Source organism: Aeribacillus sp. FSL M8-0254, from assembly GCF_038008845.1.
Taxonomy (GTDB): Bacteria; Bacillota; Bacilli; order Bacillales; family Aeribacillaceae; genus Aeribacillus; species Aeribacillus composti.
This window is the reverse complement of the sequence record NZ_JBBOZY010000001.1, coordinates 37,501-92,500: the sequence shown is the minus strand read 5'-3', so window position 1 is coordinate 92,500 and position 55,000 is coordinate 37,501. Positions and strand designations below refer to the sequence as shown.

Genomic DNA, 55,000 nt, shown 5'->3' with positions numbered 1-55,000 from the left:
GCAATCATGTTTTCTGTCAATTCCATAATATCATGGAAATCTGCATACGCCTCGTACAGTTCAAGCATGGTAAACTCGGGATTATGTCTTGTTGAAACGCCTTCGTTGCGGAAAACGCGGCCGATTTCATAAACTTTTTCTAAACCGCCGACAATCAGCCTTTTCAAATGAAGCTCAATCGCAATTCTCATGTACAAAGGCATATCCAAAGCATTATGATGAGTGATAAACGGTCGTGCTGCCGCTCCTCCAGCAATGGAGTGCATCATTGGTGTTTCTACTTCCAAATACCCGTGACTGTCTAAATAACGGCGCATGGATTGGATGATTTTGCTTCTTGTTATAAATGTGTTTTTGCTGTCAGGGTTCATAATAAGATCTAAATAGCGCTGGCGGTAGCGCTGTTCAATATCTTTAAGGCCATGGTATTTATCAGGAAGAGGGCGCAAAGCTTTCGTGAGCAGCACAAATTCCGTTGCTTTTACCGAGAGCTCGCCTACTTTTGTTTTAAAAACCGTTCCCTTCACACCAACAAGATCACCTAAGTCAGCCATGTCAAAAATTTCATACTGATCCTCGCCGACGCTGTCCTTCCGAACATAAATTTGAATTTGACCCGACAAATCTTGGATATGGGCGAAACCTGCTTTCCCTTTTCCGCGTTTTGTCATAATTCTGCCAGCTATAGAAACAAAAATATTTTTTTCCTCAAGTTCTTCCTTTGTAAACTCGCCGTACTGCTCTTTTAGTTCAATCGCCTGATGCGAGCGTTCAAATTTTTTTCCGAAAGGGTCGATTCCTTTATCTTTTAATGCATGAAGCTTTTCCCTGCGAACCTGCAATTGATCATTCAACTCTTCTTGGTTATGCAAACCTTCTTTGCTCATACGTATCCACTCCAATAATCTTAAAATTTAACATAGAAAACTGCCAGATTACTGGCAGCCGTCAAAGTATAAGAGAAAGCAGATTGTCTTTATGCGGATTGACGCTCTTTCTCTTCCACTTCACTTGCAAAACGTTCAAGAAGGGAGACCAGTTCTTCTTTTGTTTCACAGTTATTAATAGCATTTCTCACTTTTGCATTGCCTCGAATACCTTTTAAATACCAAGCGGCATGTTTACGCATCTCTCTAACAGCGATGTGCTCACCTTTTAAATTGATTAAACGTTCTAAATGCAGTTTGCATACATCAATCTTTTCCCGAACTGTCGGCTCATCAATTAATTCTCCTGTTTCTAAATATTTAACAGTGCGGTAAATCATCCATGGGTTGCCTAATGCAGCACGGCCGATCATAACCCCGTCTGCACCCGTCTCGTCCAGCATTCTCTTTGCATCTTGAGGGGTTTTGACATCCCCGTTGCCAATCACCGGAATATTCACAGCCTGCTTAACTTCTCTAATAATGTCCCAGTTGGCTTCTCCCTCATACATTTGAACACGGGTCCGTCCATGCAATGCAACAGCCTTGCCCCCTGCCCGCTCAACGGCTTGGGCATTTTCCACCGCATAAATATGTTCTTCATCCCAACCCATGCGCATTTTGACAGTTACCGGTTTTTTCACTGCATCCACAACAGCGGCAACCATATCATAAATTTTATTGGGATCAAGAAGCCATTTTGCTCCGGCATCACATTTCGTAATTTTCGGTACAGGACAGCCCATGTTAATATCGATAATATCTGCTGTTGTATTGTTATCGACAAATTTTGCCGCTTCCACTAATGTTTCTTTTTCACCGCCAAAAATTTGCAAGCTTAATGGTTTTTCCCGTTCATCAATATAGAGCATGTCCATTGTTTTCGCATTTTTATATAAAATGGCTTTATCGCTGACCATTTCAGCACAAACTAAACCCGCTCCAAATTCTTTGACCGTCAGCCGAAAAGCCGAATTGCATACGCCGGCCATCGGAGCAAGCACAACACGGTTTTTCAATTGAATATCTCCTATTTTAAACAATTTCACCTGCCTCCTTTATTTTTCAGTATCCTCAGGCATCAGCTCGTTCATGCTTACATTCAGCTTAGCAGCAATAATTTCTACTAATTCCTTGCTGGGAAGTCTGTTGCCCCTTTCAACTTCACCAAGAACCGATACAGAAACGCCTAAGTCTTTTGCAAGGCTTTCTTGTGTATAGCCTTTTAGCTTTCTAAAAGCGCGAATCCTTCTTCCCCATTTTTCTGCTTCCATATTCGCACTCCTTTTTTATCTTTTAATTGATCTATTAAAACCAGTAAAGAACGATGCTGATTAGGCCATTGTACATCTCGATCAATTTCAAACAAAGGAATCAATACGAAAGATCGTTCAAACATTCTCGGATGAGGTATGGTAAGCTGTTCTGTTTCAATATTTTCGTTATTATATAATAAAATGTCAAGGTCTATCGTTCTAGGCCCCCATTTAACTTCCCTTGATCTTCCTAAATCATATTCGATTTTTTGCGTAAATGCCAGCAGCTCAAACGGCGTGAAATTCGTCGCGATTTTAATGACCATGTTCAAAAACAACTCTTGGTCAATATAACCAACCGGATCGGTTTCATAAATAGAAGACATCTTGATAACCTCAACATCTGGATGCCTGTTCAATTGATTGATGCTTTCTTCCAAATAATATTCCCGATCGCCGATATTCGACCCTAAAGAAATATATGCATAGTTTTTCATGTTCTTCCCCTTTTGATTTCTACTGCTACAGACTTGTAATGACCCGGGATTGGCGGATCCGGCTTTACCACTTTTACTGTGCAATACAAAACAGTCGAAAACTCTTTTAACAGTTCAGATGCCAAATTTTCTGCAACGGCTTCAATAAGCTTATAGGGCTTACCCTCCACAATTTCCTTGCAAACCGTGTACACTTTCGCATAATTCACTGTATCGTCTAGTTCATCCGTTTTTCCTGCTTGCTTTAGATCCGTCTCTAAAATAACATCAACTCGAAATCGTTGTCCAAGTTTATTCTCTTCAGGATAAACGCCATGATAGCCCCAAAACTCCATTCCCGTTACATAGATCTTATCAATCGTGATCGCGCCCCTTTCCGAGCATCGCATCCATCATTTTCACCATCCGCGCAATCGGTTTAACGTCATGAACCCGAACGAATTGGCAGCCCTTTTGCACTCCTAAGCATACGGTAGCCGCTGTGCCTTCCATACGCTCCTCTACCGGTAGATCGAGAACTCGTCCGATAAATCTTTTTCTCGACGTACCCAGCAAAACAGGGAAACCAAGGTTTGTAAATTCCTCTAGATGACGCATGACGTGGAGATTATCTTCAAAAGTTTTGGCAAAACCGATTCCTGGATCAAGGATGATTTGTTCGTCCCGAACGCCTGCTTTTTTGGCGATCTCGACACTTTCCATTAAATCGGAAATCATGTCTTTAATCAGATCATTATACCCTTCTTTTTCTCGATTGTGCATTAGAATGATTGGTACGTTATATTCTGCTGCCACGCGAGCGATGTCCGGCTCTTTTTTCGCCCCCCAAACATCATTGATGATGGTTGCTCCAGCTTCCACCGCTTTTTTTGCCACATTCGCTTTGTACGTATCAATGGAAATAGGAACATGAATTTCTTTTGATAATTTTTCAATGACTGGAAGGACTCTGGCCAGCTCCTCCTCTTCTGAAACGGGTTCATGGCCCGGACGGGTTGATTCACCCCCGACATCAATGATATCGGCGCCATTTTCCACCATTTCTTTTGCATGCTTTAAAGCTTTCTCGATATCGTTAAATTTTCCGCCGTCCGAAAAAGAATCAGGCGTAACGTTTAATATTCCCATTACTTGGGTTTTATCTTCGTAGTGTAATTGATACGGTCCGCACTGTAATATTTTTTCTTTCTCTATTACCCCCATTGTTCATCACCCACTTCGAATTCAGATCTTGTCAAAATATGCTGCCGCACCTTCTTATAAATGGTAATTAATCGATTGGTCAAAATTCCCTGTTCACCTGCAAATGCAGTCTGACCAATATGTGTAATTGGGACAATCTCCTGCAAGGAATTTGTGATAAAAACTTCTTGTGCAGATAACAGATGATCCAATGGATACAATCCTTCTTCATAAGGAATGCGATGTTTTTCAAGGATGGTTAACACAAACTGTCTAGTAATTCCGTTTAATATTCCTGTGCTGACAGCCGGTGTATAGACGGTGTTGTTTTTTACCCAAAAAATGTTGGAAACAATCCCTTCTGCGACATATCCTGAATGTGTTAAAAATATACCTTCCGTTTTCGGATTATCTCCAATTTCTCTCTTTGCCAGCACATTATTTAAAAAATGGTGCGATTTTATGCGAAATGATCCTTCCGGCGTGTTTCGCCGAACCGAAAGAATGACCCCCTGTTTTGTCAATCTTTCCGGCAAATTTAACTCTTTTATAAAAAAGATTAACACCGGATTTTTATAAGGAGCCGCCGACAACCCCAGCTCCTCTACACCCGCTGAAACATTTATCCGGATATATGCATTATTTAAATGATTTAATTCAAGCAGTCTTCTAATAATTTGTTCTGCTTCCGAGTAAGAAAGAGAAAAATCTATGCCAAGCTCGCGAACCGCTGCATTTAAGCGATCGATATGATCATACAGTAAAAATGGATGACCGTTATAAGTCCTTAATGTTTCAAAAGCGCCGATTCCGTATAAAAATCCATGATCGAACGGAGAAATATGCAGCTCATTCTGCTTTTTATATTCACCATTTACATATAAGTACACTTTTATACACTCTTTTCTTCCGTACGATAATAGGAAAGGAAATGCTTTAACATCAGTTTTCCATGTTCAGTCATAATTGATTCCGGATGAAACTGAACGCCTTCAACCGGCAAAGATTTATGGCGAATTCCCATAATCTCTCCGTCATTCGTCCACGCTGAAATTTCAAAACAATCCGGAAGCGTTTCTTTTTTGACAATTAAAGAGTGATACCTTGTAGCGGTGAACGGGTTGTCTAAGCCGTCGAAAATAGTTTTTCCGTCATGATAAATTTGCGATGTTTTGCCGTGCATTAATTTGTCTGCGCGAACAACATCCCCACCGAACACTTGAGCTATTGATTGATGACCTAAGCATACGCCAAAAATCGGAATTTTCCCTGCGAAATGCTTAATTGCCTCCATGCTGATCCCCGCCTCATTCGGCGTACACGGACCGGGAGAAATCATCAAATAGGCTGGATTGAGCCGTTCAATTTCCTCAATCGTAATTTCATCATTTCGTCTGACAACAAGCTCTTCGCCGAGCTCACCAAGGTATTGGACTAAATTGTACGTAAAAGAATCATAGTTATCAATCATTAAAATCATCTCTTCTCACCTCTAACTAACTTATTCTCATCTTCGCTCAAATCTTTTGCTTTCCATAACGCTTTTGCTTTTTTCAAACACTCTTTATATTCATATTCTGCAACAGAATCAATGACGATTCCAGCACCTGCTTGCACATAACCCCAACCGTTTTTAGCCAGCAGCGTCCGTATTACAATATTAAATTCTAAATCTCCATTAAAGCCGAGCCAGCCGATCGAACCAGTATATAACCCTCTTCTAGTCGGCTCCAGCTCTTCAATTATTTCCATTGTTCGAACCTTCGGCGCTCCCGTGATTGTGCCGCCCGGAAATACAGCACGCATAATGTCGTAAAATCCTTTTCCTTCTTGCAGCTCGCCGCGAACATTTGACACGATATGAATGACATGTGAATATTTCTCAATAGCCATCAGTTCGTTAACTTCAACACTGCCATATTTACATACCCGCCCTAGATCATTTCGTTCTAAATCTACAAGCATGATATGTTCTGCACGTTCTTTTTCATTGGTGATTAATTCCTCAGAAAGCTGGCGGTCTTCTTCATCGCTTCTTCCTCTTGATCTCGTTCCAGCAATCGGACGGGTATTCAGTACATTTCCCCTCTTTTTTATGAGCAGCTCTGGAGATCCACTGGCAATTTGAAACTCAGGAGTATGAATATAGGCCATATATGGGGATGGGTTAATTTTCCGTAATGCTTTATAAATTTCAAACGGATGCGTCGAAAGCGGTTTTGCTTGTCTGACGGATAAGTTGACTTGAAATACATCACCGCTTGCAATATAATCCTTTACTCTTTCAACAGCTTTTTTAAACGGCTGTTCCATAAACATTATCGGCTCATAGCTGAGATCAGCTGAATTCGTATAGCTGAAAATCGTTTCCTCACTTTGCTTACACCATAAAGCTTTCATTTCTTCCAGCCGCTTTTGTGCAGCATCTTTTTCCCCATGTTTATGATACGTTATCAGCCAAAGTGTTTTTTCAGTATGATCAAAAACGGCGATATCTTGAAAAACGATAAAATAAATGTCGGGTACGTGTAAATCGTCCACAGCTATATTGGGTAATTTTTCGAAATAACGAACTGCATCATAGCTAATAAAGCCGATAGCGCCTCCTTGAAAGTCGGGAAGGGAAGGATCGCTTTCACATTTAAACTGTTTCATCCATCCTTCAAAGAGCAAGAGCGGATTTCCTTCTTTTACTTCTTTTTTGTTTTCGCTATAGATCGTAATTGCCCCGTTTTTTCCTTGTATGACGGCAAAAGGGTTTAAACCAGCTATGCTGTAGCGGCCGCCTCTTCCGCTTTCGAGAAGAGCGTAATGTTGTTGTTGTTTTGCCAGCGTTTCAAAGCGATTGAAAAATTGTTCTTTTTCAAAAGGTATTTGGACTGCCAGCAGTTTTCTCACAGATTCCATCGTTCACTCTCCTTCACCCATAAACTTATTTTACAACAAGAAGGAGAGCTTGGCATCAACAGTATTATTTTTCCCCTTCACTAAAAATCCAAAAGGCTGCCGACAAAGTTCGTCGACAGCCTTTAAACTATTATTCATTCTATTATTCTTCGTCAAACTTATATAATGGAGTACTTAAATATCTTTCTCCATTACTTGGGATGACTGCTAGTACCTTTTTGCCTTTTCCTAGCTCTTTCGCCACTTTCAATGCGGAGAAAATGGCAGCACCTGAGGAAATTCCACCTAATACTCCTTCTTCTCTCGCAGCTTTTCTAGCGGCTTCAAAAGCTTGTTCAGTTGTAACAGTGATGACTTCATCATAAATCTCTGTATTTAAAATATCCGGAACAAATCCAGCTCCAATACCTTGAATTTTATGCGGACCCGGTTTTCCGCCCGATAATACAGGTGAATCAGCCGGCTCAACAGCATAAATTTTTATGTTCGGATATTTTTCTCTTAATACTTGACCTGCACCAGTAATCGTACCTCCAGTACCGATTCCGGCGACAAATGCATCCAATTGATCGCCCATTTGCTCAACGATTTCCGGACCAGTTGTTAAACGGTGAATTTCCACATTTGCTTTGTTTTTAAATTGCTGCGGCATGAAATAGCCGTGTTTTTCCGCAAGCTCCTCTGCTTTTTTAATAGCCCCTTTCATGCCTTCTGGACCAGGAGTTAAAACAAGCTCTGCTCCATATGCACGCAATAAATTGCGGCGCTCTAAACTCATTGTTTCTGGCATAACTAAAATAGCATGTAAACCTTTTGCAGCTGCCACCATTGCTAAACCGATCCCTGTGTTTCCGCTTGTCGGTTCGATAATTGTGTCTCCAGGTTTTAGTTTGCCTTCTTTTTCTGCCGCTTCAATCATTGCTAATGCAATACGGTCTTTTACACTTGATCCGGGGTTGAAAAATTCAAGCTTTAAATAAACGTCTGCGCTGTCCTCTTCTACAATTTTTCCTAATTTTACAACGGGGGTCTTTCCAATTAGATCTAATATGGAGTTTGCAACAACTGCCATCTTATACACCTCTATTTCCAAGTAATTATATTGGTTTTATTGAAAATAATATACCAATAAATTTATGAATTGTCAATCTTTTTCTTCATTTTTCATAAAACCATGTTACGCCGATGTCATCCCACAGCTGCTTTGCTGATACATTTCCTTCCATCTGTTCCAAAGCGATTTGCCTGCGAATCTGATCCTTTACTTCGTCAAACTCCAGCTGTTCTCCTTTTATTTTCTCATGCAAAAATATAATCGCATATCCTCTTTCCAGCGGTATTGGGTCCGACCACTCATTGACCTTCATTGTTTTAGCTTGTTCAATATATTCCGGCGGTACATCGCTGGAACTTTCGGAAACATAACCGAGGTCTCCGCCTTCCTTCGCTGTCAACTGATCCTTGGACCGTTCAGCTGCAATCCCTTCAAAGCTTGATCCGCCTTTTAATTCATTTATAATTTGTTGGACTTCTTTTTTTGAATCAACCACGATATGGGAAAGATGATACGTGTCATTCATAATATATTGATGTTTATTTTCTTCATAAAATTTCTTCAATTCATTCTCACTAATGTTGACATCTTTCGTTAAAAGCTCTTCTAATAAAATACTATAGCGAATTTGTTTTCTCAGTTCTTTGTCGTTAAACACGCTATCGCCGTATGATTGAGACGATATTTTATACATTTGTATTTCACGTTCAACTGTTTTTTCATCTACATCAATATGATTCTTTTTTGCAAGCTCGTCCACAACTTGAATATTGATCATTTCCTCAAGTGTTGTTTTCCCAAATCGTTTTTCCAGTTCATTTAACCATTCCTGCCTCGTAATGCGGCTATTGCCGATTTTGGCAACAATTTCATCATTTTTCTCTTTTTGCGCTTCTCTTGTATAAGCACTTACCAAAAAGGCAATCGTCACGCAGTTCGTTAATACAAGACTGAAAATTATGACCAAAAGCGCTTTTTTACTCATTCCTCCAGCTCCCTGCCATAATCTATTTTCTAGATGCCGCTTCTTTTAATTCCTGCAACTCTTCTTTTGAAAACACATACACCTCATTACAGAAATGGCATTGAGCTTCAGCTTTTTCATCCTCATCGATGATTTGTTGAATTTCCTCTTCTCCCAGGCTAATAATGGCATTTGCAAACCTATCTTTAGAACAGCTGCAGTGGAAGCTGACAGGCATTCGATCGATCACTTTCATATTCCCTTCGCCCAGGACACCTTCCAATATTTCCTCAGGAGTCAGCCCTTTTTGAATTTGCTTAGAGATCGGCTCTATTGTTTGTAACCGCGTCTCAATTTCCGTAATGATTGATTCTTCAGTTCCCGGCATGAGCTGAATAATAAATCCGCCAGCAGCCAGAACAGAGTTATCAGGGTTGACTAAAACTCCCACTCCTACTGAAGACGGGACTTGCTCTGACGTCACTAAATAATAGGCAAAATCTTCTCCCAGCTCGCCGGAAATAATAGGGACTTTACCGGAAAAATGCTCCCTTAATCCTAAATCCTTAACAATCGACAATGTACCGTTTTTCCCGACTGCGCGGGCTACATCCAGTTTGCCGTGTTTATTTAATTCAAAATGGGTCTTTGGATTAGATACATAACCTCTCACTTGACCTTTTGAATTACTGTCAATGACAATGGCTCCTATTGGACCTCCGCCTTCTATTTTTATCGTTAGCTTCTCATCACCCTTTAGCATTGAACTCATCATCACGCCGGCTGTCATTGCTCTTCCAAGAGCAGCGGTGGCTGTCGGCCATGTTTGGTGGCGGCGTTGAGCTTCACTCACTGTATCAGTCGTCTTCACTGCATATGCTCGCACTCCTCCGCCATAGGCTAAAGATTTGACTAAATAATCGTTCATTTGTTTCCTACTCCCTTCCGAGATTTCGTTCGTAAATTAACCGCAAGCCTGTTAATGTTAACAATGGATCAACGATTTCGATCATGTCAGACTCATTGGCGATTAGCCCGGCTAGACCGCCTGTAGCAATAACTCTCGGTTCCTTTTTAGCTTGCGCTTTCATCCTTCTGACAATTCCTTCTACTTGACCAACATAGCCGAATAAAATTCCTGATTGCATGGCGGCTACTGTATTTTTCCCAATAATATGGTCAGGTTTGGCGATTTCGATTCTAGGAAGCTTCGCGGCTTTTGAGTATAAAGCTTCGGTGGAAATGTTAATCCCTGGTGCAATGGCACCGCCTTCATATTGTCCTTTTTCATTAATGTAGCAATAAGTTGTTGCTGTACCGAAGTCAACAATAATAAGCGGACAGCCATATAAATGAACACCGGCAACTGCATTGACGATCCTGTCCGCCCCAACTTCACGCGGATTATCATACTTTATATTAAGGCCTGTTTTAATTCCTGGGCCGACAATAAGCGGATCTACATGAAAATATTTCTCGCACATTTTTTCCATGGCATACATAATCGGTGGAACGACAGAAGAAATAATAATTCCCGTTATGTCCGAAAATTTTAATCCTACGTATTCAAACAATGATTTAAACATCATTCCGTATTCATCTTCTGTTTTATGTCGATTGGTTTCAATTCGCCAATTGTAAAGCAATTGTTCTTTTTCGTATACTCCAATCACCGTATTTGTGTTCCCAACATCTAAAGCTAAAATCATGTCCATCACCTTTTCCCTTCGTTCAAACATTCCCTCATCATCATATCACATATTGATCGCAGCAGGCTGTTATGGAGTACGTGAGCAATAGAAAACCGTCAACTTTAAACAGTTGACGGCTTTATTACTTATTCTTCTTTAAGCTCCGGCTTGATAGAGGGAGACTCATCTTTCTTTGTCTGAATATTGACTTTTACAGCTTCATCTTTTTGATTGCTTTCATCTTTTTTCACATTTTCTGAAGCTGCTTTTTGTTCAGACTTATCAGGCAATGAACCGTGTTCCACCAGATGCTTAATTTGTTCTGCATCAAGTGTTTCCACTTCTAATAACGTTTTTGCAATTAGTTCAAGTTTATCGCGATTTTCTGTCAAAATTCGTTTTGCTTTTTCATAACATTCTTTAATGATGCGCTGAATTTCTAAGTCGATTTCATAAGCAATCGCATCACTATAATTTTGCTCACTTTGGATGTCACGCCCTAAAAAGACTTGGCCTTGAGAGTTTCCAAATTGCAATGGACCCAATTTTTCTGACATTCCAAATTCTGTAACCATTCTGCGCGCAATATTCGTCGCACGCTGGAAGTCGTTATGGGCACCGGTGCTAACCTCACCGAATACAATTTCCTCTGCAACCCGACCGCCAAGCAGTCCAGTTATTTTATCAAGGAGCTCAGGTTTTGTCATGAAATAGCGGTCTTCTTTCGGCAGCATGACAGCATATCCTCCAGCTTGACCCCGAGGAACAATCGTTACTTTATGCACCATTTCCGCCTCATCTAAAACGAGACCGATAACGGTATGTCCGCCTTCATGATAGGCAACAATACGGCGCTCCTTTTCCGAAATAACCCTGCTTTTTTTCGCAGGTCCTGCAATTACACGATCGGTTGCCTCGTCTATATCCGCCATATCGATTTTCTTTTTATTTTGGCGAGCAGCAACGAGAGCAGCCTCATTCAATAGGTTTTCCAAGTCAGCTCCAGAAAAGCCCGGCGTTCTCATCGCAATGTTCCGCAAATTCACCGATTCATCCAACGGTTTATTGCGTGCATGCACTTTGAGCACTGCTTCGCGCCCGTTCACATCCGGACGATCAACCGTAATTTGACGGTCAAATCGACCAGGGCGGAGAAGGGCTGGGTCTAAAATATCCGGACGGTTTGTCGCCGCAATAATAATGATTCCTTCGTTGGAACTAAATCCATCCATCTCAACGAGAAGCTGATTTAACGTTTGTTCACGTTCATCGTGACCGCCGCCTAAACCTGCTCCTCTTTGGCGTCCAACAGCATCAATTTCATCAATAAAAATGATACACGGGGCATTTTTCTTAGCCGTTTCAAACAAATCACGAACACGAGAAGCACCTACACCGACAAACATCTCAACAAAATCAGATCCGCTTATGGAGAAAAACGGCACACCTGCTTCTCCAGCCACCGCGCGGGCCAGCAATGTTTTACCAGTTCCCGGAGGGCCTACTAAAAGGACTCCTTTCGGTATGCGCGCTCCAAGTTCAGAAAACTTGCGGGGATCCTTTAAAAATTCAACAACTTCCACTAGTTCAGCCTTTTCCTCATCGGCTCCTGCAACATCTTTAAATTTTACTTTTTTCTTGTCGTCGTTATACAGCTTTGCCTTGCTCTTCCCGAAGTTCATAACTCGGCTTCCGCCGCCTTGAGCCTGATTGAGCACAAAGAAGAACAAAATAAAGATTATAATAAATGGGATGAGGGATGTGAAAAATTGCACCCATCCGTTTGTATCATCTGCTGGGGACCATTTAACTTCCGTTTGATTTTTTGAAGCAGCCGTATTGATGAGGTTTAATGCGTCATCGCCTGATAAATAGGTGATAAAGTATTGATTTTCTTCATATCCCTTCAGCTGTCCTCTGACTTCATATACTCCTCTTACTGGTTTTAACGTTATATTTTCAACATCTCCGTTTTCCAAATTGGAGATGAAGGTACTATATGTCATTTGTTCAGTTTTTTGGTTACCGCCTTGAAAAAAATTCACAACGCCGATAACCACTAAAAAAATCAGCAAATAAAATACGGTGTTTCGGAAAATCCGATTCATTCCTTACCTCCTCCCACAATGAAACAAACTATATTCAATAGTATCATAGAAAATCATCCCAGCACAACTGATACGCTATCTTTTCAACGATCATTATTTATTTTGATAAACTTCAGGCTTTAATATCCCTATAAACGGAAGGTTGCGGTATTTTTCCGCATAGTCCAGACCATAACCGACAACGAACGCATCCGGAACTTCAAAACATACATAATCTGCCTTAATATTTGCCTTTCGTCCGCTCGGTTTGTCCAAAAGGGTTACAATTTTAACAGATGCTGCTTTCCGGTACCGGAAAAGATCGACTAAATAGCTTAATGTCAATCCGCTATCGATTATATCTTCAATGATTAAAAGATCCCGGCCTTCGACGGAAGTGTCTAAATCCTTAATTATTTTCACCTCACCCGATGAAACGGTTTTGTTTCCATAACTGGAAACGTCCATAAAATCAATTTCCAAATATGTATTAATATGCTTTATTAAATCCGCCATAAACGGCATAGCGCCTTTTAAAACCCCGATAGCGAGGGGAAACTTATTTTTATATTCCTCCGTTAATATCGCCCCTAATTCTTTCACTTTTTCTTTGATTTCTTCTTCTGAAATTAAGACTTTTTCAATATCCTCGATCATTTTCTTTCCTCCTGATGAGATCACTGCTCTTTATATTGTAATACAATATAAGATTCATTGGTAATGCTAATTTCCTCTAAATTTGATTTTTTTACAAGCGGAATCCATATGATTTGGCCGTTGCCATTTTCAACGATTGGGAGAAGGTTGCGCTCTTCCCTCGGTATTTTTTTATCAATAAAAATATCTTTTACCTTTTTCGTACCGTTCATGCCTTTAATTGTCATTTTGTCTCCTTTTTTTCTGCTCCGAATAATTAAAGGCGGAACGTACCATTTTTTTGGAAGATAGAAAACGTCATCACCTTTATACGAAGGAATCCCAAAAAAGGTTTCAGTAAAAAATATTTTTCCGTTCGGCAAATGTTTTTTTCCCGGTACCGGTACCGTGTAGCAGAAAGATTCACTATTTGGCGATTGAAACGTAAAGGTGCATTCATCATAAGATTTTATGACTTTGAGCCCCATAGGCAAATGAAGCATCCCCGAAGGGTGCGCTTTCATCAAAAATTCGTTTACATTTTCAATATGAACAGCCGAGAAGGAGCCGCTTTTTATCAGATCATTCAATATTTGATAAACCGCTCTCCTTTTGATCGGATCAGGAAGCTTTTTATATTCTTGTTTATGAATAGTAACGGAAGAATTCGTTTTTCTTATCACTACTTTATTTAATTTTTCCTTCGTTAATTCCTCCAAAAATCGCTCATCATCCAAAAAGACCTCACTGAAATATTGAAAATGTTCATGCAGCCTTTTGTTCTCCTTTTTCAAAAACGGCAAAACATATTTGCGAAACCTGTTCCGTGTATACGTATCTTTTTCATTGCTTGGATCAAATCGGGGCGCCAGCTGAAATTCTTCACAATACTTTAAAATTTCTTCCTTTGTTGCGGCTAAAAAGGGGCGTATGATTCTCCCTCTGCCGAAAGGCCGTATGACAGGAATTCCCGCTAGTCCCTTCCCTATTGTTCCGCGAACAAGATTCATTAAAATCGTTTCAATTTGGTCATCTCCATGATGAGCTAGAGCCAAAGCATCCGCCTGAAGCTGATCCATCAACTCTAAGAAAAATTGGTAGCGGCATTCTCTAGCAGCCTGCTGGGCATTCAACCGGTGTTTCTCAGCATAACGGGCCGCATTGATTTGCTTAGCGTAACAAGGTATGTTTAATTCCCGGCAAAAATTGATGACAAATTCCATCTCTTTTTGTGATTCTATGCCTCGGAACATATGATCAACATGTGCTGCTATAACAGTGATGCCATATTGATCTTTAAATGTATTTAAAAAATGTAGAAGTGCCAGTGAATCCGGGCCGCCGGACACACCTACTATGACCGTACTATTTTTTTGGAGCAATTGATGTTTTTCAATAAACGCACATACATTTTGAATCAAAGACCGTCACATCCAATATTTCTCTAGTTATCTTTATCCTATCATTATTTGCCTGCCTTCTGCAAAGACAAAGCCTTTTGCATTTTACTGTTATTTTCCTAAAAGGGAAGCTGTTCAGATCGGACATTTTTTGAAATAGGCGGGGTACTCGCGGAAGCATGAGAAGGGGGAAAAGCACTGCCGCTTTAAACAAGCAGCAGCCATTTACAGAAGGGTCGCAAAAATATATAAAGAATATAGAAATGCTAGGCAAACCATGATCACCAATGTTTCGATCAGCCCTTTGCTTTTCTTTTTCTTTCTTTTTCGATTGTTAGCTGTTCTTTTCGGTTTAGATTGTGCTTGTACATTTCTCTTTCTTTGCAAATTAGCGTTTGAAACATGATGCAAAAGATCCTGCTTCATTTCCAAAGCGGATGAATAGGAGCCAAATAAAGCTTTCGTCAACACTTGTTTTCTTTCGTTTAAAAAAGGATGGGAGTTAATGATTTGCATCAATTGCTCCTTACTGTTTCCTTTTTTTGAAAAGCGTTTTTGAAAAACAGCATTGATAATAATCATACCGACTGCAAAAAGATCATACTTCGGTTCAGCTTTTCTCGTCCCCAATTCCCAGTATCCCCTGTCAAAAAACTCTGTAAATTCTTTAATGGATCTTCCATTTATCGTTGTGCCACCTACATCAATACAGCGAATTTTGGGAGGAGGTCCTGTAACAATTAGATTGTCAGGCTTTAAATCACCAAAAACCCAGCCTGACTGATGAAGCTCCTCCAAATTGGACAAAAGCTGCAAGATTAGCACGTCAATCCAAATCGCACCATTATTTTTAATAAACTGGATAAAATGTTCACCTTTAACATACTCCATAACATAAAACGGAAGCATCTTTCCGCTAGCTGTGTTAAACCAATCGTCCACATCGATCAAAGAAGGCCCAAGGCACGAACCTTGGACCTTGGCCAGTCTCTTTAACACGTTTACTTCTGAAGTGATTCCCATGCTATTTTCACTTATTTTTAATGCTGCATACCCTTCACTGGATTCAATAAGGTAAACCGATCCTGTTGCTCCGCACCCCAGCATTTTTAATATCCGATACGTGTTTCCATGCCATTTTCCTTTAATAATGGTACCGGGAAGAACTTTACATGCTTTGTTCATCGAGGTATTCATCATCGAGCATTCCCCTCAATGAGCGTTTTTGTTTAAAATGTTGTATAGCTCCTTTTATCGCCGGACCAGTTGGTGTCAATCCTTCTGTCGTTAATTTCGGAAAAATGGTTGATAAAGAATCCAGTTTCGGAGTCCAATCCAATAAAATTTCTGTTTCTGATCTTTTCCCAGGAAATATAAACAGCGAATATTGATTATTGCCTATTCTTGAATTTAGGCTAATGGATAAATCAAAAAGCGCTTCTTTTACCGTTGGAAGCTTTGGCCCCATGCTTGCGCTCGTATCTACGAGAATTAAAATTTCTAAATTGACCGTTTCACCAAGCTCTTCCACAACCTCCATAACTTCACCACGCTGTTCAGGCGGCAGCTCTTCTATAGAAGTTGATTTTCCTAAAATATGCTTTAATTCACGATTGACAACTCCCTGCAATGTTTGTGTCATCGCTTTTCTAGTGACCATCTGTACTGTTTGTGAAAGCTGATGGGCATAAACTACCTGGCTCACTCCTCCCCCTGCCTCAGCAATTCCTTCTATTTCCTGCATTGCATCTTGATCTATCACATTCTCTTCTAAAATCCCAATTACGTTGACAGTAATCCCATGCTCCTTAGCTAAAGCCGCCATAGCAATTGGATCTTCACCATGATTTGAGCATCCGTCAGTTAACAACAAAATTTGTTTTAATGTCCCTTTTCTCATTTTTCCTCCTCCTGGTCAATGATTTATTACCATCCTCACCAGAAGGAAAACGTTTTATACTAAGCATGGCAGAAAATCAGCTTATCTTTTTCGATTTATAAAAATTTGAAACAGGAATCGCCGCCCATTTCGGTGTATTATGATTAATTCGAGCCACCACAACCGTCATATCGTCATCGATTGCCCCCGATCTGGAGCGAATCACCTCCTCCATAATTAAATCGGCTATTTCTTGTGGATCATCTGTCTCTATTTCTTTTATTTTTCTTTTCATCCATAAATCATAATTTTCTACATGCCTTGGTCCCTCAAATATTCCGTCACTCATCATAATTAATAAATCTCCTGCTTTTAGCTGTTCGTCTACAATGTCCACCTCAAATTCATCGATAATGCCAATCGGCAAATTACTAGACTCGATTTTGATAATTTTATTTCCTCGTTTAATAAAACTCGGAGTAGATCCGATTTTCATAAATTTGCAATTGGCGCTTTGTAAATCAATGATAGACAAATCTAATGTTGCATAAATTTCATCTGTCGTTCTCAACGACAATATAGAGTTGATGGTTTTGATAGCAATTTTTTCATCAATGCCTGATTGAAGAATTTTTTCCAACAATTTAATCGTTTCATTGCTTTCAAAATGAGCCCTTTCCCCGTTCCCCATTCCATCGCTAATGGCTATGGCAAATTTTCCGACGCCCAATTCAATCATGGAATGGCTGTCGCCTGAAACAAGACCTCCTCCTTTTGCAGCATGAGCAACACCCGTTTCCACTTTGTATGCTTTTGCAGAACCGAACACAACGTGGCAAAATCCATTTGGATAACCTGCACATTCTTCATTTTTCACGATGATCATTTCGTTTAATATATCGGAAAGCATCGGAGCAATAATTTTTTCACATTCTCCATGGCCGCCGCAATACGGAATGCTCATTTCTATATCGACGTTCCCTTTTTCAAGGCTGTATATATCAATATGGCCAATTTCTAAACCGAAGTTTTGAAGAGCATAGAAAATTTGCTCTTCCTGCAGAAAATGATGTTCCCGTTCCTTTTTCATTTCCCGAGAAAAGTCGGACATTACTTGAGCAACTCCTAGCAGCTGTTCAGCTACCAATCTTCTGCTTTCTTGCACTTGCTTTTTTAATTTCCGATTCGCTTCTAAAAAGTGCATTTCCTGCTCAATCGTCCCGACCACTAGATTAGCTTTCGAACAATGCCTGTGAAGCTTTTTCTGCAATCTGCGATTATTTGCATACGTCTTTTCTTTCGTTTCATTCATCACTTGCTTCATTAATTGATATGTCTGGTCAAAATTGTTGACCCAGCATTTCTCCTTCTTAAAACAAGTTTGGCATGTCTGTCCGGTGATCTTGCTTAAAAATAAATCCGTTTCTCTTTCTATATCCTCTCCATCCTCCGGGTAAAAAGTCGAAAAGCTCTCAGATAATGCCCGAAAAACGTTAGAAAATTGATCAACCCGCCGAGCAGTTATATCACGTATATTTCGAACATACTTCTGCTGCTCCAAAACATGCTCGTTTGTTCCAGGAATATGCTTTGCCAGCTGTTCTGTAAAGCTTTTCGGGGTCAGTAAAAACAGCAAAACCGCGGCGCCCGATTCCCATAAGGTTGTCCAAACATCAGCCGATCCTTCTCCATATAGCGTGATTAAAAGTGAGCCAATGATCAGGCCAACTGACGCTCCTGCTTTTTGTCCTTCCTTTAGCAGACCTCCCAATAAACCTGAAAATGCAAGTAGGCTCATATGATACAAATTGGAGACATTCGCCAGGCTAAGCACCAAACCTGTTACAGCACCAACTGTACATCCGATGCCTGCACCTCCGGTAAAAGCGAGCAATAGGACAATATATCGTGAAAGAACATGTTCCGCCTGTATATTTTGGTAACTGATTCCAACTAAGCCCGTCATGACGGACGCAAGCAAAATCATCAAGCAGATAATCTCTTCGACTCGTAAAGTTTGTTTATATTTCCGCACTGAAAGAAGCGGGATGCTCTGCAAAAAAATCAACGTCAGGATGATCGACAGACCTGCCTCAACCCCTGTCATTAAAAGATCGTACGTGCTGATAAATCCTGCAGTTAACTTTGAATATAAAAGGCGGCTGGCAGCAAGTCCCGAAAAAATCGTAAAAGGCAATATTTTTATTTCATCTGTTTTAATGAAAAAACTAGTCATTTTATGAAGCAAAAGAAATATACATATAGAAGAAAGCACTAACAAACATAATTCCAATGAGATGGTGAATGCCCCTGCAATTAGTGATAGTGCAGCAAGCAATGCCTTGTCCCTTTTTAAAAGCCATACAGCTCCAAAAAAAGGAAGGGCAAACGGAATAATTTCAGATAAAATAAAAGCTCTCCCCAGCAAAAACCCGATCAATACATAAACAAACCCTTTGTGAAACAGAAAAGAATGCAAATGCAGCCCCGCTCTTTTCCAAGATCTCCATAGAAGTGATTGTGTTCTTTCCAATTGGACATTGGCAAAAGGTATCAGAAATCTTCTCTCAACTTTTTCCATTATAGCGACACTCCTCCTACTACCGTAATTGATAGTCATTATACAAGCTTTTCATAAAGGAATTTGTCAAAAGGAGGAAATTGTTCATAAGAATATTTCGACGATTTCTGTTATAGACGACAAATCTTTAAAAGGAACAGAGCAGCCCATTGAGACATTGAGTCGCCGTCATTTCAAAGAGATGATTGTAACAGCGTGTTGGTCCGTTTTAAAAGCAAAAGCCGAAAAACATGAGTCGGAACTTGTTGAAATCGGTGAAAAATTAAATTTATCTATCCTATATAAATACAAAATTTTAAACTTTTCCATAAAAAAAGACTCTTTCTTTTAAAGAAAGAGCCTCTTCTCATGACCCGTACGGGATTCGAACCCGTGTTACCGCCGTGAAAGGGCGGTGTCTTAACCACTTGACCAACGGGCCAATATTCAATTGGTAGCGGCGGAGGGAATCGAACCCCCGACCTCACGGGTATGAACCGTACGCTCTAGCCAGCTGAGCTACGCCGCCAAATCAACTGCATCTTTATGTTCATGTAAAATACGCACATGTTCTATAATACATATGAACATGAGAGCCGTCAACAATAAAATAAAAAAATAATTTTCGGACAATTTAAATACACCACCTGAATCTTCAGGTGGCGGTCTGCGATCATCTATAACATTAACAGCAGCAAGTTACCCTCTTCTTGCTCCTCTCCCTCCTCGTCTTGATTCAGTGTGACGCCGAAGTGAAGCAAGACGGTCCTCGCTCTCTTTTAAAAAGCGGCTCATTTTTTGCTCAAAACTTTCTTTGGAACGATGATCATGTTTTTTTGGACGATCTTTTGCCTTTTTGATGGACAATCCGATTTTTCCGTCTTCTTCTACATTAATAACCTTGACTTCAACCTCATCGCCGACTTTTAAATGATCATGAATGTCTTTCACGTAATTGTCAGCAACTTCACTAATATGAACAAGTCCTGTTGAGCCTCCTGGCAGCTCCACAAATGCTCCAAAATTCGTAATGCCAGTTACTTTACCTTGTAACTTGCTGCCAACTTCAATTGACATAAAAAAAATGCTCCTCCTTAAATCATAAAAAAATTAAAAATAATTTATTTAATTATACAAAAATAAAAAAACGGGGTCAATATTACTGTTCATTCCCCGGAATATTAAAAATGACTTCTCCTTCATCAGATAAAAAATAATCTTTTCTTGCAAGCTTTGTGATATATTCTTCATCCTTCAGCTTGATGATTTCCGCCTTCAAATCTTTTTCCTCTTCTTTTAAATTCTCCAGTTTTGTTTCAAGCTGTTTTTTTTCTTCAAGCTTCTTATTAATAGCAATTGATTGAGAAACGAGCGTTGACGCCATAATCGCAATACAAGTAACAGCCATTATACCAAATGCAGCTAATCGTCGAATTAGCCCTCGTTTTCTTCTTTGTCTCATCTCAGCTTTAACTTCTTGTCCGGGTTCATTTATTTGCTGCAGCATAGCTACATTCAACTCTCGTTTCTCTCTCATTCCTGCAATCCCTCCTAAATTTAACGGAACCAACGATACAGCTTACGTAACATATTCTTTATATTTATGAATATTCCTTCTATGATTTGTTTCGAATGCAGCATCTTTTGCTTTATTGGTTGAGGAGCTTTTCCCCAAAGTATGTTCAATCCCCATAGTAATGGCGCTAATAAAATTTTACATAACTTGAATAAGAGTTGTGAAGACCATTTAATAAACTTCCATAAAAATAGTAAAAGAGACATAGAACATGCTATCGCCATATGAACTATCCATTTAATAGGATTGATAAGAAGCAGCAGAAAGATTTTTACAAAAAATTGGTATATAGAAACAGCGATTTTTATCATAATCCGCAAACAGGTCATGTATCCGTTCCGTAGGAGGCTTTGATAGGCGGCAAAACCGCATAAAAGTGCTAAAAATACATAAAATCTTAATTCCCCTTGATTTACATACAATAGAACATAAAAAGTGAAAAGTCCTTGAACCGCCCAAAATACTAAATCGTTTAAAAAAACAACCCACCTTTTTCGATCCCATCTTTTTAAAAAAAAATTGTAAGTATCAAGTGCGGCGCCTAGAAAACTGCCCATGCCGATCATCGCAATCATGGTGTAAAATTGAGTGGTAAGGGTCATTTAAACAACTTGCTAAAAATGCCTTTAGCCTTCTCCGAGCTGAAATCATCTAAATAAGAAACTTCATAAATTTTTCCTTTTATGGATACGACGCCTTTATCGACATCCAAGTTTTTCATTTGTAAATGTTCTCCCCGAACCGCGAGCGGACCCATTACCGTCTCAAGCAAAAATTCCTCATTATCAAAGCTTTCCACCTGCTTCACGCCAGAAATATCTAACAGCTTCCGGTCCTTCATGACTACATTATGCTCCTGCACGGTTTCTTTATGTGAATGGTTACCGCCATAATACTGGCTCATTATCATCCCCCCGCACTCTAATTAATGGATGCTTCCCTTTACATTTTTATGTAAGATGTGCAGGGTTTAGAACAAGCCTTGTTGTTTCCTTGTACAATACAGGGAGCGATTTATAAATCTGTCCTTTGTTCTTCCTTCAAAATGGTATAAAGATTTTTTGCCTCTTCCTTCTTTACTGTTTCATTTATAGATTCGATTTTTATTGTCACTACCTTATGTCCAAATTGAATGGACAGTTCGTCGCCAACCTTCACATTGGAGCTCGCTTTTGCTGGATGCCCGTTGATTGTCACTCTTCCTTGATCTGCCACTTCCTTGGCAAGCGTGCGTCTTTTCACCAGCCTCGATACTTTTAAAAATTTATCTAATCTCATGTCCGATCCCCCTCTTTCATTTTAGCCTCTTCCCAATATTGATCCATTTCTGCCAAAGACATACTTTTTAAATTTTTCCCAGCATCACGGGCCTTTTGTTCTATAAACCGAAATCTCCGCGAAAACTTTTCGTTTGTCATGACTAATGCTTCTTCAGGCTCAATTTCGTAAAATCTTCCAACATTAATAAGAGCAAACAGAATATCGCCGAACTCTTCTTTTGCTTTTTCCGTTCCGCCATCTCCATTATCGATTTCCTTTTTAAACTCCTGCAGTTCTTCTGACACCTTCTCCCAAGCTTCCAGTACATCCGGCCAATCGAAACCGATTTTCGCCGCCTTTCTTTGATATTGATAAGCTTTTGACAGAGCTGGGAGCGCCTTTGAAACAGAATCTAAAAGTGATTCGCTCTCATTCCTGTTTTCAGATTTTTTTGCTTCCTCCCAGCTCTTTACAGCTTCTTCTGCATTTTGTGCCTCGACATTGCCAAAAACATGGGGATGGCGGCGGATCATTTTATCTGTTAACATGCGAATCACATCATCAATGGTAAAAAATCCTTCGTCATCTCCAATTTGGGCATGAAGCACCACCTGAAGCAAAACGTCTCCGAGCTCTTCAATCATATGATCAATATCATTTTCATCAATAGCTTCAATCAGCTCGTAGCATTCTTCAATTAAGTACCGCTTTAATGATTGATGGGTTTGCTTTCGATCCCACGGACAGCCGTTTGGCCCGCGAAGTGTTCGAATGACGTTTCGCAACGCTGAAAAGCGATGATACAGCAATTGTTCATCCTTGACCGGCGGGATGTATAACGATGTTAAATTGCTCAGTTCTACACATCTATCCATTTCATATAATCGAACTTTTTTAATGTCCTCGTATTTGCTCCCTGCAGCCGTTACGAGGTAAACTTCATAATCGAACGGCAAGTCTTCCATTAACGTCAATTTCACATCCGATGCAATCATCTTGTCATAAACCTGGCAAATAATCAAATGCTGCCGAAAGGAAAGCTCTTCCCGTTTCATATCCTGCGCATCAATGAATTGCAAGCCTTCGACAGGATCGATGCGCAGAGCTTGAAACATTGCATCCAAAAACGATTGTCCGCCCTGTATCGACACATTTACTTTTCCTTGCTCCATTTCCTTCAGTAAAAGCTGAACGGTTTTTTCTGCAACAAGCGGATGTCCAGGTACCGCATATACGATATGCTGATATTTTTCTGCTTCCTCTAATAGTTTTTTTGCAATTTCCGCATAAACATCTTCAAATTGATCAAACATTTCATAAACGGAATCGAAAGACTGAAACGAGCCAATTTCGTCTTTAATTTCACTTAAAACAGGATGATCCTCTGTTCTTACAAATAGCGGCAGGCTGGAGGTCAAAATTTTAAAAACCCCTAGCGGCAGCTGATCGACATCCCCCGCGCCCAGGCCAACAATCGTAATTTGCTTATCCATTTTCCTTCCTCTCTTTCCATGCACTGATCAAACAAACCAGTTTATTTTTAAAAGGCAAGCTCTCTATTTCCTTCCCTGTAAAAATGGCTGATTGGATGATGAAAAACATATACACAGCCGCTCCGAAAACGACAGCTGTCAATGATTGAATGGAAGCGCTCATACGCGTTTCGTCTGATATAAAAAAATCGAATAGAAAAAAGTAAAGCTTGATCGATAAAAACATGACAGCAGCAGAGCCAATCATTTTCCATACAGCCTTGAAAGAAGTTAACTTATATTTTTTCCGATTTAAAACCGCTAGATTCAACAAGCACACGACCCCATATCCGCAAACAGTCGCCAATGCCGCCCCGTATGTATGGAAAAACGGAATGAAGCATTCATTGAGTAAGATTTTCACGGCTACTCCGGCTAAAACAGATAAAGCCGGCCAGACGGTTTCATTAACTCCTTGCAAAATGCCGGCAGACGTTATCGCAATCGAGCTAAATAAAATCGAAATGCTGAACACCGATAATACGCCCGCCCCTTTTGTATCGGCAAACAGCATGAAATCAACTTGCTCGATAATGGAAATTAAACCTGCCGTAGCCCCGATGGCGACAATCAAACAAATTTTAAAAGATAAGGCGACATGCTGCTGAATATATTGAAATGCTTTATGCCGAAACGATGAAATAAGCGGAACAAGAGACAATGCGAGAGATGTAGCTGCAACCGTGCCTACCTGCAATAGCGGTTGTCCCCGATCATATATGCCTTTTGTTATTTTCGCTGCTTCAGGATCTGCACCGCTGTTGACCATCAGTTTATACAGCTGAAATGAATCTGCCAATTGCATAAAAATCATCAGCATGCTCGTCAAACAAAAGGTCACAGTATAAATCAGCAATTTGGTTAAGATCTTTTTCACAGATACAGCCGATTCTTGCGATGAGCGGGAAAGCAGTAACGGCACTCTTTTTTTCCAATATACAAGCAAAAGCATAAACGCCCCGATATATCCAATGAGGGAGCTAAAAATGGCGCCGGCAACTGTTTCATAAAGATCGAATCCATTATAAACGAAAAAGCAAGTGATCGATAAAAAAGCACCGACCCGTATAGCTTGTTCAACGATTTGCGACAAAGATAGCGGCAGCATTTCATGGCAGCTTTGAAAAACGCCTCTTAGCATTGAAATAAATGGAAAAAACAGAAACGAACATGCAGCCGCTTTTAATAAAAGCGCCAGTTTCGGATCACCCATCCAACGGGCAAGCTTGTCAGCTCCTAAAAACAAGCTCGTGAACGAAAACAGACTGATCAAAGCAAAAAAAGAAAAACAGACGACCAATATTTTCCGGAAATTTTTAAAATTGCTGCCATCGCTATACTCATTCAGCAGCTTTGACAGAATAACCGGAAATCCCGTTGTCGATAAAACCATGACAATTGCTAAAAACGGATATATTTGCTGATAAATATAAAAACCGATATCCCCTACAATATTTTGATAAGGAACTCGGTAGATAGCACTTAATCCTTTCGTAATGATTCCAGCAGCCGTCAATAAAACCGCACCTTGCAAAAATTTGTTCGTTCTTGCTTGAGGCACATTTTGAATCACACGTTTACTCCTTCCAAAATTCATGCTTCATCTTTTTCCAGCATATTATAACATAATCTCGTCCACATTCGGCTGAAAGAGAATCTTTAGAAAAAGAGTGCTCGGCTAAACTTCACGGCTTTTAAGTCCAAATTCCGGCATAAGTTCCGTAAATAAAAAAATCCTAACACATACCCCATTTAACCTTCGTGGTATCGCAATACTAGAGACACCTTACCTGAAAGGTTTATTTTCTGCTCCTTGCCACGCTCAATAAAATTTAACAGCGATGAAATGCCTGCTATCCTGTTGACTATTGTGAAGGGAATTGACTGTCCGCCCTTCGAAGTGATGAGCTTTCTTGGCAAATTCACCGGCAGGATTTTAGAAAAATTCCCCAAAATAAGAAGGTGAATTAGAGGAACAAAAGGTTTTAGTCTGTTCCTAAAGAGGAAAAGCAGAACTTCAACAAACCGTGTCGAAATATCATATAGATGAACTTTGAAAATCATGGAAATAAAACCATCCAACACAATCATGTTTTACGTTGTAGCTTTCCATCCGAAAGATGTTTTAAACAGGTAGCGCCGTCGTTCGTTAAATACGTGAAGAGTGGAAATAATCGAGTAGGAGGGAGCGATTAACTCCCGTCCTCTCACACCACCGTACGTACGGTTCCGTATACGGCGGTTCAATTAAGATAATTGACGCAAGTCTTTATAACTTCCGTGAATAGCTGTTCTCTTTATGCCAGTGGTCACTCCACCCTCCAAGAGATCTCCCACGGGATTCACCGCTTCCTCCCTCAAGTGAGGTACTACGTTTTCTGTGTTCATCATGACTCACTGAATGCCAAGGGCTATTCTCTCTTAATTGTTCGGTCCTTCTTAGTTGTTCTAGACCAACTAATACTATGACCTCTGCTGACTTCTGACTGTTCAGCTATCTATCACTAGATAGGTTACCAAGGTTACTTGGCGTGCCAGCCAGACCTCCCCGGGTAAGAGTGTAATCTTTCCTTCCATCCATCTGCTTCATTTACTCTGTATCACCTTCGGCAGAAAGGGCTTTGTTTTGTCTTGCAAACTCACCCAGTGATACCTAGCCTCATATGAAGTTCGTGTTCCGAGAGACCTTAAAGTTTGCCGCTCGCTTCCTTCAGATTCCGCGTCACCACGGACACCCTTGCGTTAAGCTAACTGCTACTTCTGCCTTCGCAGCTCGGGACTTTCACCCTATAGATTACACCCATGCCGGGCGCACAAGAAGAGACCACAGAAATTGTTGTGAATTCTGTGGTCTCTTTTATTAACATGGTGTTGGAGACAGTCTGCTTGTGGAAGAAGTAAAAAAGTATTATTCCCTTTATTGTTCCATTTGTCTTGCCAAAAAACTAGCGGCTGTCTCAACTGCCTTACTTTCTACTTCTGTTAAAGGCTGCTCATTCGAAAATATGACAACAGCCCCGATAGGATCACCGTTTGCAATGATCGGTCCAATGCAATAAGATTTTACTCGTTCAGTTACACCATCAGCGATTTCAATTTCTTCTTCTTCTGAAATGAAAACCGATTGCCGTTCATCCATCACCCGTTCCAGCAGCTCGCTTATATTTTTATTCAAATACTCTTTTTTCGAAACTCCGGAAACAGCAATAATAGCATCACGATCACATATGAGAACGGGGCTGTTTAAGCTATCGAATAACGCTTCAGCATATTCTTTCGCAAAATCACTCAATTCACTGATTGGGGAGTATTTTTTCAGTATTACTTCACCATCTCGGTCAACGAAAATTTCTAATGGGTCGCCTTCACGGATACGCAATGTTCTTCGAATTTCTTTAGGAATGACTACACGGCCTAAATCATCAATCCGTCGAACGATACCAGTTGCTTTCATCTTATGCTGCCTCACTTTCATCTAAAGATTAGTAAAGTAGCGATTGCCCTTTTTCCATTTTTGGAACAATCACCATCGTTGAAATTAGTATCCTTCACTAACCACGTAATATACATGATGAAAGCGAATTTTTTCCAAACACTGCTTAAAAGCCCATTGCCAGCATTTCCATTTTAACCCTGCTTTCAATATTAGCCGGCAGAAACTTCTTCTTTCTTTGCGTCTTTTAAGCCTGCCAACAGCTTCATTAAAATAGACAGCCATTTTTCAGTTTCTAAATTATGAATTTGCAATGTTAATTTCAGCCTTTTTCCTTCCATGCCAAACCCGACTATGCGACCGAATTCATCCGTTAGCTCGAACAATTTTTGTCCGTCAAAGGAGCTGCTTGCTTCCTCTGAAATAAGAATCGTGATAAGATCTTTCGTTTGTTTAATGGCTTCGACTTTTTCTTGCCGTGCATATAACTTTAGCTTCGCTACTTTAAACAAAAAGTCTACTTCCTTTGGATACTCGCCAAATCTGTCCAATAATTCTTCATGCAGTTCCTGTAAATCATCAAACGTTTCGATGCCTCTAAACCTTTTGTACATGTCAATCTTTTGTTTTCCATCATCAATGTAAGACTGCGGAATGTAGGCATCTAATTCAAGCTCAATTTCAACTTCCCTTTTTGTCTCTTTTGGCTGTTCACCTTTCCGTTGTTCGATCGCTTCCTTCAGCATTTGGGAATATAAATCAAAACCTACCGAATCAATGAAGCCATGCTGTTGAGGACCTAACAAATTACCGGCTCCCCGAATGGCCAAATCACGCATCGCAATTTTAAAACCTGAACCTAATTCAGTAAATTCTTTAATGGCCTGCAATCGTTTTTCAGCAACTTCTGATAAAACTTTGTCCTTCCGGTAAGTAAAATATGCGTAAGCGACACGATTGGAACGACCGACACGCCCGCGCAATTGATAGAGCTGAGAAAGCCCCATTTTATCGGCGTCATAAACAATCAATGTATTTACATTCGGAATGTCCACACCTGTTTCAATAATAGTTGTGCTGACAAGCACGTCATATTGGCCATCCAAAAAGTTTAATATTACCGATTCAAGCTCATTTTCAGACATTTTTCCATGTGCAAAGGTTACTCTTGCATCTGGAACAAGCATAGAGATTTCATTGGCTTTCCGGTCGATATCCTCAACCCGGTTATATAAAACGTATACTTGACCTCCTCGCGCTAATTCACGTTCGATCGCTTCTTTCACAAGCATTGGGTTATATTCCGCTACATATGTTTGAACAGGAAAGCGATTTTCTGGAGGAGTTTCAATAATTGATAGATCACGCACGCCGATCATGGACATGTGGAGTGTTCTTGGAATCGGAGTTGCCGTCAAAGTTAACACATCAATGTTTGCTTTCATTTGTTTTATTTTTTCTTTATGTGTAACTCCAAATCGCTGCTCCTCATCAATAATCAACAAGCCTAAATCTTTAAATTGAACATCTTTGGAAAGCAAACGATGTGTTCCAATGACTAAATCGATCGTTCCATTTTTCAAGCCTTTAATCGTTTCATTCTGCTCTTTTCTCGTCCGGAAGCGGCTTAATACACCAATGTTAATTGGGTAATCTTGAAAACGATCCCTGATCGTTTCGTAATGCTGCTGCGCTAAAATGGTTGTCGGAACAAGAAAGGCAACTTGTTTTTGATCCATAATCGCTTTGAAGGCAGCCCGAATCGCCACCTCGGTTTTCCCATATCCGACATCTCCGCAAAGAAGTCGATCCATCGGCCGCTCCCGTTCCATATCCTTTTTCACCTCTTGAATGGAACGAAGCTGATCTTCTGTTTCTTTATAAGGGAATGTTGCTTCAAACTCCCTTTGCATTTCCGAATCAGGGCTGAACGCATAGCCTTTGCTTGCTTCCCGCTCAGCATACAGTTTAATTAAATCGTCAGCAATATCTTGAACAGACGATTCCACTTTTTTCTTGACTCTTTTCCATTCGTTTCCGCCTAATTTGTAAATTTTCGGCTCTTTTCCTTCTGTGCCCACATATTTTTGAACTTGATCAATTTGTTCAACTGGAACATACAGTTTGTCATTTCCTTGGTAACGAATGTGCAGGTAGTCTTTGTGTATACCGTTAATTTCTAAAGTTTCAATTCCAAGATATTTTCCAATTCCATGATTAACATGTACGACATAATCTCCCACTTCAAGCTCAGAATAGCTTTTAATTCTTTCTGCATTTGAAAGCTTCTGCCTTTGCTGTCTTCGTTTTACCCTCTTTTTGAAAAGTTCTTCTTCCGTTATGACCGCAAGTCGTCCTAAAGGAAGTTCAAAGCCTGTCTGTAAATCTCCTTTTAAAATGTGCAGCCCCTTTGACAGAATGTGGTTTGAATCAGAAATGACCGCTTCAATCTCATAGTCTCCAAGCACCCGTTCAAGTCTTTTGGCCCGTTCATCATTTGCACCGAGAAAAACTACGGTGTAATTTGCCTTGATCCAGCGATCAACTTCTGATTTCAACAAGTGCATTTGTCCATGGAAATTTTGCATCTGCTTGCAAGACACGTTCATTAAATTTTGTGGGTTTGTATAGGGGACGTGCCGCAAAAACAGTGATAAATAAACAATTGGATAAGATGTGTCACGTATAAGCTGGTAGTATTTATGGGACACTTTCGCATCATGGACAATTTTCCCTTGTTCCAGTAAAGAAGTAAACCATTCTCCTTCTTCATTCTCAAGATGATCAACCATTTCATGCACACGGCTTACTTCATCAATGACAATAACCGTATCCGCAGGGAAATAATCTAGCAAACTAGCAGGTTTGTCATAAAAGAATGAAAAATATTTAAAGAACTCCTGATCCTTCTGCCTATTTTGCAATTTTTCCAGATCATAGCGGATATTTTCTATAAATAAATTTTTGTGCTCATCTTTTTTCAATTTCTTTAAGCTGCTTGATAAAGCCGTTTCTAACTGCTTCATTCCTTTTTCATAATGGCTGTCCGTTAAAATGATTTCCTCTGCCGGTCCGATTGTCACTTCTTGAATCATTTCAATCGATCTTTGATCTTCAAGACTGAACGTTCGGATTGAATCTACTTCCGTATCAAATAGTTCGATGCGAATAGGATGTTCCTCCGTTAAAGGATAAATATCAATAATTCCACCGCGCACGCTGAATTCCCCAGGAGCAGACACCATGGAAACACGTTCATATCCCATTGAGTGAAGATGCGGAAGCTTCTCGTTTAATTCAAATGTTCCTCCAACAGAAATAGAAAGCTGATGGCTTTTCCATAACTCTTTCGGTGGGAGCATTCGTCTTAATGCAGCAACGGGGGCTACAACGATGTTTTTTTCACCTTTACATAAACGATTCAACACTTCCATCCTTTGTGCTTTTAGCTCTGGACTTGCGACTGCGATCTCAGATGCGATCAATTCATTTACAGGATACAAATAGACGGAATCGCCTAGTAAATTATTTAAATCTTCATAAATGATCTGAGCTTGATAAAGGTTATGAGTCACAACCAGCATCGGTTGTTTGATATCTTTGTAAAAAGCGGAAATAAATACAGACCTTGCTGAGCCAGAAAGTCCGGCTACCATTTGTTCTTTCAAACCTTCTTTTATACCGTCTACAACTGCTTGAAAGTCGTTTTGCGCATAAAAAAATTGATACAGGCTTTCCAATCTCCAGCCTCCTCTCGACAAATATAAAAATGCTTTGGAAATTTTGAAATCAAGTTTCCAAAGCTTTTACTGTATAAAATTTTCATATTGATGAAAATCGGGATTTCGCTCTAGCGCCTCCTGACAATCTTCACAAATACTTTTGACATGAATATCACCGTTTGGAAGATACTCGATCATTTCTTTCCGCTCTTCATTCGTTAAATGATGAAATCCTAAATCGACGCTAAAAACAGATTTTTCAATGCTACCAATTTTGACGCCGCAATGGCGGCAATAATAATGAAGCGCCATCCTCCAACCTCCTGCACTTGTGGAATGAAAGGTTTTATGATTATTATGAACGGCAGGAGCCATTTTTATACTTTTGTTAATTGTATTCGTTCATGACTTCTAAGAATGGCGTGTGTATCCATTTTTCACATGCACTAGCCGATCGATCAACGGAATGTTGAATATGGTGCATTTCTTCTTCTGTAAATTTTCCTAATACATAGTCGACGATATCCATCGCGTGTTTCGGACGGCCAATCCCAATTCGAATCCGTTTAAAATCTTCCGAACCTAAATGCTGAATGATAGATTTCATTCCGTTGTGACCACCAGCACTCCCTTTCATTCTAAGGCGAATCTTGCCTACAGGCAAATCTAAATCGTCATATATTACAACCAACTGTTCAGTTGGGACATTGTAATAATTCAGTAAAGGACGAATGCATTCACCCGATAAATTCATAAATGTAAGCGGTTTTATCAATAATATCTTTTCATTTGAAAAATGCCCGATACCGTATATCCCGTTAAATTTGCTTTCATTTAAAGATATGTTTAAACGCTTTGATAATTCATCAATTACCATAAACCCAACGTTATGTCTAGTTTGTTCGTATTTTTTTCCAGGATTGCCAAGGCCTGCTATTACTTTCATGAAATGTCCCCCAATTTTTTTATGATAGTGAGATGACAATTAATAGCATAAAAGACGTAACCAAAATAGGTTACGCCTAATTTATTCTTCTACAGCTCCGTCTTCCTTCTCTTCACTTTTTTGCTCATCAGCCGTATCCAATTCTTCATTTTCCGGCGGCAGGATGGTTGCCACAACCGTTTCAGGCTCATCTAAAATTTTAAACTGTCCATCTGTTTGAATATCTTGTACATGGATTGTACCATCTATTTCTAAATTTGTTACATCAACTTCAATCGCCGAAGGAATATGAGCAGGTTTCGCTCTCACTTCCACTTCATGTGTTGTCTGCTGCAGCACACCGCCCTCTCTTACTCCTTTTGCTTCTCCAATTAATACAATTGGTACTTCGATATCTACTTCATCATCCATATCGACAACATAAAAATCCGCATGTATAATCGTGTTTTTCATTGGGTCATGCTGCAGTTCGTACAGGAGGGCCTGATGGTTTTCGCCGTCAAGCTGAATGTTCAACATCGCATTGCGCCCTTGTTCGCGCAAAATTTTTAACAATTCCGATTCGCTCACTAAAATCGCTTTGTTCTCTTGTTTTTTTCCGTAAATTACGGCAGGAATTTGTCCTTGCTTTCTAGCTTTTCTTCTTGACGAATTGGTAAATGATTTTCTTTCTTTTGCATGTATGACTGCTGTCATGGTAATCCCCTTTCTTTCAGACTTTTTTTCTAATAACTCAATTCGAAAAAAGCCTTCTTACTACTATTGGTTTCCCATCATCACAAAGTCTAAACATGCTAATGAAAGAAATAATCAACTCACAACTCGCAAAGAAGATCCCTATAATATTATAATCTGCTAAAATCGTTTAAAAGTCAAAGACAAAATATTAGTCAAAAAGCACGCTGACCGATTGTTTTTCATGAACACGGATGATCGCTTCACTTAGCAATGAAGCGACAGAAAGCTGAATTAGCTTTTCAATTTTTTTCTCTTCCGGCAAAGCGATTGAATTCGTTACGACTAACTCTTTAATCTTCGAGTTTTGAATTCGTTCTATCGCAGGTCCAGACAACACCGGATGTGTACAGCAGGCATAAACTTCCCTTGCCCCATGCTCTACTAGAGCATTTGCCGCAAGCGTAATCGTTCCTGCTGTATCGATGATATCATCAATTAAAATGGCTGTTTTGCCTTCGACATTCCCAACAATGTTCATAACTTCAACCATATTTGGCTTAGGACGGCGCTTATCGATTATGGCAATTGGCGCCTTCAGCCGATCTGCCATTTTTCGTGTTCTCGTCACACCGCCATGATCAGGAGAAACAATGACAATATCATCAAAACGTTTTTCCAAGAAATAATCTGCTAAAATCGGCACTCCCATTAAGTGATCGATAGGAATGTCAAAGAAACCTTGGATTTGCGGCGCATGCAAATCAAGAGTAATCATCCTTGTCGCGCCTGCAGTTTCCAATAAATTTGCAACAAGCTTAGCAGTAATAGGTTCTCTTGCACGTGCTTTCCGATCCTGCCGCGCATAACCATAGTATGGCATAACAATATTAATGGTTTTGGCAGATGCACGTTTAAGCGCATCAATCATAATGAGCAATTCCATTAAATGCTCATTGACTGGATCACTTGTCGATTGGATCACGTATACATCGCAGCCGCGAATGCTTTCTTCAATATTAATTTGAATCTCCCCGTCACTAAATCTCGTAACCGAACTTTTTCCCAAATCGACTCCTACTATATCCGCGATCTCCCTGGCAAGGGCTGCGTTTGAGTTTAAAGAAAAGATTTTTAAATTTTCGTCTTTATAACGATTTTTTGTCATTGTAAAGGGACCCTCCAAATTACGATTTTTTACCATTCATTTTTTCGATGACGTATCTCTCTTTATTCACTTGACGAGCCCTTGCAATCGATAATGCGCTGCCAGGGACGTCATCTGTAATAGTTGATCCGGCTGCTACATATGCTCCTTCGCCAATCGTAACCGGCGCAATAAGGTTTGAATTACATCCAATAAAGGCTCCGTCTTCGATTTTCGTTAAATATTTATTTTTCCCGTCATAGTTAACTGTTATCGAACCGCAGCCAAGATTCACCCCATTCCCAACTTCTGCATCTCCAATATAGCTTAAATGGGATGCTTTCGATTCTTTTCCAATTTTAGATTTTTTGACTTCGACAAAATTCCCAATTTTTACTCCATCGTCAATAACGGAGGCTGGGCGAATGTGTGCGAACGGACCGATGTTAACTTGATTTCCGATCTGACTGTCATGAACAACAGAATGACGGATGTTCGTATTATGGCCAATTTGACAATCTTTAATTTCGGAGTTGGGACCGATTTCACATTCCTCTCCGATGACCGTTTTACCGATAATGACTGTACCCGGATAAATGACAGTATCTTGTCCGATCTCTGCATCTACTGATATATATGTATTATCAGGATCGACAATTGTAACTCCGTTTTTCATATGCTTTTGATTGATTCGCCTTTTCATAATAAGCTCCGCTTGCGAAAGCGCTATGCGGTCGTTTACCCCTAACGTTTCTTCAAAAGAATCTGTTTGAAACGCTGAAATGATTTCACCTTTTTCCTTCAAAATCTCAATTACATCCGGCAAATAATATTCGCCTTGTGCATTGTCATTATTGACATGCTTTAAAGCTTCAAATAAGGAAGCGTTATCAAAGCAATAAGTTCCCGTATTAATTTCTGTCACAAGACGTTCACTTTCTGTAGCATCTTTATGCTCAACTATTTTTTCAACCAGCCCTTCTTCATTGCGGATCACTCGTCCATATCCAGTCGGATCATCCGATTCTGCTGTCAGAATGGTGGCTTTTGCTTTCGTTTCCAGATGATGCTTTAACAATTTTTCAAACGTCTCGCTGGTGATCAGCGGCGTATCGCCACAAACAACAATTGTCGTTCCTTCTTTCCCCTCAAGATATTGAGCCGCCTGCAAAACAGCGTGAGCAGTTCCAAGCTGCTGCTCCTGCAAAACATACAATGTCTGTTCGCCGAGCTCTGATTTTACTTTTTCCGCACCATGACCGACGACGGTAATGATTTCGTCAACTTGAAGCTTGGAAACATTGTCTATTACATGCTGAACCATAGGTTTACCGCAAACAGGATGCAGCACTTTATAGAGCTTTGATTTCATCCTTGTTCCTTGCCCGGCTGCTAAGATGACTGCAAAACATTTCTCCATTTATAGGCCTCCAATACCCTTTTTATCCATAAAAATCTTATCTTAAATAATGTTCTATTTCAAGAAATCTTGTGTGATTCCGTAAATTTCCGTTTCACTCTATTTTTCTCGAAAAAGGTACAGAAATAGGATAGGAATTTTATTAAAAATCTACGAGGAAGCCCTAAATTATATGTTTCTTCCCTCTTTTCTAAAGGCCGGTTTTGATACTTTGACGAAAATAACAAGTAGGAAAAGAACGTTTGATTGGAGGCCTTAACACAAAAAAATTCATTTCAGCAGAACAACATTGCCGAAAGCTTTTTTGATTCATTCGATTGCTTCCTTTCGATGAACCAGATTTTCTGACGGTGGCTGAACGTAGAAGGCTATACTTGGATGCATTGTTGTTCAAAGAAGTTGATTTACGATTTACAGCTCTGCATTTCTTCGTTTTTTCAAATGCCGATGTATGAACATTAATTTTTGAAACAAATACCATTTCCTATACAACCATCAGACTTGATGATCAATAACTGCATAACAATTGAGTATGTAAGAAAAACAAAGGAGGCCATCTATTTTTTTCGCAAACGCTTACTAAATCGTATTACTGAACAGAGACTTAAAAAAGAAAGGGTCTTAAGCTGAATGCTTTAAGCCCCTTCTTTTACATCATATTTTTATGAAGCCCCTGCTTCTTCATATTCAAAATCTTCCGTCTCACCTAAACGGTGATATTCAGCTAGAACAGCGTCTTGAATTTTACCGCGAGTATTTGAATTAATAGGATGTGCAATGTCTCGAAACTCTCCATCCGGTGTACGTTTACTAGGCATTGCTACAAAAAGGCCGTTATTTCCGTCAATTACACGTATATCGTGGACGACAAATTCATTATCCAACGTTATGGACGCAATCGCTCTCATCCGACCTTCTGTATTGACGCGGCGCAATCTTACATCTGTCACTTCCATCCTGTTCACCACCTTTTTCTTCGCAAAAACTTTAGTAACCATAATTCAACAATTCAACGGATTTTTTAATTTTCCTTCTTTTCACACAAAAAATTTTTGGGAAAAATAAAAAAATCGAGTAGGAGGGAGCGATTAACTCCCGTCCTCTCACACCACCGTACGTACGGTTCCGTATACGGCGGTTCAATTAAGATAATTGACGCAAGTCTTTATAACTTCCGTGAATAGCTGTTCTCTTTATGCCAGTGGTCACTCCACCCTCCAAGAGGTCTCCCACGGGATTCACCGCTTCCTCCCTCAAGTGAGGTACTACGTTTCCTGTGTTCATCATGACTCACTGAATGCCAAGGGCTATTCTCTCTTAATTGTTCGGTCCTTCTTAGTTGTTCTAGACCAACTAATACTATGACCTCTGCTGACTTCTGACGGTTCAGCTACTTATCACTAAGTAGGTTATGAAGAGTATTTCACCTATCCGCCAGACCTCCCCGGGTAAGTACATGCACTTTCACACCATCTATCCGCCTCATTTACTCGATATGACCTTCGACAGAAAGAGCTTTGTTTTGTTATGCAAACTCACTCAATCATACCTAGCCTTATATGAGGTTCGTGTTCCTCGGACCGGTGTTTTGCCTCCAGCTTCCTTCAGATTCCGCGTCACCACGGACACCCTTTCGTTGAGCTAACCTCTACTTCTGCCTTCGGGGTTCGGGACTTACACCCTATAGTTCATGTACATGCCGGGCGCACATAAAAAAGGATCCGATTCGCAAAACGGATCCTGAACAATCAACCTTTTATTTAACTAAAGCAATCACTTCAATTTCAACGAGGACATCTTTCGGAAGTCTTGCAACTTCCACACATGACCGAGCAGGCTTATGCGTTTGAAAATATTCCCCATATACTTCATTAAAAGCAGCAAAATCGTTCATATCTTTTAAAAATGCGGTTACTTTGACAACAGTTTCCAACGAAGCTCCTGCTTCTTCCAATACACCCTTTAAATTCGCGAAAACTTGGTGAGTCTGTTCTTTAATATCTCCTTGTACCAAGTTTCCTTCAGGGGTTAAAGGAATTTGTCCAGAGCTATAAAACATGTTATTCACAATAATTCCTTGAGAGTATGGTCCGATTGCAGCCGGAGCCTTTTTTGTTGAAACGACTTTCATTTTGAAACACTCCCTTACGATTCATTATTTTTATGCTAGAGGAAATCGAAATAATTTCCTTTACTAACTTGTATGGATCGTTCCTTTTCATTCATATCGGAAAGTTTTAAAATGGAAATATATTCATTTACAAGCCGTTCATCCACGCTTTCTGATTCCACAAGAACCCCAATTCCTGAAACATTTGCGCCAAATTCAGACAGCATGCTGATCATGCCGTTGATCGTTCCTCCGGCCTTCATAAAGTCGTCAACAATTAACACATTCGATCCTTCTTTTAAGCTCCTCTTTGCAAGCGTCATAGTTTGGATTCTTTTCGAAGAGCCTGAAACATAATTAATGCTTACCATCGGCCCTTCTGTCACTTTATTGTCACGGCGAACGATGACAAAGGGAACATCCAAATAGCTGGCAACTGCATAAGCAATTGGGATCCCTTTCGTAGCTACAGTCATGACGACATCAATTGTACGATTCGCAAAAACCGAAGCAAATAAACGCCCGATTTGATTCATCATTTTTGGATTTCCCAGTAAATCTGTTAAATATAAATAACCTCCAGGTAAAAGCCGGCTGGGGTCTGAGACTTTCTCGCACAGTCTTTGAATAATTCCATTTGCTTCGTCCCTCGTCACCTTCGGAATAAATTTGACACCGCCAGCTGCGCCTGGGGTTGTGATTAAAGTTCCGATCCCTTGTTGCTCAAAGGTTTGCTTTATGATCACTAAATCCTCGCTAATGGAGGATTTAGCTGATTCGTACCGTTCAGAGAAAAAAGTTAATGGGATGAGCGCATGTGGATGATGAAGCAAATAGTGTGTCATATCGACAAGTCTCCCACTGCGTCTAAATTTCATAGACGAACCTCCAAATCCCGAATGTTTTTAAAGTAAATATAACTTAATATTCGCATTTAATCAAGGGCTATCCGATCCCCAAGCATTCTGACTGCATACACTTGATCGCAAAATCCCCTCAAGCCGTTATAAACACGATGAAGCCTCGACTCGTGTTGAACAAGTCCATATACTGTCGGTCCGCTTCCGCTCATTAAAACAGCATCAGCTCCAAAACGTTTCATTTGTTCTTTAATCAAAGCAACTTCCGGATACATCTTCATTGTGACCGACTCAAGGACATTTCCAAGCTTCGCACAGATTTCTTGATAATTTTGATCCTTTATCGCTTTGACCATTCCACTAACATCAGGATGCTCAATGTCATTTATCTTTAAATGTCGGTAAATTTCAGCAGTGGACACACCGATATCAGGCTTCGCCAATACGACCCAGCAATGCGGAGGAGGATCAATCAGCTCAATTTTTTCGCCTCTTCCGGTCGCCACAGCTGTGCCTCCGTAAACACAAAAAGAAACATCTGAACCAATTTCTGCTCCAAGTTTCGCAAGATCATCAAGGGAAAGATCCAAATTCCATAGTTTATTTAATCCCCTTAACGTTGCTGCTGCATCACTGCTCCCTCCTGCAAGGCCCGCAGCAACAGGGATGCACTTTGAAATCGTGATTGCCACACCCTTTTGAATCCCGAAACGGTCCTTTAAAAGCTGTGCCGCTTGGTAAGCTAAATTCCGATCATCATCTGGCACAAATCGATTATGCGATATGATACGTATTTTATTTTCATCAAGAAGCTTCAGCTCGATTCGATCAGCTAGATCTATGGTCGTCATGACCATATTCACTTCATGGTATCCGTCAGATCTTTTATGTAAAACATCTAAAGATAAATTAATTTTTGCCGGAGCTTTTTCCAATACTCGCAAATACATTCACCTACTTTTTCGTTCTGACAAAATGTATTCACATTGTACCATAAATAGGGATATAATAGCATAATTCGACAAAATCCGTCCATTGAAAACACAAAAAAATGCCGGCCCAAACTATGAGCCGGCCACCCGAATGTCTGCTTTTAAAAAGTTTTGCCGTTTTGCTTAGCCAATTGCTCTTCTGCAATCTCGATCGCCCGTTTTACCATGTTTCCGGCATCACGAGCCCGAATGGCTCCCCATCCTTCATTTTTGACCGTTTCATAAAAGCCCAATTCCTTAGCCAATTCATACTTAAAGCTTTCTGACATAATGCCTCGGCGTCTAGCCATTCTTTGACTCCCCCTTAAATAAAAACAGACATTCCCGCGGATTTTATCCGCTTACTGTTAGTTTCAAGCGAAAAGCTTGATTTATGCTTTTTAAAAAATGCCAGAGAAAAAAATAAAAGCAGCAAACAAATTTCGTTTACTGCCCGCGCATTGCAACATTGTTGTTTTCATCTATAAAAGTAATTTGGACTGTTTCCGTTAACACATCTGCATAGCTGTATGAAACGCGTTCAAAAGCATTTTCTTCCTGGTCAAGTTCAATCACAAAAACCGATGGATACGTCTCGGCTAAAACGCCTGAACGTTCAATTGTTTTTCTACGTCCGCCATTCGCTTTTAATGTTAATCGACGGCCTAGATTAGAATCGAGAGCTTGTTTAATATCGGATAACGTTTTTGCCATTGGAACCACCTCACAAAGTTCATTATACACAAAATCGACTAATAAGTCAAATAAATTTTTTATTATAACAGCCTTTAAACATCTGTGTCAACGTTTTCTTTTCAACAAATTTCTCTAATACTTGTCATAGTTTTCCCGTTTTTGCAAAAATTATATGGATTTATCCAAAAAAAAAGCAGTCCAAACGTTTATTCGTTTTGACCTGCTTCCTCAATATATCGGTTAAATGGTAAACCTGACCGCATGACGCCCTTTGTTTCAATGCCTCCTAATCCTTTTTCCCGCGACAAGGTGTTTCGAAGTACATCCCAAACATTAATTCGTTCAACAAAAGGAGTAAAGCTGATTTTAGAAACAATATACACAGGATCTAAAGCATGAATGTTCACTCTTGACGGTGAACTTGCAAAATTGGCCCCAGCTCTTATTAATGACTCAAAATGAGATTGGCATGCACCGGCAAAAATAATCAGCTGATCAAGCCCGGGAATTTTTTTCCGCGCCTTCCTGACCGTTTTAATAAAATCCTTCGAGTGTCGGTAAGCATTCAAATCCAATATTGTCCCTTTATGCTTCGAATAAGAATCATGTCCAGTAATGACAAGTATATCCGGCCGATATTTTTCTAAAAGCTCATCAATATGATCAGCCATTTCGTTTTCTTTTAAATGTATGCCGTGAACAGGAACACCAATTTTTTCGTATAAATTTAAGCATTTTTCCAAATAATTGGGGTCGCCATCTACATGTAATACTCTGCCTGGAATATGAAAACATTCATTTTGATATTCAAATTCGGACGAAGCGTAAAATTCTTGTTTTTCACGAGATAGATCATAATCTTGATTCAGGAGATAAAGCGTATTTTCTATTTTTTCCCTTTCTTGTTTTTCACGTATTTTTTGTTCTTCTTTATTCATGATGACTAAGTCGTCATACGGGGCATCAGCAATTAAACGGACGTCCTGTCCTGAAATAAGGGCAATCAGACGGCCAGTATGATCCTTTTTTATTTCTAAAATCCGAAAAAGCAAATCGCACTGATAAGACTTTCTGGCCACTATCATCCCCGGCTTTATTAGCATAATGTTCACTCCGAACGGGAATAGTTTTCTTTTCTTCTTTAACGTATGTCTTGCTTTTCAAAATGGTGATTTACCCTATTTAAATATTTCGTAAAGTCTGTCGCTCAATAAAGCAAATTCTTCAATGGTCAATGATTCCCCCCTGCGCTTTCCATCGATTCCTGCTGATGTCAAACATTCTTCAATTATGTTTTTATTCGCCTTCCCATTGGGTAAGTTGTTGAGTAAATTGTTCAATAACGTTTTTCTTCTTTGAGCAAAACTTGCTTTTACTACTTGAAAGAAAAATGCTTCATTTTTGACATGAATAAGCGGTTCTGGACGCAAATCGAGGCGAATGACAGACGAATCCACGTTTGGCTGCGGAATGAATACTGTCTTCGGCACCGACATAACCGTTTTCGCTTCAGTGTAATATTGGACGGCAATGGATAATGAGCCGTAATCTTTTGTTGACGGTTTGGCTGTCATTCGTTCTGCCACCTCTTTTTGAAGCATGACGACGATCGATTTTAGTGGCAAACGGTTTTCCAAAAGCTTCATAATGATCGGCGTGGTGATATAGTATGGCAAATTGGCGACTACCATGACTTCACGGCAATTGTTCAATTTTTTTTCAATGATTTCGTGGAGATTTGTCTTTAATACATCTTGATAAATGATTTCGATATTTGAATATGGAGCTAAATTTTCTTCAAGAATCGGAAGCAGTCTGCCATCGACTTCAAAGGCAACAACTTTCTTAGCATTTTTTGCTAATTGTTCTGTTAATGCGCCGATCCCTGGACCTATTTCGATGACTCCTGTTTCTTCTGTTACACCTGCACGCTCAATCATTCGATGCAATATGTTCGGTTCCACAATAAAGTTTTGCCCTAGGCTTTTTTTAAAAGAAAAGCTGTATTTTTCAAGAATTTGTTTCGTTCGGCTTAACGTTGCTATTTCTTTTTCCATCTGCCTCTTCCTCCTTTAAGATCGCCTCAATTGCCTCCAAAAACGCTTCTTTCGTAATATGAAACATTGCCAAGCGTTTCATTAGCTGTTTTCCGTTAGCATAGCCGATTTTTAGCCGCTCTCCAAGCTTTTCCCTCCGCTTTTTTGCCGTTGGACCGCCAATTAAACCATAAAAAATCAAATCTAACATGGAAATGCTGCTTTTCCATTCGTTCATTTCCTCTCTCACCGAACGCAGCGCTTTCCGAATAGATTCTGCGCTGGCATGTTCAACGCCAATTCCTCTCCCGTTTTTTGCTCTGGCTTCATTGCGTGGCAAAAAGGCATGTTTGCATCCAGGAACATGTTCAGCTATTGTTTTGCGAATTTTTTCTCCCGGAGCGTCAGGATCCGTAAAAATAATAACTCCCCGCGTGTTTTGGGCAAGGCGTATTTGTTCAATAATCGATTGATTAATGGCAGAGCCGTTCGTTTCAATCGTATCGGCGTCCACTGCTCTTTTTATTGCCAGCGTATCATCTTTACCTTCAACGATAATAATTTCTTTTATTTTTTTTTTCATTTTTTCCTCCAAAACTTGAAACCTTTTTGTAATATTTGTCGTCAAATTGTATAAAAGGCTACTGATTTTCAATTATAACGTAAAAAAACAGAGGGTCGAAACCCTCTGTCAAAACAGCACTCGATAAAGTTAACGTAAAACCCTTATTTTGACCTTTTTTCGACCCCATTGATATGCTTGAGACTTATTTGGGAAAAATACGTCAATTTTATTCCCGGAAATTGCTGAACCAGTATCGGCGGCAACTGCATATCCGTATCCTTCAACATACACCTTTGATCCGAGCGGAATGACAGACGGATCAACTGCGATTACCTTTGCATTTGGATTTGAGCGCAAATTGTACCCCGTTGCTGTTGTGCCTGAACAGCCATTGCAGGATGCTGTATATGCAGTAGCCGTCACATAAAATTCTTTAGACTTGCTGCCAGTTCCTCTTGAAGCTAGTGCAGGCTGCGAAGAAGCTTTTGTCCCGACAACAACAATTTTATCTTTGCTTTCCTTCGTTGTTACAGTTTTTATAAGCTTACGGGAAATTTCTTTTCCATTTTCCAAAATGACTTCAAACTGTTTTTGGCGTGTTCCTTTTTCGCCTTCTTGAATCACTTTTTTCGTTCCTTCAGCTAAATTTTTATCTGTACGTTGAACGATTTTAAATACAATTGGTTCTTCCACTACATCGGTGACTTTTTCTACTCTGGTAATTTCTACATTTGTGTTTTTATTTAACACTGTTGTTAGCCCAGGCTTTACTTTATCCATTGGATTCAATTTTACGTTATGTTCCTTTAAAAAGTCAGCGACAGTAGTCGAAGTAGACCAAATCTGTTGGTTTTTCCCACCAATATTTAAAGTGATAAGATGCGCTTTATTCACCTTTAGTTCCATGTTTTTTTCAATTTTTGCATCTAATGCTGGTAGAACTTCATCTTTTTCGGTAATAGAAATTTTTTGCTGCCTTAAAACATCTTCTACCGTATCAGCAGTTGTGAAAATCTTCCTTCGCTCATTGTCTACAATCAGTTGGACAGGTTTGGCATATTTTATCACTATATTCATGTTGTCTTGAATGTCCTGATGTTTCGCATGAGAAATATAATCATTAGCTTGTAATTTTATATCTAATTCTTTCAAAAGATCACTGACTTGGTCTGCATGGGTCCTTACTTCCTCTGTTTTCCCATCAATAGTGACTCTAACAGTATCTTTTGTTCCTTCATATCCCCCATACGTTGCTCCTGTGCCAATTAAACATACACCGACTGCAGAAAGGACATACTTTTTTCTCTTGGAAAGGTTGGATACCATATTTTTCATGTTTCCAATCACGAAAACGCCTCCTTCTCCTCCGTGAGATTATATAGAGTATTTTTAAACCTGTCAACCCTCCTGCACTTTTCTCGTTTTTTGTAACTATTATCTTGAAGTTTGAACAAAAAGTGAAGAAAGACTTCTCGACACGTTTATCCTATGAGGAAAAGAAGACGTGTAGAACTTTTTTGAATCATTCTTTTTTCAGACAAGCTTGTACAAGCTTCGACAGAAATCTTTATCATGAAATGCCGAATAATTTTTTTCCATTTCTGGTTGTAATTTTTGCTATTTCTTCAAAGGTGAGTCCTTTCAGCTCTGCAATTTTTTCTGCGATATATTTGACATAGCTTGGTTCATTCCGTTTGCCACGGAATGGATGAGGGGTTAAATAAGGACAATCGGTTTCAATTAATAATCGGTCCAATGGAATTTCCGCAGCTACTTCTTTTGGTTTTTTTGCATTTTTAAATGTAACAGGACCGCCGAACGAAATATAGAAATTCATGTCCATACATTGCTTGGCAACCTCTAAGCTTCCGGAAAAGCAATGCATGACTCCGCCTACTTCCTTCGCATTTTCCTCTTTTAATATTTGAACAATGTCTGCAGTTGCTTCTCTGTTATGAATAATGATCGGCAGCTGTACTTCCTTTGCTAATGCAATTTGCTTGCGAAACACTTCTTTTTGCACATCCTTAGGTGATTTATCCCAATGATAATCCAGGCCCATTTCACCTAGTGCGACAACTTTCGGATGGCTGGAAAGCTCTCTTAACCAATCTAAATCGTGATCCGTCATATCAATGGCATCAACCGGATGCCAGCCGACAGCTGCATATATAAAGTCATACCTTTCAGAAAGCTCTATAGCCTTTGGAATTGTTTCGCGGTCAAAGCCGACAACAACGATAGTTTCCACTTTTTCTTGAAGTGCCCGGTCAATTACTTCGTTTAAATCCTCCTCAAATTGCACCGCATTTAAATGTGCATGAGTATCAAACAGCATATTTTGACATCCTTTCCAATCATTTTTTCCCTTTTTCGATAAAAGGGAAAGAGGTGTTCCACGTGAAACACCCCAAAAAAACATTCTTCGACAAATTTATTTGATTTTCGTTCCATTCGGTAAATCTGAATCGACGGTAGCAAGCGACAAGGTTCCGTTTTCTTCCCCTGCCAAAATCATTCCTTGCGACAATTCTCCACGCAATTTTACCGGTTTTAAATTTATTGCACAAATAACTTTTTTGCCGATTAATTGTTCAGGCTGATAATATTTAGCAATTCCAGAAACAACTTGGCGTTTTTCAGATCCTAAATCCAACTGAAGTTTTAACAGCTTGTCTGCTTTTTCTACTCTCTCCGCTTGAATAACCTCCGCCACGCGTAAATCCACTTTCATAAAATCATCAATTGTAATTTCATTCTCATCATCTGCTGTTTCTTTTTTAGCCTCAGGTGCCGATCCTTTCATCTGCTCTTTTATATAGTTCACTTCCTGTTCAATATCTAAACGCGGAAACAGCGGCTCTCCTTTTTGCACCCGAACCTCTTCCAGCTGCCCAAACTTATGAATGGATTCCCAATTTTTCAAATGATCGTCCTCTACACCTATTTGCGCAAAAATTTTATCCGGTGTTTTTGTTAAAAATGGTTTTAATAAAACGGCTATATGTCGAAGCGACTCAGCCAAATGATACATGACGGATGCAAGCTGATTTCTTTTTGACTCGTCTTTTGCCAGTACCCAAGGCTCCGTCTCATCAATGTATTTATTTGTCCGGCCAATAAATTGCCATAGGGCTGTCAGCGCAACGGAAAACTCCATTTTATCCATGGCTTCTTCGTACTTTTTAACTGTTTCGGTTCTGAATGTGCGAAGAGCCTCATCGTAAGGCGTTTCATCTGCTTGTTCTTTTTTTACAATGCCGTCAAAATATTTATCGATCATGGCCACCGTTCGGTTTAGTAAGTTTCCTAAGTCATTAGCTAAATCATAGTTAATGCGCTCCACAAAGCCTTCAGGAGTAAATACTCCGTCCGCTCCAAACGGAACTTCACGCAGCAAATAATAGCGCAAAGCATCAAGCCCATAACGGTCAATCAATGTAACTGGATCCACAACATTTCCTTTTGATTTAGACATTTTTCCGTCCTTCATTAACAGCCATCCATGTCCAAACACTTTTTTAGGAAGAGGCAGATCAAGCGCCATGAGCATAATCGGCCAGTATATCGTGTGAAAGCGGACAATCTCTTTCCCTACTAAATGAACATCTGCAGGCCAATATTTTTTAAATTTTTCTTCATTCTCGGTTCCGTAGCCGAGCGCCGTAATATAGTTTGTCAATGCGTCAATCCAAACATAAATAACATGTTTTGGATTACCAGGAACTTTAATGCCCCAGTCAAAAGTCGTCCGGGATACCGCCAAATCTTCCAGCCCAGGCTTTATAAAGTTATTGATCATTTCGTTTTTTCTTGATTCCGGCTGAATAAACTCTGGATTTTCTTCATAAAATTGCAGAAGCCTGTCGACATATTTGCTCATTTTAAAGAAATAAGACTCTTCTTTTACCTTCTCAACAGGGCGGCCGCAATCAGGGCAATTTCCGTCCACTAGCTGTCTTTCTGTAAAAAACGATTCACAAGGCGTACAGTACCATCCTTCATACTCATCTAAATAAATATCTCCCTGCTTTACTAGACGGTCGAAAATTTTTTCTACTACCTTCTTATGTCGCTCTTCAGTCGTTCTTATAAAATCATCATAGGAAATATCTAATTTTTTCCATAATTCTTTAATCCCTGAAACAATATCATCAACATACTTTTTAGGAGATACTCCTTTTTCCTCCGCTTTTCGCTGGATTTTTTGCCCATGCTCGTCAGTTCCCGTTAAATACATGACATCATAACCGCGAAGGCGTTTATATCTCGACATGGCATCGCCGGCTACCGTTGTATACGCATGACCGATATGTAATTTATCGCTCGGATAGTAAATGGGCGTCGTTAAATAAAATGTTTTTTTTCTGTTTTCCACAATATTAATCCTCCTTTGCCACTACATTACAGAAAAGCTCTCGTCAGTTGGACGAGAGCGACAAAACCAAGCATTGATTACATATTCTATGATACCATCATAGCCTGTTTTATCAAGAAAATATACATAATCTTTCATCATCTTATAAGATTTACACAGTTATTTAAATTGAACAGTATTTCGAATCAAAAGGATTGACGTTTATTGGAAAAACTGTTATTCTATTAATTGACAATCGCAAATGTCGAATAATGGCGAAAAAGGGAGTATATAGGCGATAAATCTTTATTTTACAAATGGGAGGAGACAAATTTTATGAAATCTACTGGAATTGTTCGTAAAGTTGATGAGTTGGGACGCGTAGTTATTCCGATTGAATTGCGCAGAACATTAGGAATTGCTGAAAAAGATGCTTTAGAAATTTATGTGGATGACGACCGCATCATTTTGAAAAAATATAAACCTAGCATGACTTGTCAAGTAACTGGAGAAGTTTCTGATAATAACTTCCAGCTTGCAGGCGGAAAAATTGTTCTTAGCCGCGAAGGTGCAGAGCAAATTTTAAAAGAAATCCAAACCATTTTGGAATCTTCTAAATAAAAAGTTAAAAGTCCCTACTATTCAGGGACTTTTATTTCAAATGATACTCCTGATACACTTCCCGTTTTGGCAAATTTCGATCCAATGCGGCCAATTTTATCGCTTCTTTTGATGGATAGCCTTTTTCTATATAATGTTCAACATGTTCTTTAATCGTCCATTTACTCCACCATGTTTCTTTGTTATCATCGGGAGTATTTTCTTGACTGCCTTCAATGATTAAACAAAACTCCCCTTTGATTTCATGATTTTCCGCCCAATCTAATAGTTCATCAACTGTCCCCCTCACAAACTCCTCATACATTTTTGTTAACTCTCGAGCAACAGCTATTTTCCTATTGCCAAAAAATTCATGAATATCCTTTAACGTTTCAACGAGTCGATGAGGAGATTCATAAAGGATAATGGTTTCTTTCTTATTTTTTAATTGCTCCAATTGTTTTTTCTTTTCTTTTTTCTTGTGATGTAAAAATCCAAAAAAATAAAAAGGCTGAGGCGCAATTCCTGAAGCGATCAATGCCGTTAATGCAGCATTAGCCCCCGGAAGCGGTATAACCGGATAACGATGGTCTAAAACTAGCTGAACAAGCTCACTTCCTGGATCAGAAATGGTTGGCATGCCGGCATCGCTGACAAGTGCAACTTTTTTCCCTTCTTCAATCATTTTCATGATCTGTCTTCCACTCGAATTTTTATTATGTTCATGATAGCTGATGATGTTTGTATCAATATGATAATAATGACATAATTTTTTCGTTTGTCTCGTGTCCTCCGCTGCAATAACGTCACACTCTTTTAACACACGGATTGAACGGAACGTCATATCTTCTAAATTTCCGATCGGCGTCGGCACTAAATATAGTGCGCCCTTCTCTACATCTTCCGCATAGCTTTTTTGCTGCCACATCCCTATTCACCACCATAATTTATACATTCCGCTTTAGTCACATTTTATTTACCCGTACAATATTTTTTGAACTTCATCCGTATAATTGTTTTGATCATCGTAAACGATCAATGGGGGTAGAATTTTTAAATCAGGATTCCCATCTTTTATTCCTTCTACTAATAAAGTATTTGCTTCCTTTCCAAGCTTTGGATATACAAAGCGAATTCTTTTCGGTTCCACTCGGTATTTTTTCATGAGTTCGATCATTTCTAAAAATCGTCCTGGACGATGGACAAAGGCAACTTTTCCCCCCGGCCTTACCAATTGGCTGCTTACACGTATAGCATCTTCAAGAGTGCATAATATTTCATGCCTTGCAATCGCAAAATATTCGTTTTTATTTAACTCTTCTTGTCCCGGCGTTTTGAAATAAGGGGGATTGCATGTTACAACATCGAACTTCCCATACCCAAGCTGTTTCGGCATGTCCAAAATGTCGCCGTGAATGATCTTTATTTGATGTTCAAGGTGATTATATTGGACAGATCTGACAGCCATATCAAACAGCCGCTTTTGTATTTCCACTCCTGTGATCGTTCCTTTTGTTCTTGTGCTTAATAAAAGTGGAATCACCCCGTTTCCTGTACAAAGGTCAATCAAATTCCCTTTTTGGATCGGGACATACACAAATTTTGCGAGAAGAACTGCATCGAGAGAAAATGCAAAAACTGAAGGACTTTGAATGATGCGCAAATCTTCCGCTAACAAATAATCCAGCCTTTCATCATCGTGCAAATATACCATGTAAATTTCCCTTTCTTGAGATTACTTACTCGTCCTAGTCATAAGAAAAGCCTCCTGAAAAGGAAGCTGCACTTACTTTTTATTTAAAAATGAGAGGCAGAACAGGCAATCTCCATCTTTCCTTACACTGCCATAATGCAGATTACAAATATGAAATCCTTCCTGATAAAGTCTTGCCAGGTTATCATACCCTTCGCCAATATCTATATGTCCAAGCTTTTTTTCCTTCTTCTTAGCGCTTTTCACTTCTTCTTGTTTCAAATTCATTTGATCAAAAGAAGACATTCGTTTGCGCAAGTGGTCGTTTTCCAATTTTAAATGTTGGTTTTCTTCAATTAATTCTCCTATATGCTGCTTTAATTCTCCTAATTGGCGGTACAAATAACCAATTTGTTCCTCCAGCAATGTCACAGCATCAAAAATTTCTTTTTTGTTCACTGGTTTTCCACCTCTAATCTGTGAACTCCATAGAAACAGCATCGTCTTGTATTAATTCTTCCCATGTGTATTCAACGACACGATCGCGATTGATCAGTTCGACTTGCAGCACACGTTCTAAAATATTTAGTCCGACAACCTTTCCTGTTCCATTCGGAGTTTCTATAGTATCTCCAATATCCGGAAGTTGCTCTTTTGCTGTTTCATATTCATCATTCTCATATTTTAAGCAGCACATTAATCTTCCGCATAACCCCGAAATCTTTGTAGGATTCAAAGACAAATTTTGATCTTTCGCCATCTTAATCGAAACAGGCTCAAAATCCCCTAAAAATGTGGAGCAGCATAGCATTCTTCCACAGGGGCCGATTCCGCCAAGCATTTTCGCTTCGTCTCGCACCCCGATTTGTCGAAGTTCAATTCTCGTTTTAAAAATAGAGGCCAAATCTTTTACAAGCTCGCGAAAATCAATACGCCCGTCAGCAGTAAAGTAAAAAATGACTTTGTTGCGGTCAAATGTATACTCTACATCGACAAGCTTCATCTCTAAACCGTGTTCTTCTACTTTTTTTAAACAAATATCCATCGCTTCTTTTGCTGCCCTGTTGTTTTCTTGGACAATCATCCGATCCTTTTCATCAGCTTTCCGAATGATTTTCTTTAATGGAAGCACAATATCATGCTCTTCCACTTGTTTTTTGCTGACTACTACTTTTCCATATTCAATCCCTCTGATTGTTTCAACAATGACATAATCATCAAGCTGTATATCAAAACCATTTGGATCAAAATAATAAATTTTTCCCGCCTTTTTAAAGCGAACTCCTACAACATCATACAAGCTTATCCCTCCTGCAATGTTAAAACCAAATCTTCCATAAGAAGCTGCGGATTAACATTGAAATTTAACCGTTTTTTTGCATTCAAAATGGAGACGATTTGGTGTAAAACAGTTCGTTGGCCAAGCTTTAGCCCTTGCTGTTTTAACATTGGCAATATATCTAAATAAACAACGTCATCTTCATTTCCGATTTGAATTGATAATAAATCTTTATATAAAAATAGGAGAAAATCCAGTCCCATTTCCATTTGCTCTTTATCTGCAAAAAAAGGCACCCAATGATTATGAATAAAAAGCAATGCATGGTCGGGACGGGAGTCCAATACTTCATATAATTTTATCACTTTGGTTCTTGCTTCCGCAAACCAATCGTCACGGCTAAGTGAAAATGCTTCTTCAATATTATTGGTAACTTGACTGACGAGGGCAGCTATATGACTTGGAGTTCCTTTTTTCTCAAGTTCCTGCTGAATCATTTTTGGGGGAATGGGTTGGAAGGTTAATATTTGGCATCTAGAAAGAATTGTCGGCAACACTCGATGAACTTGATTTGTTATTAATATTGCCATTGTTCCTTCCGTCGGTTCCTCCAAAAATTTCAATAAACTGTTGGCCGCATTGACAGTCATCTGGTCGCATCCAGATATGATATAAAGCTTCCGGTTCGATTCAACGCCCGTTTTTGCAAATTCCTTCTGCAATGCTTCTATTTGTTCTTTTTTGATTGATAAGCCATCAGGCTCTATAAAGTGAAGATCAGGATGATTTCCGCTCTCAACTCTCTTGCAGTTTGAACATTGTCCGCACGGTTTATAATTTTTCTCCAAATGCTCGCAAAAATAACTTTTTGCAGTTAAAAAAGCAGCATCCTTTTTTCCTGTGCCCTTTTTCCCTTGAAATAAATAGGCGTGGGCCAATCTATTTTTCTTAAAAGAATTTTGTATTATTTTCAATACTTTTGGCTGAAGTTTTTCGAGTTCTTCCCATGTTTTCATTTATTGTACCACTCACTTACGTATATAAATTCACGATCAGCCCTTTTATTTCCCCTATTTTCCCTAAAATGTTTACGGCATCTTTTTCTTTATTTAAAATTTCTTCGGTCAATTCCACCAGCTTTTGGTCAATTTGGGAAACGATTTTTAAATTCCGTCTGTTTCCATAAAAATCCCAGCTCTTTGATTCTTTGACACCCATTCCGAATTCAATCGTTTCACGAATAAGCCGCTTTACTAATCTTTTAAACTTAGACAAATCATGCATATTTCTCGATTTACTTAGACGTTCTCCGGCTTCCTCCAGTTCATTTAAAAGCTGTTTCCATTGTTCTTCATGGAGCTTGGATTCATGCTTTTCAACCATTTGAGAAAATATTTTAGATCTGTTTTGTGTTCCGTTCTGTTCAATTGTTTGTTTAGGCAGTATTGTTCTTAAATCTTCATTTACTTTCATTTGCTCTCACCTTTAAAATTGATGAAATTGTTCAACTGGAAGGACAAAAACAGTTGCACCGCCAACCTCAATTTCAAGCGGATAGGGAACGTAAGAGTCGGTATTCCCGCCTATCGGTGAAACTGGAGCAACAAGCTGTTGGCGAGATTGGCAGTTCGTTTTAATGATATCGAGCGCTTTTTGCACACGAATGTCTTCTGTTCCAATAATAAAAGTAGTGTTGCCGGACTTTAAAAATCCCCCGGTGCTTGCAAGCTTTGTCACACGAAAGTTATGTTCCGTCAGGGCTTTTAATAAGCGGTTGCTATCTTGATCCTGGACAACAGCCATAATCAATTTCATACGGAAAAGCCTCCTTATTAATAAAAACGGAAAAGCAGGACATCTTGCCAGGACATTTTGCAGCGAATATCAATTTTTCTTCATTATATCAAGCTTGAGAACGATATGACTACAATGTTTCCTTCCAAAATAAGTCCAATGCACTCTCCGCTTCAAAAAAAACTTTTTCTAAAGGCTGATCTGCATTGATCACTTTTATTCTATTCGGAAACATTTCAATGATTTTCTTGTATCCTTCATAAACCTTTTGATGGAAATCCAATTTTTCCAAGTCAAGTCGATTGATTTCTCGATTTTGATTGCTAGTTATTCTTGCTAATCCTTTTTCCGGCAAAATATCAAAAAACAGCGTAAGATTGGGCATCATGCCGGTTATTGCAAATTGATTTATTTCAAGCACCTCTTGAATCCCGAGACCTCTTGCATACCCTTGATAGGCTAAAGAACTGTCAACGAATCGATCGCAAAGTACAATTTTTCCTTTATGAAGAGCGGGAATTACTTTTTCGACTAAATGCTGTCTTCTCGCGGCAGCATAAAGAAGTGCCTCGGTCCTTGCGTCCATCTCTGTATGTTCTTTATGAAGAATGATTTCCCGAATTTTCTCGCTGATGACAATACCGCCTGGCTCGCGCGTCACGACAACGTCTTTTCCTTCTTTTTCTAACTTTTTTTCAAGCTTTTTAATAATTGTCGTTTTCCCCGCTCCTTCAGGTCCTTCAAACGTAATAAAAATTCCTTTCATTAAGATCACCTTTTCCTGAAAATAGAAATAAGGCCTTCTGCTAATTTCTTTCCTCCTTGAAAATTAGCACGCAGCTTCATTAACCTTTTCAACGCTTCAATTTGATTTTTTGTAATTTTTTCTCCCCTCATCAAAAGCGGTATTCCCGGCGGATAAGGAATAATCATTTCAGCAGAGATCTCTCCTATCGCTTCTTCTAATGATACAAATGTTTTTGTACAGTTTTCCATTGCCTCGTAAGAAATAGATAGCTTGCTGATTTCGTCTATTTGTACTTCCTTCTGAAGACCCCATTCCATCTTGCTTGTTTGGCTACTTTTTAATATGTCATTGACTTTCGAAAAGTGTCCAGTATCTTGAAACTCTTTAGCAAACGGAAGCACAAACAAAACATTTAGAGGATCGGCAAGCTCAGGATAAATACGTGCTTTTTCAAAAAGCTCCATTAAATCATAACCTGACATGGCATTTTGTGAACGAATTGTCAGCTTTAAAGGATCAACAGCCACAAAAGGATCCTTCGAAGACACTATATCGATATAGTCAAGCTGTTGAAAGATCTCCACATATTTATGCAAAGTTTGATTCAATTCCTCTTCCTTCGTTAACATATCCTCGACATACGCTCTTGCTAAATCAAGTGAGGCCATAATCAAATAAGACGGACTGCTTGTTTGCAGCATATGTATATAATGGCTAATTTTTTCCTCATTCACCAATTTGCTGTTTACATGCAAAAATGCTCCCATTGTCATAGCAGGCAATGTTTTATGGGCAGATTGTACGACAACATCTGCACCAACCGAAACAGCTGATTTCGGAAACGAAGAACTTGCGATCAAATGAGCCCCATGAGCTTCATCGACTAATACCGGAACACGGCGGGAATGAGCAAATTGAATAAGTTCATTTAATTTTGTATATGTTAAACCGTAATAGGTAGGGCTTGTCAAAATGATCGCTTTTACTTGAGGATATTTTTGAAAAGCTTTCTTTACCGTTTCAACTGGTACATAAGAAGGCACTTGAAAACCTTCATCGAACTTGGGAGATAAAAAAACAGGCTTTGCACCGGCCAGCTCTAATCCATGCATCACTGATTTATGACTATTTCGTTGAACGAATACGACATCCCCCTTTTGGCAATTAGCAAGAATCATTGCCAAGTTTCCGACCGTTGAACCATTCACTAAAAAATATGTTGACGATACTCCATATAATTCTGCTGCAAGCTGCTGCGCCTCTTTAATGATCCCTTCTGGCGCATATAAATCATCTAAATTAGCAATCTCAGTCAAATCCAGCTGAAGCGTTTGCCGAAAATGCGGAAACTGATTTGGATCATAAAGAATCCCGTTTTTATGACCAGGTACATGAAACGAAAGAGGATTTAACTGACAATGTTGAATTAAAGCATTATACAACGGAGTACGAATTTTTCCCATCTGCTTTCATCGCCCTTTTCTATTTGCTGCATAATTCATTATAACAAAAAGAAAAACTTGACCATCTGTTTATAGCCAAGTTAAGAATAAATTTTGGAAGCTGCCGCTTTTTTTAATTGTTCAACAAAATATTGATATTTCCAGTCACTCGTATCAGTCTGCACCATGTCCTTTTCACAATCCGTGCAAATAAAACTTGAATATAAATGAATGCCCTTCTCTTTTTGCTTATCACAGATCACACACGTTTCCCCAATTATTTCACTCTGTTGACTGTAAGTCATTCCTTCTCCACCTCCACCTTCATTATGTCCAAAATAAATATAATCTATGCAATTTTTGGAATTTTTTATTTATTTTTATATAAAAAAAGAGCAGCATCGATCGCCGCTCTTTTTCTTTTTGCCTGGCAGCGTCCTACTCTCACAAGGGACAAACCCTCACTACCATCGGCGCTGAAGAGCTTAACTTCCGTGTTCGGGATGGGAACGGGTGTGACCTCTTCGCCATTGCCACCAAGCAATTTTTTTCTATTCATTGTTCCATTCAGTTCGATGGACAACTAATATTATAACTTTTTGATCGCAGTTGTCAACACTTTTTTGAATATCATTCTTTCAAAACTAGATAACGGTTCCTTCACGAATAGATGCTCTTTCTTGGTTAAGTCCTCGATCGATTAGTATCCGTCAGCTCCACGTGTCACCACGCTTCCACCTCGGACCTATCTACCTCGTCATCTTCAAGGGATCTTACTCGCTTTTCGCGATGGGAAATCTCATCTTGAGGGGGGCTTCACGCTTAGATGCTTTCAGCGCTTATCCCTTCCGCACATAGCTACCCAGCGGTGCCCCTGGCGGGACAACTGGTACACCAGCGGTGCGTCCATCCCGGTCCTCTCGTACTAAGGACAGCTCCTCTCAAATTTCCTGCGCCCGCGACGGATAGGGACCGAACTGTCTCACGACGTTCTGAACCCAGCTCGCGTACCGCTTTAATGGGCGAACAGCCCAACCCTTGGGACCGACTACAGCCCCAGGATGCGATGAGCCGACATCGAGGTGCCAAACCTCCCCGT

The 55,000-nt window shown here is 39.5% G+C and carries 56 protein-coding genes, 2 tRNA genes and 2 rRNA genes (2 of these 60 running past the window's edge); 1 reads left to right on the top strand and 59 read right to left on the bottom strand.

Translation table 11 applies throughout. From position 1 onward, the window contains the following. From lysS to metG, 47 genes are all read right to left on the bottom strand, one after another. On the bottom strand, positions 1 to 887 hold the 5' portion of the coding sequence (lysS, locus tag NSQ44_RS00450) for a lysine--tRNA ligase (protein ID WP_340854422.1). 616 nt of this gene lie to the left of the window's left edge; the window shows 887 of its 1,503 coding nt (coding positions 1-887); its start codon is at positions 885 to 887; the stop codon falls past the left edge of the window. Positions 888 to 976: 89 nt separating this feature from the next. Then, positions 977 to 1,969 (bottom strand): tRNA dihydrouridine synthase DusB, encoded by a 993-nt coding sequence (dusB, locus tag NSQ44_RS00445; RefSeq protein WP_094244853.1) that lies wholly within the window; start codon positions 1,967 to 1,969, stop codon positions 977 to 979. Between the two features lie 15 nt (positions 1,970 to 1,984). Beyond that, on the bottom strand, positions 1,985 to 2,200 hold the full coding sequence (locus NSQ44_RS00440; protein WP_340854420.1) for a helix-turn-helix domain-containing protein: 216 nt from the start codon (positions 2,198 to 2,200) through the stop codon (positions 1,985 to 1,987). Continuing rightward, positions 2,152 to 2,679: a 2-amino-4-hydroxy-6-hydroxymethyldihydropteridine diphosphokinase gene (gene folK / locus NSQ44_RS00435; protein WP_339193773.1), complete on the bottom strand. Its 528-nt coding sequence runs from the start codon at positions 2,677 to 2,679 to the stop codon at positions 2,152 to 2,154. The genes NSQ44_RS00440 and folK overlap by 49 nt, the downstream gene beginning before the upstream one ends. Further along, the gene (folB, locus tag NSQ44_RS00430; protein WP_063387603.1) at positions 2,676 to 3,038 is read right to left on the bottom strand and encodes a dihydroneopterin aldolase; all 363 of its coding nucleotides are present in this window, start codon (positions 3,036 to 3,038) and stop codon (positions 2,676 to 2,678) included. Before folB ends, folK begins: the two co-directional genes overlap by 4 nt. Next, positions 3,034 to 3,882, bottom strand: coding sequence for a dihydropteroate synthase (folP, locus tag NSQ44_RS00425; protein WP_340789336.1), 849 nt, complete (start codon positions 3,880 to 3,882; stop codon positions 3,034 to 3,036). Before folP ends, folB begins: the two co-directional genes overlap by 5 nt. Then, positions 3,873 to 4,751 carry an aminodeoxychorismate lyase gene (gene pabC / locus NSQ44_RS00420; RefSeq protein ID WP_340854417.1) on the bottom strand — a complete coding sequence of 293 codons (879 nt, stop codon included), beginning with the start codon at positions 4,749 to 4,751 and terminating at the stop codon, positions 3,873 to 3,875. The genes folP and pabC overlap by 10 nt, the downstream gene beginning before the upstream one ends. A 2-nt stretch (positions 4,752 to 4,753) precedes the next feature. Then, the gene (gene pabA, locus NSQ44_RS00415) at positions 4,754 to 5,341 is read right to left on the bottom strand and encodes an aminodeoxychorismate/anthranilate synthase component II (protein WP_340854414.1); all 588 of its coding nucleotides are present in this window, start codon (positions 5,339 to 5,341) and stop codon (positions 4,754 to 4,756) included. Beyond that, entirely contained in the window at positions 5,338 to 6,768 is a 1,431-nt protein-coding gene (gene pabB / locus NSQ44_RS00410; RefSeq protein ID WP_340854412.1) for an aminodeoxychorismate synthase component I, read from the bottom strand. The genes pabA and pabB overlap by 4 nt, the downstream gene beginning before the upstream one ends. A 142-nt stretch (positions 6,769 to 6,910) precedes the next feature. Continuing rightward, entirely contained in the window at positions 6,911 to 7,840 is a 930-nt protein-coding gene (gene cysK / locus NSQ44_RS00405; RefSeq protein ID WP_340854410.1) for a cysteine synthase A, read from the bottom strand. Between the two features lie 85 nt (positions 7,841 to 7,925). Further along, positions 7,926 to 8,807: a peptidyl-prolyl cis-trans isomerase gene (locus NSQ44_RS00400; protein ID WP_340854408.1), complete on the bottom strand. Its 882-nt coding sequence runs from the start codon at positions 8,805 to 8,807 to the stop codon at positions 7,926 to 7,928. Between the two features lie 22 nt (positions 8,808 to 8,829). Continuing rightward, complete coding sequence (gene hslO, locus NSQ44_RS00395; RefSeq protein ID WP_063387561.1) at positions 8,830 to 9,714, bottom strand: Hsp33 family molecular chaperone HslO; 885 nt, start codon at positions 9,712 to 9,714, stop codon at positions 8,830 to 8,832. 7 nt (positions 9,715 to 9,721) lie between these two features. Further along, on the bottom strand, positions 9,722 to 10,495 hold the full coding sequence (locus NSQ44_RS00390; RefSeq protein WP_094246404.1) for a type III pantothenate kinase: 774 nt from the start codon (positions 10,493 to 10,495) through the stop codon (positions 9,722 to 9,724). 128 nt (positions 10,496 to 10,623) lie between these two features. Further along, on the bottom strand, positions 10,624 to 12,585 hold the full coding sequence (gene ftsH / locus NSQ44_RS00385) for an ATP-dependent zinc metalloprotease FtsH (RefSeq protein ID WP_340854406.1): 1,962 nt from the start codon (positions 12,583 to 12,585) through the stop codon (positions 10,624 to 10,626). A 93-nt stretch (positions 12,586 to 12,678) separates the two neighbouring features. Continuing rightward, positions 12,679 to 13,221: a hypoxanthine phosphoribosyltransferase gene (gene hpt, locus NSQ44_RS00380; RefSeq protein WP_340854404.1), complete on the bottom strand. Its 543-nt coding sequence runs from the start codon at positions 13,219 to 13,221 to the stop codon at positions 12,679 to 12,681. 20 nt (positions 13,222 to 13,241) lie between these two features. Continuing rightward, the gene (tilS, locus tag NSQ44_RS00375; protein ID WP_340858059.1) at positions 13,242 to 14,618 is read right to left on the bottom strand and encodes a tRNA lysidine(34) synthetase TilS; all 1,377 of its coding nucleotides are present in this window, start codon (positions 14,616 to 14,618) and stop codon (positions 13,242 to 13,244) included. 207 nt (positions 14,619 to 14,825) lie between these two features. Next, complete coding sequence (locus tag NSQ44_RS00370; protein WP_340854402.1) at positions 14,826 to 15,800, bottom strand: protein kinase domain-containing protein; 975 nt, start codon at positions 15,798 to 15,800, stop codon at positions 14,826 to 14,828. Continuing rightward, positions 15,769 to 16,500: a vWA domain-containing protein gene (locus NSQ44_RS00365; protein ID WP_066247229.1), complete on the bottom strand. Its 732-nt coding sequence runs from the start codon at positions 16,498 to 16,500 to the stop codon at positions 15,769 to 15,771. Before NSQ44_RS00365 ends, NSQ44_RS00370 begins: the two co-directional genes overlap by 32 nt. A 76-nt stretch (positions 16,501 to 16,576) precedes the next feature. After that, complete coding sequence (gene spoIIE, locus NSQ44_RS00360) at positions 16,577 to 19,060, bottom strand: stage II sporulation protein E (RefSeq protein WP_340854400.1); 2,484 nt, start codon at positions 19,058 to 19,060, stop codon at positions 16,577 to 16,579. Positions 19,061 to 19,409: 349 nt separating this feature from the next. Beyond that, positions 19,410 to 19,481 (bottom strand) — tRNA-Glu (locus NSQ44_RS00355). Between the two features lie 10 nt (positions 19,482 to 19,491). Further along, positions 19,492 to 19,568, bottom strand: a tRNA-Met gene (locus NSQ44_RS00350). Positions 19,569 to 19,738: 170 nt separating this feature from the next. Next, a complete protein-coding gene (locus NSQ44_RS00345; RefSeq protein ID WP_063387569.1) occupies positions 19,739 to 20,116 on the bottom strand; it encodes a S1 domain-containing RNA-binding protein in 378 nt (125 codons plus the stop codon). 82 nt (positions 20,117 to 20,198) lie between these two features. Continuing rightward, a complete protein-coding gene (locus tag NSQ44_RS00340) occupies positions 20,199 to 20,576 on the bottom strand; it encodes an FtsB family cell division protein (protein ID WP_242513787.1) in 378 nt (125 codons plus the stop codon). Positions 20,577 to 20,596: 20 nt separating this feature from the next. After that, complete coding sequence (gene yabQ, locus NSQ44_RS00335) at positions 20,597 to 21,172, bottom strand: spore cortex biosynthesis protein YabQ (protein ID WP_445659518.1); 576 nt, start codon at positions 21,170 to 21,172, stop codon at positions 20,597 to 20,599. A 41-nt stretch (positions 21,173 to 21,213) separates the two neighbouring features. Next, entirely contained in the window at positions 21,214 to 21,519 is a 306-nt protein-coding gene (gene yabP / locus NSQ44_RS00330; RefSeq protein ID WP_063387572.1) for a sporulation protein YabP, read from the bottom strand. 110 nt (positions 21,520 to 21,629) lie between these two features. Next, the gene (locus NSQ44_RS00325) at positions 21,630 to 21,893 is read right to left on the bottom strand and encodes an RNA-binding S4 domain-containing protein (protein ID WP_063387573.1); all 264 of its coding nucleotides are present in this window, start codon (positions 21,891 to 21,893) and stop codon (positions 21,630 to 21,632) included. Further along, a complete protein-coding gene (gene mazG, locus NSQ44_RS00320; protein WP_340854396.1) occupies positions 21,890 to 23,368 on the bottom strand; it encodes a nucleoside triphosphate pyrophosphohydrolase in 1,479 nt (492 codons plus the stop codon). Before mazG ends, NSQ44_RS00325 begins: the two co-directional genes overlap by 4 nt. Continuing rightward, positions 23,361 to 24,980 (bottom strand): putative polysaccharide biosynthesis protein, encoded by a 1,620-nt coding sequence (locus NSQ44_RS00315; RefSeq protein WP_340854393.1) that lies wholly within the window; start codon positions 24,978 to 24,980, stop codon positions 23,361 to 23,363. The genes mazG and NSQ44_RS00315 overlap by 8 nt, the downstream gene beginning before the upstream one ends. Positions 24,981 to 26,324: 1,344 nt before the next feature. Next, on the bottom strand, positions 26,325 to 26,861 hold the full coding sequence (gene spoVT, locus NSQ44_RS00310; RefSeq protein WP_327864069.1) for a stage V sporulation protein T: 537 nt from the start codon (positions 26,859 to 26,861) through the stop codon (positions 26,325 to 26,327). Between the two features lie 191 nt (positions 26,862 to 27,052). Further along, positions 27,053 to 30,580: a transcription-repair coupling factor gene (gene mfd / locus NSQ44_RS00305; protein WP_340854391.1), complete on the bottom strand. Its 3,528-nt coding sequence runs from the start codon at positions 30,578 to 30,580 to the stop codon at positions 27,053 to 27,055. Between the two features lie 66 nt (positions 30,581 to 30,646). Continuing rightward, positions 30,647 to 30,874 carry an anti-sigma-F factor Fin family protein gene (locus NSQ44_RS00300; RefSeq protein ID WP_327864071.1) on the bottom strand — a complete coding sequence of 76 codons (228 nt, stop codon included), beginning with the start codon at positions 30,872 to 30,874 and terminating at the stop codon, positions 30,647 to 30,649. A gap of 76 nt (positions 30,875 to 30,950) precedes the next feature. Next, on the bottom strand, positions 30,951 to 31,508 hold the full coding sequence (pth, locus tag NSQ44_RS00295) for an aminoacyl-tRNA hydrolase (protein WP_063387578.1): 558 nt from the start codon (positions 31,506 to 31,508) through the stop codon (positions 30,951 to 30,953). Between the two features lie 81 nt (positions 31,509 to 31,589). Beyond that, positions 31,590 to 32,204, bottom strand: coding sequence for a 50S ribosomal protein L25/general stress protein Ctc (locus tag NSQ44_RS00290; RefSeq protein WP_327864072.1), 615 nt, complete (start codon positions 32,202 to 32,204; stop codon positions 31,590 to 31,592). A 190-nt stretch (positions 32,205 to 32,394) separates the two neighbouring features. Then, positions 32,395 to 33,351: a ribose-phosphate diphosphokinase gene (locus tag NSQ44_RS00285; protein WP_327864073.1), complete on the bottom strand. Its 957-nt coding sequence runs from the start codon at positions 33,349 to 33,351 to the stop codon at positions 32,395 to 32,397. A gap of 19 nt (positions 33,352 to 33,370) precedes the next feature. Beyond that, positions 33,371 to 34,750, bottom strand: a complete 1,380-nt coding sequence (gene glmU, locus NSQ44_RS00280; RefSeq protein ID WP_340854389.1) for a bifunctional UDP-N-acetylglucosamine diphosphorylase/glucosamine-1-phosphate N-acetyltransferase GlmU — start codon at positions 34,748 to 34,750, stop codon at positions 33,371 to 33,373. A 662-nt stretch (positions 34,751 to 35,412) separates the two neighbouring features. Next, positions 35,413 to 35,706 carry a septation regulator SpoVG gene (gene spoVG, locus NSQ44_RS00275; RefSeq protein WP_063387582.1) on the bottom strand — a complete coding sequence of 98 codons (294 nt, stop codon included), beginning with the start codon at positions 35,704 to 35,706 and terminating at the stop codon, positions 35,413 to 35,415. Positions 35,707 to 36,506: 800 nt separating this feature from the next. After that, on the bottom strand, positions 36,507 to 36,881 hold the full coding sequence (ridA, locus tag NSQ44_RS00270; protein WP_063387583.1) for a 2-iminobutanoate/2-iminopropanoate deaminase: 375 nt from the start codon (positions 36,879 to 36,881) through the stop codon (positions 36,507 to 36,509). A 35-nt stretch (positions 36,882 to 36,916) separates the two neighbouring features. Next, positions 36,917 to 37,738 carry a pur operon repressor gene (gene purR / locus NSQ44_RS00265; RefSeq protein ID WP_063387584.1) on the bottom strand — a complete coding sequence of 274 codons (822 nt, stop codon included), beginning with the start codon at positions 37,736 to 37,738 and terminating at the stop codon, positions 36,917 to 36,919. A 56-nt stretch (positions 37,739 to 37,794) separates the two neighbouring features. Next, positions 37,795 to 38,664: a 4-(cytidine 5'-diphospho)-2-C-methyl-D-erythritol kinase gene (ispE, locus tag NSQ44_RS00260; RefSeq protein ID WP_063387585.1), complete on the bottom strand. Its 870-nt coding sequence runs from the start codon at positions 38,662 to 38,664 to the stop codon at positions 37,795 to 37,797. A 149-nt stretch (positions 38,665 to 38,813) separates the two neighbouring features. Next, complete coding sequence (locus NSQ44_RS00255; RefSeq protein ID WP_063387586.1) at positions 38,814 to 39,002, bottom strand: small, acid-soluble spore protein, alpha/beta type; 189 nt, start codon at positions 39,000 to 39,002, stop codon at positions 38,814 to 38,816. Positions 39,003 to 39,138: 136 nt separating this feature from the next. Further along, positions 39,139 to 39,405 (bottom strand): biofilm formation stimulator Veg, encoded by a 267-nt coding sequence (gene veg, locus NSQ44_RS00250; protein WP_340854387.1) that lies wholly within the window; start codon positions 39,403 to 39,405, stop codon positions 39,139 to 39,141. Positions 39,406 to 39,593: 188 nt separating this feature from the next. Further along, positions 39,594 to 40,490 carry a sporulation peptidase YabG gene (yabG, locus tag NSQ44_RS00245; protein ID WP_340854386.1) on the bottom strand — a complete coding sequence of 299 codons (897 nt, stop codon included), beginning with the start codon at positions 40,488 to 40,490 and terminating at the stop codon, positions 39,594 to 39,596. Between the two features lie 75 nt (positions 40,491 to 40,565). Continuing rightward, complete coding sequence (gene rsmA / locus NSQ44_RS00240; protein WP_066247210.1) at positions 40,566 to 41,444, bottom strand: 16S rRNA (adenine(1518)-N(6)/adenine(1519)-N(6))-dimethyltransferase RsmA; 879 nt, start codon at positions 41,442 to 41,444, stop codon at positions 40,566 to 40,568. Continuing rightward, positions 41,398 to 42,006: a ribonuclease M5 gene (rnmV, locus tag NSQ44_RS00235; protein WP_186439261.1), complete on the bottom strand. Its 609-nt coding sequence runs from the start codon at positions 42,004 to 42,006 to the stop codon at positions 41,398 to 41,400. Before rnmV ends, rsmA begins: the two co-directional genes overlap by 47 nt. 129 nt (positions 42,007 to 42,135) lie before the next feature. Then, complete coding sequence (locus NSQ44_RS00230; protein WP_445659517.1) at positions 42,136 to 43,323, bottom strand: ubiquitin-like domain-containing protein; 1,188 nt, start codon at positions 43,321 to 43,323, stop codon at positions 42,136 to 42,138. 235 nt (positions 43,324 to 43,558) lie between these two features. After that, a complete protein-coding gene (locus NSQ44_RS00225) occupies positions 43,559 to 44,326 on the bottom strand; it encodes a TatD family hydrolase (RefSeq protein WP_063387590.1) in 768 nt (255 codons plus the stop codon). A gap of 96 nt (positions 44,327 to 44,422) precedes the next feature. After that, positions 44,423 to 46,366, bottom strand: coding sequence for a methionine--tRNA ligase (gene metG / locus NSQ44_RS00220; protein ID WP_094244833.1), 1,944 nt, complete (start codon positions 46,364 to 46,366; stop codon positions 44,423 to 44,425). A 315-nt stretch (positions 46,367 to 46,681) separates the two neighbouring features. On the opposite strand from metG, the gene NSQ44_RS00215 reads away from it, so the two are divergent. Beyond that, a complete protein-coding gene (locus tag NSQ44_RS00215) occupies positions 46,682 to 46,966 on the top strand; it encodes an AbrB/MazE/SpoVT family DNA-binding domain-containing protein (RefSeq protein WP_340854382.1) in 285 nt (94 codons plus the stop codon). A 31-nt stretch (positions 46,967 to 46,997) separates the two neighbouring features. Here the strand turns inward: NSQ44_RS00215 and rsmI are convergent, their stop codons facing one another. From rsmI to NSQ44_RS00155, 12 genes are all read right to left on the bottom strand, one after another. Beyond that, positions 46,998 to 47,873, bottom strand: a complete 876-nt coding sequence (rsmI, locus tag NSQ44_RS00210) for a 16S rRNA (cytidine(1402)-2'-O)-methyltransferase (protein WP_094244832.1) — start codon at positions 47,871 to 47,873, stop codon at positions 46,998 to 47,000. 48 nt (positions 47,874 to 47,921) lie between these two features. Then, positions 47,922 to 48,659 (bottom strand): tRNA1(Val) (adenine(37)-N6)-methyltransferase, encoded by a 738-nt coding sequence (locus NSQ44_RS00205; protein ID WP_066247199.1) that lies wholly within the window; start codon positions 48,657 to 48,659, stop codon positions 47,922 to 47,924. 72 nt (positions 48,660 to 48,731) lie between these two features. Beyond that, positions 48,732 to 49,097, bottom strand: a complete 366-nt coding sequence (gene yabA, locus NSQ44_RS00200; protein WP_157727880.1) for a DNA replication initiation control protein YabA — start codon at positions 49,095 to 49,097, stop codon at positions 48,732 to 48,734. A gap of 13 nt (positions 49,098 to 49,110) precedes the next feature. Beyond that, positions 49,111 to 49,938 (bottom strand): PSP1 domain-containing protein, encoded by an 828-nt coding sequence (locus NSQ44_RS00195; RefSeq protein ID WP_340854380.1) that lies wholly within the window; start codon positions 49,936 to 49,938, stop codon positions 49,111 to 49,113. Between the two features lie 2 nt (positions 49,939 to 49,940). Continuing rightward, entirely contained in the window at positions 49,941 to 50,933 is a 993-nt protein-coding gene (gene holB / locus NSQ44_RS00190) for a DNA polymerase III subunit delta' (protein WP_063387597.1), read from the bottom strand. A 16-nt stretch (positions 50,934 to 50,949) separates the two neighbouring features. Then, entirely contained in the window at positions 50,950 to 51,390 is a 441-nt protein-coding gene (locus NSQ44_RS00185; RefSeq protein ID WP_063387598.1) for a YaaR family protein, read from the bottom strand. Between the two features lie 12 nt (positions 51,391 to 51,402). Further along, complete coding sequence (locus NSQ44_RS00180; RefSeq protein ID WP_063387599.1) at positions 51,403 to 51,732, bottom strand: cyclic-di-AMP receptor; 330 nt, start codon at positions 51,730 to 51,732, stop codon at positions 51,403 to 51,405. A gap of 109 nt (positions 51,733 to 51,841) precedes the next feature. Continuing rightward, a complete protein-coding gene (gene tmk, locus NSQ44_RS00175) occupies positions 51,842 to 52,477 on the bottom strand; it encodes a dTMP kinase (RefSeq protein ID WP_063387600.1) in 636 nt (211 codons plus the stop codon). 5 nt (positions 52,478 to 52,482) lie between these two features. Further along, positions 52,483 to 53,922 carry an aminotransferase class I/II-fold pyridoxal phosphate-dependent enzyme gene (locus NSQ44_RS00170; RefSeq protein WP_340854376.1) on the bottom strand — a complete coding sequence of 480 codons (1,440 nt, stop codon included), beginning with the start codon at positions 53,920 to 53,922 and terminating at the stop codon, positions 52,483 to 52,485. A gap of 80 nt (positions 53,923 to 54,002) precedes the next feature. Then, positions 54,003 to 54,206 carry a sigma factor G inhibitor Gin gene (locus NSQ44_RS00165; RefSeq protein ID WP_327856104.1) on the bottom strand — a complete coding sequence of 68 codons (204 nt, stop codon included), beginning with the start codon at positions 54,204 to 54,206 and terminating at the stop codon, positions 54,003 to 54,005. A 120-nt stretch (positions 54,207 to 54,326) separates the two neighbouring features. Further along, a 5S ribosomal RNA gene (rrf, locus tag NSQ44_RS00160) occupies positions 54,327 to 54,442 on the bottom strand. A 139-nt stretch (positions 54,443 to 54,581) separates the two neighbouring features. Beyond that, positions 54,582 to 55,000, bottom strand: a 23S ribosomal RNA gene (locus tag NSQ44_RS00155); it runs 2,550 nt beyond the window's last position.

Coding starts and splice junctions, on each gene's coding strand:
- NSQ44_RS00440 (WP_340854420.1), bottom strand. CDS start 2,200: ATGGAAGCAGAAAAATGGGGAAGAAGGATTCGCGCTTTTAGAAAGCTA.
- folK (WP_339193773.1), bottom strand. CDS start 2,679: ATGAAAAACTATGCATATATTTCTTTAGGGTCGAATATCGGCGATCGG.
- folP (WP_340789336.1), bottom strand. CDS start 3,882: ATGGGGGTAATAGAGAAAGAAAAAATATTACAGTGCGGACCGTATCAA.
- pabA (WP_340854414.1), bottom strand. CDS start 5,341: ATGATTTTAATGATTGATAACTATGATTCTTTTACGTACAATTTAGTC.
- pabB (WP_340854412.1), bottom strand. CDS start 6,768: ATGGAATCTGTGAGAAAACTGCTGGCAGTCCAAATACCTTTTGAAAAA.
- cysK (WP_340854410.1), bottom strand. CDS start 7,840: ATGGCAGTTGTTGCAAACTCCATATTAGATCTAATTGGAAAGACCCCC.
- NSQ44_RS00400 (WP_340854408.1), bottom strand. CDS start 8,807: ATGAGTAAAAAAGCGCTTTTGGTCATAATTTTCAGTCTTGTATTAACG.
- hslO (WP_063387561.1), bottom strand. CDS start 9,714: ATGAACGATTATTTAGTCAAATCTTTAGCCTATGGCGGAGGAGTGCGA.
- NSQ44_RS00390 (WP_094246404.1), bottom strand. CDS start 10,495: ATGATTTTAGCTTTAGATGTTGGGAACACAAATACGGTGATTGGAGTA.
- ftsH (WP_340854406.1), bottom strand. CDS start 12,585: ATGAATCGGATTTTCCGAAACACCGTATTTTATTTGCTGATTTTTTTA.
- hpt (WP_340854404.1), bottom strand. CDS start 13,221: ATGATCGAGGATATTGAAAAAGTCTTAATTTCAGAAGAAGAAATCAAA.
- NSQ44_RS00370 (WP_340854402.1), bottom strand. CDS start 15,800: ATGATGAATACCTCGATGAACAAAGCATGTAAAGTTCTTCCCGGTACC.
- NSQ44_RS00365 (WP_066247229.1), bottom strand. CDS start 16,500: ATGAGAAAAGGGACATTAAAACAAATTTTGTTGTTAACTGACGGATGC.
- spoIIE (WP_340854400.1), bottom strand. CDS start 19,060: ATGGAAAAAGTTGAGAGAAGATTTCTGATACCTTTTGCCAATGTCCAA.
- NSQ44_RS00345 (WP_063387569.1), bottom strand. CDS start 20,116: ATGTCAATTGAAGTTGGCAGCAAGTTACAAGGTAAAGTAACTGGCATT.
- NSQ44_RS00340 (WP_242513787.1), bottom strand. CDS start 20,576: ATGAGAGAGAAACGAGAGTTGAATGTAGCTATGCTGCAGCAAATAAAT.
- yabQ (WP_445659518.1), bottom strand. CDS start 21,172: ATGGGCAGTTTTCTAGGCGCCGCACTTGATACTTACAATTTTTTTTTA.
- yabP (WP_063387572.1), bottom strand. CDS start 21,519: ATGAGCCAGTATTATGGCGGTAACCATTCACATAAAGAAACCGTGCAG.
- NSQ44_RS00325 (WP_063387573.1), bottom strand. CDS start 21,893: ATGAGATTAGATAAATTTTTAAAAGTATCGAGGCTGGTGAAAAGACGC.
- mazG (WP_340854396.1), bottom strand. CDS start 23,368: ATGGATAAGCAAATTACGATTGTTGGCCTGGGCGCGGGGGATGTCGAT.
- spoVT (WP_327864069.1), bottom strand. CDS start 26,861: ATGAAAGCAACTGGTATCGTTCGACGGATTGATGATTTAGGCCGTGTA.
- NSQ44_RS00300 (WP_327864071.1), bottom strand. CDS start 30,874: ATGGCGCTTCATTATTATTGCCGCCATTGCGGCGTCAAAATTGGTAGC.
- pth (WP_063387578.1), bottom strand. CDS start 31,508: ATGAAAGTAATAGCAGGCCTTGGCAATCCTGGAAAAAAATACGAACAA.
- NSQ44_RS00290 (WP_327864072.1), bottom strand. CDS start 32,204: ATGACAGCAGTCATACATGCAAAAGAAAGAAAATCATTTACCAATTCG.
- NSQ44_RS00285 (WP_327864073.1), bottom strand. CDS start 33,351: ATGACAAAAAATCGTTATAAAGACGAAAATTTAAAAATCTTTTCTTTA.
- glmU (WP_340854389.1), bottom strand. CDS start 34,750: ATGGAGAAATGTTTTGCAGTCATCTTAGCAGCCGGGCAAGGAACAAGG.
- spoVG (WP_063387582.1), bottom strand. CDS start 35,706: ATGGAAGTGACAGATGTAAGATTGCGCCGCGTCAATACAGAAGGTCGG.
- ridA (WP_063387583.1), bottom strand. CDS start 36,881: ATGAAAGTCGTTTCAACAAAAAAGGCTCCGGCTGCAATCGGACCATAC.
- purR (WP_063387584.1), bottom strand. CDS start 37,738: ATGAAATTTAGACGCAGTGGGAGACTTGTCGATATGACACACTATTTG.
- NSQ44_RS00255 (WP_063387586.1), bottom strand. CDS start 39,002: ATGGCTAGACGCCGAGGCATTATGTCAGAAAGCTTTAAGTATGAATTG.
- veg (WP_340854387.1), bottom strand. CDS start 39,405: ATGGCAAAAACGTTATCCGATATTAAACAAGCTCTCGATTCTAATCTA.
- yabG (WP_340854386.1), bottom strand. CDS start 40,490: ATGCTAATAAAGCCGGGGATGATAGTGGCCAGAAAGTCTTATCAGTGC.
- rsmA (WP_066247210.1), bottom strand. CDS start 41,444: ATGGAAAAAGAAATAGCAACGTTAAGCCGAACGAAACAAATTCTTGAA.
- rnmV (WP_186439261.1), bottom strand. CDS start 42,006: ATGAAAAAAAAAATAAAAGAAATTATTATCGTTGAAGGTAAAGATGAT.
- NSQ44_RS00230 (WP_445659517.1), bottom strand. CDS start 43,323: ATGAAAAATATGGTATCCAACCTTTCCAAGAGAAAAAAGTATGTCCTT.
- NSQ44_RS00225 (WP_063387590.1), bottom strand. CDS start 44,326: ATGCTGTTTGATACTCATGCACATTTAAATGCGGTGCAATTTGAGGAG.
- NSQ44_RS00215 (WP_340854382.1), top strand. CDS start 46,682: ATGAAATCTACTGGAATTGTTCGTAAAGTTGATGAGTTGGGACGCGTA.
- rsmI (WP_094244832.1), bottom strand. CDS start 47,873: ATGTGGCAGCAAAAAAGCTATGCGGAAGATGTAGAGAAGGGCGCACTA.
- NSQ44_RS00205 (WP_066247199.1), bottom strand. CDS start 48,659: ATGGTATATTTGCACGATGATGAAAGGCTGGATTATTTGTTAGCGGAA.
- holB (WP_063387597.1), bottom strand. CDS start 50,933: ATGAAAACATGGGAAGAACTCGAAAAACTTCAGCCAAAAGTATTGAAA.
- NSQ44_RS00185 (WP_063387598.1), bottom strand. CDS start 51,390: ATGAAAGTAAATGAAGATTTAAGAACAATACTGCCTAAACAAACAATT.
- NSQ44_RS00180 (WP_063387599.1), bottom strand. CDS start 51,732: ATGAAATTGATTATGGCTGTTGTCCAGGATCAAGATAGCAACCGCTTA.
- tmk (WP_063387600.1), bottom strand. CDS start 52,477: ATGAAAGGAATTTTTATTACGTTTGAAGGACCTGAAGGAGCGGGGAAA.
- NSQ44_RS00170 (WP_340854376.1), bottom strand. CDS start 53,922: ATGGGAAAAATTCGTACTCCGTTGTATAATGCTTTAATTCAACATTGT.
- NSQ44_RS00165 (WP_327856104.1), bottom strand. CDS start 54,206: ATGACTTACAGTCAACAGAGTGAAATAATTGGGGAAACGTGTGTGATC.